Below are 57671 nucleotides of genomic sequence, written 5' to 3' on the forward strand. Positions count from 1 at the left end.
CTCGTAAAGGAAATTGCTTAGATAATGCTGTAATAGAAAGCTTCTTTGGAATATTAAAATCGGAATGCTTTCATGGTGAAAAATTTCAATCAACTGATGAGTTAGAGAAAAACTATACGAGAGTACATTCATTATTATAATCATGAGAGAATCAAGGTGAAGCTACAAGGTTTATCCCCTGTACAATATAGAAACCAGTTTTTAAAAACTGCTTAACTAACTGTCCAACTTTATGGGGTCAGATCATTCCACCGTAGAGGGGGCACGAGGGGCTAGACACTAAAGGTATAAAACCTTTAATGCTTCTATGAGACGGTCTGCGACAACCGACTGGCAATGTGGCCAGCATGCGAAGAATAGTATTCAACTCTCTTACAGTCAAGCACACAAAATGACATTTGTTTTAAATTAGATCATTAAAAAGTAAGGATAAATAATGAATGAGTTATTGTTAAATTGGGGTTTATAACGGGATTGAAATTTATATAGATATATTAGTTTTAACAGGTAAGATGAGAATATAAAAATGGTAAATGATGAAATTAATGATGTAGAAATTTTTTCTTAGAATTACTACTAAATTTACAATCACAATAAGTCACCGATGCCTTTAAACCTATTATTTATACTTCTCGCGATAAGCTTTCTGCTCGAAACAACTCAATAAGAATATAATGGTAAAAATAGTTGTTTGCTTTTCATTCTATTTATTTCAATTTATAAAAAACATATAATATTCTCAATAGTTTTCTAATTATCTATTACATTCAATCAAGATCATATATTTTCAATAAAGAGAATAAAATGCAAGACCAAGCTTTAACCTCTCTTCCTCAAGATGTAAATGAGGATCAAAATATTACAACTCCACCAATTTCACACTCAGGAATTCATCATTTTAAGTTTCATGGGAATGCCTCAGAATATTTTGGAATCTGGATCGTTAATATTCTTTTGACTATTATTACTTTAAGCTTATATGCACCTTGGGCTAAAGTTCGTCGCTTACGCTATTTCTATGGCAATACAGAATTTTTTGAACGCCGCTTTGATTTTACAGGGATTCCAACCAAGATTTTGATTGGACGTTTAATTGCATTAGGAATTTACGTCGTATTTGCAATTTCATCACAGTATTCAATGATTGCGACTGTGGTTGGGCTAGTTGCATTATATGCAGCAGTACCTTGGCTAATTCGTGCTACTTTGCGTTTTACTGCAAGAAATAGTAAATTCGGCAACGCACGTTTTTATTTTGGTGGAACAATAAAAGAATCTTATAAAGTCTTTCTTTTGAGTATATTGGTATATATTTTTACTTTAGGAATCTTTACACCTGTAGCTATTTGGCTATATAAAAAATATTATCTTAACAACTTATATGCTGGACAATTAAATTTTAAATTAAACGCGAAATGGTCTGCATATATGGCTGCAGTTTATATACCAGTTTTTATTGCAATTGGTATAATTGCTATTTTTTCAATCATTTACTTTGCTATGGCAGGAACAATTTCTGGGTTCTCACCAAACGCTATATTCTTCGGAATATTTACGGTATATGCACTTATTGGATTATTTATTTATCCATTAATTGCTGCTCGTATTTTTATTACGACATGGAACAATACTACAATTGGGAACAGTCAATTTAAAACAGACTGTAACCAATGGCGTTTCGCATGGATTGTAGCCTCGAACTGGATTGTAAAAATCTTATCCCTAGGTTTAATGTCTGCTTGGGCTGCAGTTCGTATTCACAAATATCAGATTGAATCGATGAGTTTAATTTTATTAGATGATCCAGATCAAATGATGAATCTAGCTCAACAAGAGCAAAGTGCTTTAGCTGAAGAAATCAGTGATATTTTTGATATCGACATCTCTTTATAACAATCTGAGTTTAATAATTTATGTCCCACGCAGTAGATATCACTTTCTATGATGGCCTAGTGTCTAAACCATACCCTGCTCAGATTTCAGCTCAATCTGAATCTGAAGTTCTAATTCGGTATGGTGAGCAATTAGAACTTCAGCGTCATTATCAATATAGTGATATGAAATTGATTGGTGCGCTGGGACAGTTACACCCAGTAATTGAATTATCTGATGATGCACGGATTGAATTTCATAGTGCATTACCTGAATGGTTTAATTACACAACTAAAAAGGTTCAACATTCGATCTGGAAATTTGAACGCTCTCCGGGTCTTATTCTTTTTAGTGTAATTTTTGTGATTACTTTTGCGATCAGTCTAGTCAAATGGGGTGTTCCAGCAACGTCCCATTATCTTGCTTTTCAATTACCTGAGAATACTTTAAAGAAACTAGGTGATGAAGCAGAGAATTATGTATTAAATAATTGGACTGCACCCAGCCAATTAGCACAAACCCAAAAAGATCAAATTACTAAACAATATTTGAATACTGTTGCTGAAAACAAACCAGCTAAATTAGTCTTCCGTAAAGGCGATCAGTTAGGGGCTAATGCTGTAGCGCTACCCAATAATACGATTATTATCACAGATGAACTGATCAAATTGGCACATACGAATCAAGAAATCTTAGGCGTATTAGCCCATGAACAAGGCCATTTGGTTTATCGCCATAGTTTGCAACAAGGGTTAACGAGTTTAGGCCTAAGTATATTATACATTGCAATGACAGGAGATAATTCAGACTTATTTACGTCCTTACCTGCCGCTATGATTGGTGCAAATTACTCACGTAAATTTGAATCCGAAGCCGATCTATATGCTTTACAGTTGATGGATAAGAAGCATATCGAAGTCTCACACTTTGCAAATTTCTTACAACGTTTAAGCGATACAACAGAAGAAGGTATCGATAAAAAGAATCAGGCCAACCCACCAACTTCTCAGGAAGAATCTTCAGCTAATAAACTATCTACAGCTGTTCTTGATGCTTTATCCTCTCATCCTGCAACCGAAGAGCGTATTCGAATGGTTCATGATTTTGAGAAAAAACAGAAAGGCGCACAAAATAATTTATAGGCTCACAAAGTCTATCTAGAAAATTTATGGTCTTTAGGAAGTGGAGCATCACATGGTTGATCTGTCTTTACGTTGACCATTTTCACAGGTCCATCATTGTAGATTGTTACCTTGCAGCCTTTTACGACATATTCCTGTTGAATACCACCGTACATTTCATCCTCAGAAACAGGAGATGCAACGTCACAAGCCTCGTCAGCACGGCATATATCCTCTTGCCCACCTACAGCTTCTGCTCCAGCAGCTTCCATTACATCTACAGCACTCTCCTGTACTTCAGCATCTACAGCTTGTATCTTTGCTGCATACGTATTTGAAAGATTTATCATAAGAAAAATTGCAAGAAATAACTTACTACAGTGATTTATTAGATTCATGAACTATCCATACCTATTAATTGAAATTCGGTACATATCAGGCGATTTTAATTTGCAAGTTAGTGATGCAAAGGGCTTAGTATTATAAGGAGCTATTCTACCCATAATTATACATATAGCAGCAATAGTCGTCCCGAAAGAATTCATCAAACAATTACAAGATATTGACCATTATGAGGGTGCGATTAACTGCACAATATAAAATTAAACTGAAATCAAAATCTGTCTAACTCAATCCAAATTTTTATGTGGGGTAGAATGAGGGGTAAAATAATAGATATAAAAAAAGCCCCTGTTTTTAACAGGGGCTTTTCGAATTTGGCGGAAGCGGTGAGATTCGAACTCACGGAGGACTCACACCCTCGTCGGTTTTCAAGACCGGTGCATTAAACCGCTCTGCCACGCTTCCATGTGCGTAAGAATACAAAGCTTATTCATTTTATTCAAGAAAAATATCATCGCTTTGTGTTCAAGTGCATATTGTTTCATCAATTTTACAGTTGAGCAGCCAATTCTGCTCCTTCTTTGATCGCACGCTTCGCATCTAGCTCTGCTGCAAGCTTTGCACCACCAATAATATGGTAGTTCGCTATAGTCGACTCGCCTTCTTTTGGCATCAAGTCTTTTACTGACTCTTGACCTGCACACACCACAACCGTATCTACACGTAAAAGTTGATCTTGCCCATTGTGCTCAATCCAAAGCCCTTCATCAGTGACTGCTTTATATTGCACACCACGCAGCATACGTACGCCATGCTTTTTAAGCTGTGCACGGTGTACCCAACCCGAAGTCTTGCCAAGGCCAATACCGAGTGGTGTGGTTTTACGTTGTAATAAATAAATTTCACGGATCGCTGGTTCAACGACTGGCGGCTGCATCCCCCCTTCAGAAATATAGTTTGGATCTGGGTCCACCCCCCATTCACGTTGCCAGTCGGCTAAAGGTTGAGGCTGTGGTTGATGTGGCGGTTTAAGTAAAAATTCTGACACGTCAAAACCAATACCACCCGCACCAATCACTGCAACTTTTTGTCCAACTTCTGCTCCTTTTAGAACTTGAGCATAAGAAAGGACTTGTGGCGCGTCGCTTCCTTCAATTTTTAATGCACGAGGGATTACACCTGTTGCAACAATCACTTCATCAAAACCTTCACGTTCAAGCTGCTCACGATTTACGCGAGTATTTAAACGTACATCCACCCCTGTTTTTTCCAGTTGGACTTTAAAGTAGCGGATCGTCTCGTGAAATTCTTCTTTGCCCGGTACAACTTTGGCAAAGTTAAATTGGCCACCTACATCAGAAGTTGCCTCAAACAGCGTCACTGCATGGCCACGGCTTGCCGCAACAGTTGCCGCCGACATACCCGCTACTCCGCCGCCCACAACTGCAATTCGCTTAGGCTGTTTAGTCTTTAAATAGACCAGTTCAGTTTCATGGCCTGCACGCGGGTTAACCAAACAAGACACACGCTTATTTTTAAAAGCATGGTCTAAACAGGCTTGGTTACATGCAATACAGGTATTAATTTCATCAACACGGTTAGTCGCAGTTTTATTTACCCAAAATGCATCGGCCAATAAAGGACGCGCCATTTGAACCATATCTGCTTTACCAGTTGCCAAAATTTCTTCGGCAGTTTCAGGCATGTTAATTCGGTTTGACGCAATAATCGGGATAGAAATATGCTGTTTTACATGAGCAGTGTAGTCGACAAAAGCTGCACGAGGCACAGATGTTACAATGGTCGGAACACGAGCTTCATGCCAGCCAATACCGGTATTTAATAAAGTCACCCCTGCTTTTTCTAAAGCTTTGGCTACAGTCACCACCTCTTGCATGGTATTACCGTCATGGACTAAATCGAGTAAAGACAAGCGGAAACAAATAATAAATTTCTCACCAACTTTGGCACGGATCGCTTTAACAATCTCGACTGGAAAGCGCATACGGTTTTCAATTTCACCACCCCAACGGTCAGTACGCTGGTTCACGTGGCGACTTAAAAACTGGTTAATTAAATAACCTTCCGAGCCCATAATTTCGACACCGTCATAACCTGCTTTTTTGGCAATATCGGCGCACTGTGCGTAATCTTCTATTGTGCTCAGAATATTTTTTTCAGAAAGCTGGCGTGGTTTAAAAGGTGAAATTGGAGATTTAATTGCAGTTGAAGATACAACAAACGGCTGGTAACCATAGCGACCTGCATGCAAAATTTGCATTAAGATTTTTGAACCATGTTTATGCACAGCATGTGTAACCAGACGATGCTGTGGAATATCAAATAAGCTATTCATGGTTCCGCCAGCAGGTGCTAACCATCCTTGACGGTTCGGTGAAATACCACCTGTCACAATCAGGCCCACCCCACCTTTTGCACGCTCTTCAAAATAAGCTGCCAGTTTTGGGTAATTGTAAAAACGGTCTTCAAGCCCCGTATGCATGGAACCCATCACCACACGGTTTTTAATGGTAGTAAAGCCTAGATGTAATGGTTTTAATAAATTGGCGTAACTTGTCATGCTGCGTCCCAATAATTTTTTGCAACTTGTTGCATAGTACTTTAATACTTTTTTGATAATTTTGGATGACCATGCAAAGAAATTTATCGGAGCTTATGGTCAATCCATTTATTTAAGAACAATACTTCATTCACTTCTTCTTATTCTATAAATAGCCTTATATTTTTTATCAAATTAAAACTTCAAATCAGAACAAGTGAATTAATGCTTTTTTTGCGAAAAAAAGCACCATGAATAGTGCTACAATAGCCGCCATTCAGAATTCTCAAGACCGCCTATATGGGGTCTTTTTCATAAATGTTAGGATTAGCAATGACTGATAATGCAACTATCTTGCAGCATGTACCAGTAGGCAAAAAAGTTGGGATTGCCTTCTCCGGAGGCCTAGACACTTCAGCTGCCTTATTGTGGATGAAACAAAAAGGCGCAGAACCTTATGCATATACTGCAAACTTAGGTCAGCCTGATGAAGATGACTACGATGCAATTCCAAAGAAAGCAGAACAATACGGCGCTGTAAAAGCTCGCTTAATTGACTGCCGCTTACAACTTGCGCTTGAAGGTATTGCTGCGATTCAGTGTGGTGCATTCCATATCAGTACAGGTGGTGTTCCTTATTTCAATACGACTCCATTAGGTCGTGCAGTAACAGGTACAATGTTAGTTACTGCAATGAAAGAAGATGACGTAAACATCTGGGGTGACGGTTCAACTTATAAAGGTAACGATATTGAACGTTTCTATCGTTATGGTTTGTTGACTAATCCGAATCTTAAAATTTATAAGCCTTGGTTAGATCAAAACTTCATCGATGAGCTTGGCGGCCGTGCAGAAATGTCACAGTTCCTGATCGACAACGGTTTTGACTACAAAATGTCAAAAGAAAAAGCGTACTCAACTGACTCAAATATGTTGGGCGCAACTCACGAAGCAAAAGATCTTGAATACTTAAATGCTGGTATCAAAATCGTTGACCCAATTATGGGCGTTGCTTTCTGGAAAGATGAAGTTGAAATTACTCCAGAAGAAGTGACTGTACGTTTTGAAGAAGGTGTACCTGTTGCATTAAACGGTCAAACTTTTGACAATCCGGTTGAGCTTATTCTTGAAGCAAACCGTATTGGTGGCCGTCATGGTTTAGGTATGTCTGACCAAATCGAAAACCGTATTATCGAAGCGAAATCTCGTGGTATTTATGAAGCACCGGGGATGGCCCTTCTTCATATTGCTTATGAGCGTTTGGTTACTGGTATTCATAACGAAGATACGATCGAACAATACCGCATTAACGGTTTACGTTTAGGTCGTTTACTTTACCAAGGCCGCTGGTTCGACTCTCAAGCACTTATGTTGCGTGAAACTGCACAGCGTTGGGTTGCTAAAGCGATTACTGGTGAAGTAACTCTTGAACTTCGTCGTGGTAATGACTACACCATCATGAACACTGAATCTCCAAACTTAACGTACGAAGCTGAACGTTTAACAATGGAAAAAGGCGATTCAATGTTTACGCCAATGGACCGTATTGGTCAATTGACTATGCGTAACCTCGACATTACCGATACACGTGCAAAACTTGGTATCTATACAGATGCTGGTTTGCTTTCAATCGGCCAAGGTTCTGCTGTACCACAACTTGATAGCAAGAAAAAATAATTTTCTTACTTAATAAAAAAGCCACCGACAACGGTGGCTTTTTTATTTCAAATATTTGTGCTCAAACAAGTTCTGCTACTTCCAAAGGTTGATAATAAATCTGGTTACGTCCAAGCTGCTTAGCTCGGTACAAAGCTTGATCCGCAGCGTGAATTAATTTTTCCTGATTTACTTTAAAACCTTCTGTATAAACAGTAAAACCTAAACTAATCGTGACATGCTTAGAGACTAAAGATGCTGCATGAGGAATCGCTTGTCGCTCAATCGCTTTATAAATATTTGCAGCGACGGCATAGGCGCCTTGAGCAGGTGTTTTCGGTAACAGCACGACAAACTCTTCTCCACCATAACGGGCAACAAAATCAACATGCCGAATCGAATTTTTAATTGCAGCGGCAATAGATGAGATGACTTTATCCCCCATTTGGTGCCCATAAAAATCGTTATAATTTTTAAAAAAATCGATATCAATAAATAAAACAGCCAATGGGCGCTTTTCTTGCTTTGCACGATAGTAAAAAAAGTCGAACATCTCATCAAAAGTACGTCGATTTGAGATATTCGTCAGTGCATCCTGCTGGCTTAAATGAAGCAATTCAGATGCTTCAATACGTAAAATCTGTTCGTTAAGCTCAGCAAGCTGATTATTTAAAAAAAGGCTTCTTTCTCTTGAGGTAAGCATCGTACTAATTGAAAAACCTAAAATACAACTTCCAAACAGCGCTCTTCCCAAAGCAATAAAATCACAATTCGCTTGCCATAAAATCAGTAGGGAAAAAACACAAAAGGCTGCTGTTAAACCTACATAAAGCATATGTAGAGGCTTTATTCCGCTTAAAATAAAACCCAGCATATATAAGAAGGAAAGTAATAACATCGACTGGTTTTTAAGAGCGACATTTTCTACGCTAAGGAGCAACATTGCATTGATAATAATAGTCAAAAATACAATGCCACATGCGGCGATATAAAAATATTCAGTGAGTTTTTTAAACTTTGCAAAAACCCAAAATAACAGCAGTGCACAAGCAATATTAATTGCGCTAAGTAAACAGTAAATAAAATCCCAAGTAATATAAGGCACCCCTATGACCAAATAGTCTGTAGGTAGAGCCAGCAATATGAAAATGAGATAGGTTAAAACGCCACTTGCTAAAAATTTTGAGATATTCTGTTTAGTTCGCTCAAGATTTAAACACCAGAATTTTTTTTCTAATTGATGTGGCAGAGGTATATTGGCATAACGATGGGTATGTAGAGTTACTAAATATTCTATTTCTTCTTTTGCTTTGAGTAATTCATGTACATTTCCCCTATTTGCCACTACTTGATTCCTGCCTCTCACACATTAACAAAATATAACATTATTTTTTAAGGCCTCTGGCGCTTTATTTTGCCATTTGTCCGTAATTCTCGTTACCATTTTCACACTTTATCGATTATCATTTGTTTTATTTCGAAGTTTGAACTGCCTTGGACTCTATTACCCTGCTCCAGCCAGATGACTGGCATGCACATTTACGTGATGGTTTAGCATTAAAACGTACTGTACCTGATTTGGCCAAACAATTTGCTCGTGCGATCTGTATGCCAAACCTTGTTCCACCTGTAAAAACTGTGGAAGAAGCACTGGCTTACCGTGAACGTATTCTTGCTCATGTTCCAGAGGGTCTTAACTTTGACCCACGTATGGTGCTTTATTTTACTGATTTCACCTCACCAGATGAAGTTCGTAAAATTAAAGAATCTGGACATGTAAATGCTATTAAACTTTACCCAGCAGGTGCGACCACCAATTCTGATAACGGTGTAAGTGACATCCGTAAAGTTTATGCAGTCATTGAGCAACTAGAAGAGCATCAAGTTCCGTTATTACTTCATGGTGAAGTGACTCATAACCACGTTGATATTTTTGACCGTGAAAAACGCTTCTTAGATGAAGTTTTATCACCGTTATTAAAACAGTTTCCAAAACTTAAAGTGGTACTTGAGCACATCACAACAAGCGATGCTGCACACTTTGTTTTAGAACAAGACCGCAATGTGGCTGCAACGATTACACCTCAGCATTTATTATTTAATCGTAATGATATGTTGGTTGGTGGTATTAAACCGCATTTCTATTGCTTACCAATTTTAAAGCGTCAAACTCACCAGACCACTTTGCTTGAAGTTGCAACGAGCGGTAACCCTAAATTTTTCTTGGGTACAGATAGTGCTCCTCACTCGCAAAATGCAAAAGAAAATGCGTGTGGCTGTGCGGGCTGTTATAGTGCGCCTAATGCAATTGAACTTTATGCTCAAGCATTTGATCAAGTAGGTAAACTAGAACGTTTAGAAGGTTTTGCTAGCCACTTTGGCGCAGACTTCTACGGCCTACTACGTAATACTTCTACCATTACTTTGGTAAAAGAAGATAACCTCGTTCCAGAATCTTTTGATTATTTAGATGATCAAAAAATTATCCCGCTGCATGCCGGGAAAACGCTGCAATGGAGAAAAGTGTGACACAAGAAACCTCTGTCCCGGTCATTGGCCAACGTTTTCGTGGCTTCTTACCTGTTGTTGTTGACGTTGAAACGGCAGGTTTTAATGCCCAGACAGATGCATTGCTAGAAATTGCGTGCATTCCAATTGTGTATGATGCTCAGGGACAATTTGTCCCTGGTCCAGCATTTCATGCGCATATTAACCCGTTTGAAGGGGCTAATCTCGATCGCCGTTCACTAGACTTTATTGGTATTGATCCATTCAATCCAATGCGTATTGCAATGGCTGAAGATGAGCGCACTGCATTACGCCGTATTTTTAAATCGGTGAATGAAGTCCGTAAACAGCAACATTGTACACATGCAGTCTTAGTGGGCCACAATGCGCATTTTGACCTTGGTTTTGTACAAGCAGCAATTGCGCGTACAAGTACAAAAAACCAAAACCCATTTCATAGTTTTTCAGTGATGGATACGGTTACTTTAAGTGCTGTTATGTTTGGACAAACTGTGCTTGCGAAAGCGTGTATTCAAGCTGGAATTGAGTTCGATGGCAAAGAAGCACACTCTGCTTTGTACGATACTCAGAAGACTGCTGAACTGTTTTGCTATATTTTGAACAAACTGTCACCTTACCTCCTTGACAGTTTGGTGGCGGCTTCTTAAGATACCGCCATCCTCAACGTCCCTATCGTCTAGAGGCCTAGGACATCGCCCTTTCACGGCGGTAACCGGGGTTCGAATCCCCGTAGGGACGCCATATTCTCTTCTTATAAAATTCCTTTCTATTTTATTTTTATATTTCTAATTTTCTGTATTTCCAAATAAAATACACTTGTACATATATATCACCGATCCAGTATTTCCTTTACATAGATTTACAATATAATAATTCTTATTTTTATACTGATATTTATTATCAATAAGGTTTTAAATGGATCTTAAGCTTCGACTCCTCTCCCTGAGCATCGCTCAACTCTGCTTTATATCAACTACTTTTGCAGAAACCAATAGTTCATCAACAACACTTGCTACCATTAAGATTAAAGCCCAACAAGCTGCCGACCAAGCTTATAAAGTCGACAGTTCAAGTAGCGCAACACGTAGTGAAGTCGCATTAAAAGATACGCCACAATCTGTCAGTGTAGTGACTCAAAAAGTAATTGAAGATATTGGCGCAACACGTTTGATTGAAGCGCTTGATTTAGCTGGCGGTGTGACTCGTGCTAATAACTTTGGTGGTCAAGGTCTAACAGGCTTTAATCTTCGTGGTTTCACTAGCGGTGAATTTTATCGTAATGGATTCCCAATTAACCGTGGTTATCCAAATACTCCAGATAGTAACACTATTGAACGTGTAGACGTTTTACGTGGTCCCTCTTCTAGCTTATATGGCCGTGGTGACCCAGGTGGTACATTTAACTTAATTTCTAAAACACCGAAGTCTGAGCAACAAACCACTTTAGGTGCTCAGCTCAGTAGTGAAGGTTTATATCGCACTACGGTAGATACCACAGGTACTATCCCTAATACAGAAAATATTGGTTATCGCTTAAATGTGATTGCAGAAGGCGGTGATAGTTATCGCGATCATGTCGAGTCCAAACGATATGGAATTGCACCAGTCATTCAATGGCAAGCTTCTGACGCAACAAAAGTTACTTTTGAAGCGGATATTTTACGAAATCAACATCCACTTGATCGTGGCCAAACACGTTATGCAGGCCAGAAGTCTTTTAATAGTTCACCCGAAACCTATTTGTGGGAAACAGGTAAATACAACAACCGACTCTACAATGATAATAATATGACTCAATTACGAGTCGAGCACGACCTTGGTAATGACTGGAAGCTAAATGCTGGTGTGCAATATTTAAATGGTAAATTGCATGGCTATGCGGTAGAGGCAAATGGCATTCAAGATGACGGCGAAACTTTAAACCGAAATTACAACTATCGCGAATTAAAATGGCAAGATACCGATGCCCAAATTAATCTAACAGGTAATTTCCAACTTTTAGGTCTAGCTCATACTTTAGTGACTGGGCTTGAATACGAAAACTATGATTATAAGTCATATATTATTCGTTCAGATGCTAAGTCAAATAACTACCCGATCAATATCTATGATCCAGTTTTAGGCCAACCTCTACCCGAGCTTAAAAACATTACGACCCATGACCGTGAAAATTTAAAAACAACTGCCCTTTTTGTACAAGACCAAATCGATTTAAATGAGCGTTTAAGTGCACTAGTGGGTTTACGTTTTGAGCACTACGAACATGATTACAAAAATCTTTTACCGAATACTGCAAACTGGAATACCAGTCATGACGCATTTATTCCGCGTTTAGGTTTAGTTTTTAAAGCACGTGATGACCTTTCAATCTATAGCAATGCTGCAAAATCTTTTAAACCTAACACTGGTGCTAGCCGTAATGGAGAGGGATTTGACCCAGAGGAAGGCATGGCTTACGAGTTAGGCTTTAAATGGCAAGCACTCGACAATATGCTATCGGTTGACTCTGCGATTTTTTATGCAAAAAAAGAAAATGTCTTAACTCTCGATCCTGTAGATTCAGCCTATAAAGTTGCTGCTGGTGAAGTTCGTAGCCAAGGTATTGAGCTAAATGTTGCAGGGCAAATCACTCCAGCTTGGAAAATTATTGGTGGATATGCCTATACAGATGCAGAAGTCAGCAAAGATAATACTTTGAAAAAAGGAACCGCTTTAGCCAATATTCCAAAGAATAGTTTTAATCTGTTAAATATCTATGAATTTCAAGATGGTCTTTTACAAGGCTTAGGTCTAGGCATTAATCAAAAATATATTGATAAGCGTGCAGGTCAAACAGCTAATAGTACTTATACAATGAAAGGTTATGCAGTTACAGATTTGGTTTCTTATTATCAGGCAACACCAAAACTTCGTATTAACCTAGACCTGAAAAATCTTTTTGACAAAGTTTATGATGAAAGCGCTTTCAATCTATATGCATATCCGGGTGAATCACGTACTGTTCAATTAGGTATGAGCTATACGTTCTAAACTCTAAAGACACTTAATAGACAGCCGTTTCACAGCGATAACCTAGCTTAAAATCTCACTAGGGATATCAAATACTAAAAAGCCACTGCTTTTTTAAGGTAGTGGCTTTTTATTCAGCTGCTCTTGTATAAAAACATAATTTATTGATTTATTAATATTTTTAAAAATTAAATGATGTCTTATACTAAAAATAGGTCAAAACTATAATTTGAATATAACATGCGAATTCGATTATTTCACTTACAAAATTCACGCTCTCAACGCATTATTTGGTTTTTAGAAGAATTAGGACTCAACTATGAGCTCACTATTAAAGATCATTCAGGCATAGACAAAGATAAAAACTCACCTCATCAATTATCAAAATTTCCAACTATCGAAATTATTGAACAAGGAAAGACTTCTATCTTAGCTGAAACCTCAGCAATCCTAGATTACCTATCTCATTTACACCCACAATTAGGTCCGAACAGCCTATTAAGCCAACAACTGCAAAATTTTTATTATTGGAAAAATTATTCTGAGGCGACATTCATTCCCGATTTGGTACTCAAACAAATCTTTCACCAAATTGTAAAGCGTACGCCTTTTCCGGTCCGTTTCATTCCAAAGTTTTTAAAATATGGATTTGATCAAGGCTATCTCAATCAATCATTACAAAGACAGATGAGTATGATTGATAAACATTTAGAGCACCACTTATGGTTTGCCGGAGATCAGTTTACTACTGCTGATATTTTGATGTGGTTTCCATTACTGGCTTGCTCACCAAATTACAGACAATTTAAACATATACAGCGTTATCTGGCTCAAATAGAAAACAGACCTGCCTTTAAAAATGCTTTAATTAAAGGCCGATGGTCTGCTTCTACATTTAAAGCTTACTGGACTACGGCTTGGTAATTTATCTACGCAGATTTACGTGAATTCACTTGTCCTTGAATCACCGCTTTAATATTGCCTTTGGCGTAATTTAAAAATACTACCAGTGGTGAAAGTTTTGGATTTGGCTTTTTACCCTTACCAATCGTTTTAAATTGAGCTGCATACCAAATAATTTCCATAATTGCCATCTTATCGACAAATGGTAAGCCTGTTTTAATTGGTTTTACTGCATAGCGAACATCTTGCCCTGCAATTAAACGTTCTGTTAAATCGGTTTCAAGTGCAAATGGACGAGCAATACCAATAAAGTCACATGCACCACTTTCAAGTGCGGCATTCATGCCTTCTACAGTACGGAAACCGCCTGTCACCATGAGTTTACACTTAACATGCTGGCGGATTTTCTCTGCAAAATCTAAAAAGTATGCTTCACGTGCAATCGTGCTTGCCTTACGTTTATCAGCCTTAGCTCCAGCCATTGCTGGTGCCTCGTAAGTACCGCCTGAAATTTCAATTAAATCTATACCAGCTTCATCCACTGCTTTAAACACTGAAATTACATCTTCTTCACTAATTCCGCCACGCTGGAAATCAGCCGAGTTAAGCTTCACTGAAATGATAAAATTATCTGAAGTCGCTTCACGTACCGCTTTATAAACCTCTAGTAAAAAACAACTACGATTTTCAACTGAACCGCCCCACTGATCTGTACGCTTATTGGTTAATGGCGATAAAAACTGACTAATTAAATAGCCATGAGCACCATGTAATTGCACCCCTTCAAAGCCTGCTTTTTCACAAATGTGAGCTGCTGTCGCAAAACGTTTAATAATATCTAGAATTTCGTCATGAGTAAGTTCACGTGGCGTTCCAAACATGGTTGCTAAAGCTGGGCTAAAAGGTACGGCTGAAGGCGCTACAGTTTCTTTATTTAAGCCTTTTGGACACTGACGACCTGGGTGTGACAATTGAATTAACTGCACCATGCCATATTTTTTACCTAATTCCGCCCATTCTTTTAAGCGCTCTAGATCACGTTCAGTTTCAATAACAACAACACCCGGTTCATTTTTTGCGCCGGCATTTACCATGACATTACCAGTAATCGCACAGCCAAGCTCACCTTTTGCCCATGCACCATATAAACCCAAATGTAAGTCATTTGGTTGGCCTTCATAATTTGCTAGTGCTTCACTCATTGCACCTTTAATAATTCGGTTTTTAAAGGTGGTATTGCGAATTGTGATGGGTTGAGCAATCTGGTTCATGGTTAACCTCTGTTCTTTGAATTTTAGAGCAATTACTCTAATTTAAATGAGTTATTGGGCATGTCAAGTCATAATCGATAACTGACAATAGCACATGTCAATTTTAAAAAATATAAAAATATGCAACTTTTTGCATTAGAAGTTTAACCAAAATTTATTTATATAAAACAATAAATTAAAAAATATCTTTAAAAGGATGCTTTAATTAACTGTTTCGTATATTCACTGTTAGGCTTAGAAAATAAGAGTTCAGTTTCCTGATATTCAACAACTTTTGCATGACGTAATACCATCACTTTGTGGCAAAGTGCTTTTACTATATTGAGATCATGACTAATGAAAATATAACTTAACTGCTCAGTTTGCTGTAATTGTCTCAACAACTTGATCATGGCTTTTTGCGTGGTCCGATCTAAGGCAGAGGTAGGTTCATCCAAAATTAAAAGTTTAGGCTGAACCGCCAAAGCTCTTGCTAAGGCGACACGTTGACGTTGTCCCCCAGAAAGTTCATGAGGGTAACGATGTTGAAAATCTTCAGCCAATTCAACTTTTACCAATACAGATTCAACTTGCTGTTTGATCTCGTTATCAGCTACTGCTTTCACTTTCAATCCTTCAGCAATAATCTGCCCTACTGTCATACGCGGGTTTAAACTTTCAAAAGGGTCTTGGAATACAAGTTGAAAATCCGATCTCATCAAACGCAAGGCTTTTGGCTGTAACTGATTTAAATCTTGACCTAAAAAAACAATCTGCCCTTCACTTTTAATAAGTCGGACCAAAGCTATCGCCAGAGATGATTTACCAGCACCACTTTCACCAACCACCCCAAGTGATTCACCTTGAGCAAGATCAAAACTCAAATCTTCTATTGCGCTGAAATACCCTTGAATGCGATTTAAAATTCCTTTTCTTATAGGAAACTGCACGCTGAGCTGTCGAACTGATAAAACATTCTGTTGAGCGGGTCTAGACTCTACTTTTCCAAAATCATGATCTAACAACTGTGCTGTATAACTTGTTTTAGGATTTACAAAGATTTGGCTCAGTTCACCTTGCTCCACTACACGCCCACTTTGCAATACAATAAGTTTCTCAGCATAGCGATGTACTAAATTTAGGTCATGGCTAATTAAAATAAGTGCCATCCCATATTTGCTTTGCAAAGATTTTAATAGCTCTAAAATTTGTATCTGCAAAACCACATCCAACGCAGTAGTAGGTTCATCAGCAATCAAAATTTTAGGCCGAAGCGCCAATGTCATCGCAATCATGACACGTTGTTTTTGTCCACCAGAAAGCTCATGCGGATAACGTTTTAAAATTTGTTCTGGTTCAACAATTCCCACATCTTTTAGCAGTTCTAATATTTGCTGCCGGACTTCAAGTTTTGAAAAACCAGATAAAAGAAGATTTTCCCCTATAATTTTTTCAACCCGATGGAGCGGATTTAATGCAGCAGCAGGCTCTTGAAAAATCATAGCGATTTGTCGACCACGTAAATTTGATTGAGCTCTTTCATCTAGCTCAAGCATATTTTGCGGTCCAATCCAGACCTGCCCCGCTATTTCTAATTTATCTTGTAGCAAGCCCATTATTGCTAAGCAGCTCATCGATTTACCTGAACCACTTTCGCCCACAATAGCGAGTGTTTCACCTTCACTTAAGTAAAAACTTAGATCTTCTAATAAAACCTTTCGGTCTTTGGTCTGAACCGAAAGTTGCTCTACTTTTAATAATGCTAAAGCGGGATTTAAGTTATTTTCTTGGGTCAAACGCTTCACGGGCCGCCTCTCCAATATAAATTAAAAGTGAAAGAACAATAGCCAGACTAAAAAAGCCTGAAATTGCCAACCATGGCGCATCTAAATTATTTTTACCTTGTAGTAATAATTCACCTAAAGAGGCCGCATCGGGTGGTAGTCCATATCCTAAAAAATCAAGAGCGGTTAAAGCGCTAATATTGGTCGTTAAAATAAAAGGTAACTGAGACAAACTCGAACTGATCGCATTTGGCAAAATATGCCTAAAAATAATCGCGTGATCGGTCACTCCCAAAACTTGGGCTGCACGAACGTAATCAAGCTGACGAGCTTTTAAAAACTCTGCCCTAACAACACCTACCAAAACGGTCCAGCCGAAAAACAACATAATGGAAAATAGCCAATATACATTTGGAACAAACATACTGACTAAAATCATGACCATAAAAAGCATGGGTAAGCCATTCCAGACTTCAACTAAACGTTGCCCCAATAAATCGACCCAGCCAGCATAGTAACCTTGAATAGCGCCTACCGTAATTCCAAATAAAGCAGAACAAAATGTTAAGGCCAAGCCAAAAAGCAACGATACTCTTAAGCCATAAAGAATACGCGCAAGAACATCCCTTCCCTGATCATCTGTTCCCAACCAGTTTTGCTTGGAAGGTGGTGATGGCACAGGAACGGCCAAATCTAAATTGGGCGTTTGATATGAAAATTGAATGAGGGGCCAAACTGCCCATCCCTTAGTATTAATAATCGCTTGTACAGCAGGGTCTTTATAATCAGCTTCTGTTTCAAACACTCCACCAAACGTCGTTTCCGGATAAGTTTTCAACACAGGCAAATAGTAAGAATTTTCATACTTCACTAACAGCGGTTTATCGTTAGCAATTAACTCTGCAGCTAAGGACAAAAGCAAAATTAGACTAAATAAAATAAAGCTGGCCCAGCCCAATTTATGCTGCCTAAAACGCTGTAATCGTGTACGCACAATTAAAGACATTATTTGCCTCCTTGTGCGTCAAAGTGAATTCTTGGATCAATCCATTGGTACAACACATCACAAATGAGACGTAAAATTAGGCTAAATAAAGTAAAGAAAAATAAAACACCAAAAATAACAGGATAATCACGTTGGACAATAGCTTCAAAGCCCAACAAACCCACCCCATCTAGGTGAAAGATAATTTCTACAAATAGGTTACCTACAAAGAAAATACCTGCTAACGCTTCTGGCAATCCTGCGAGCACAACTAAAATGGCATTACGAAAGACATGCTTATATAAGACCTGTTGGCTGTTCAACCCTTTTGCATAGGCTGCCAAAACGTAGGGTTTATTGAGTTCTTCTAAAAATGAGTATTTAGTTAAATAGGTTAAACTGGCAAAACCGCCTAATACCATGGTAATGAGTGGCAGAGTCATATGCCATAAATAATCAGTAACTTTGCCCCAAAGACTAAATTGATGAAAATTATCTGAGACTAAATTTTGTAATGGAAACCATTGAAAATAAGACCCGCCTGCAAAAAAAACAACTAACAAAATCGCAAATACAAAACTTGGTACAGCATACCCCACCACAAGCACTAAAGAAGTGGACCGATCAAACCAAGAGCCCTGCTGCTTTGCCTTTTTAATTCCCAGCGGAATAGAAATGAGATAAATGAGAAAAGTACTCACCAGCCCAAGTGAAATGGAAACAGGCATTTTTTCCCATAACAATTCCACGACTGGTTTATCTTTAAAGAAACTTTGTCCAAAATCTAAAGTTAAATAGCCTTTTAACATTAAGAAAAACCGTTCAGGGGCAGAACGATCAAAACCATACTGCGCCTTAATTTGCTCAACCATTTCAGGGCTTAAACCTTGAGCACCTTGATAATAAGTTTCTGCACTCAATGCACGGCCAATTCCCAAATCGCTTTGTGCCTGATGTATTGCTTGCTCAACTGGCCCACCTGGTGCAATTTGCACAACCACAAAGTTAATCAATAAAATGACAAACAATGTGGGAATCATTAAAAGAAGTCGCTTGAGAATATATGAACCCATATAACAGGATTTCCTTTATGGCAGATGCTTTTTATTGTTGATGTAAATATTTGGCAACTTTTTTGGCTTTATTTGCATCACTCCACCAATATTCTATCCCAGAAGAAAGTGCTGGTTTAACTTTAGGTTGTTGATACATATTCCAATAAGCATACCAGTTTTCACCTTTACCATAAGTCGGGATTTGATAATAACCAGCTCTAAGCAATCGATCGAGAATGCGAGTATAAATAATCTGTTGTTCACGACTTTTACTCGCAACGAGTTTTGAAATCACTTGATCAATTACTGGGTTACGAATTCCCGCATAATTGTAATTTCCATCCTGAGCTGCAGCTACACTCCCCCAGAACTGAGTTTGTTCATTTCCCGGATTGAGAGATTGCGGCAAATTCATTGTGGTCATATCAAAATCGTAACGGCGAGTTCGTTCTAAATATTGCGGAGCATCAACCTGACGTAAATTAACAGCAATGCCTAATTTTTTTAAGTTACGAATAAAAGGTAGAAGTGTTCGTTGTTTACCATCTTGCTGAATTAAAAACTCAAGCTGAACTTTCTTTTCCTCAGGTGTAAATAGCTGCCCTTCTTTAATTTTATAGCCAGCTTGTATAAGCAATTGGCGCGCAGTTAATAAATTCTGACGGTTAAATCCACTCGCATCTGACACTGGGTATTTCCAGTTTGCTAAAACACCTTGTTGCATAAGTGGAGATAACTTAAGCAATAACGGTTTTAACAACTCTAATTCAGTTTTTGAAGGTCGACCTGTTGCTGCTAATTCACTATTTTCAAAATAACTTTGTAGGCGCTGATATTGTCCATAAAACAAAGCTTTATTCTGCCATTCAAAGTCATAAGCATAGGTTAAAGCTTGTCTAAAACGAATATCATTCAAAGGTTTTCGTCGTGTATTAAAAACATAGCTTTCAGTGGCAATAGGATTATGGTGACGAAACTTATATTGAGTAACGAACCCTGCTTTTACGGCTGGAAACCGGTAATCAGTTACCCATTTTTTAGGATTAGTTTCTTCATGCAAAGTGTATTGCCCAGATTTAAATCCTTCAAAAGCAATATCCCAATTTCGATAATAAACATATCTCAAGCGGTCAAAGTTATAACGCCCTTTGTTAATAGGCAAATCTTTTGCCCAATAATTTGGATTTCTTTTATAGCTAATGCTTCTACCCGGATCAACTCGTTCAACTACATATGGCCCCGAACCAATAATCGGTTGTAGGGTAATTCGGCTAAAATCTCTTTTTTGCCAATCTACTTTTGAATAAATGGGTAAGGTTGCCAAAATGAATGGCATTTTAGGATTATGTGTAGACTTAAAAATAAACTTTACTTGATGAGCATTTATTATTTCTGTTTTTGCTAAATCAGCAAGGTACATTTGCAAACCTAAATTAGATTTAGTCTGATAGGCATCAAAACTAAATTTAACATCTGCCGCAGTGACTGGCTGCCCATTACTAAAACGCGCTTTAGGGTTTAAATAGAAAGTCACTGATTGCGTTTTTTCTGGGTCATAACTCACTTTCTGAGCCAAAAGCGGATATAAAACTCCAACCTCATCAAGTGATTGAGTCATTAATGTATCAAAAAGATAATTCACGCCTTCTGTAGCATTCCCCTTACCATTCATACTATTGAGGTTATCAAAAGTTCCTTGAGCTGCCTGACTTAATAGGCCACCTTTAGGGGCATTTGGGTTTGCATATGGCATAGCCATCATTTCTAAATATTTAGGCTTAGAATGAATCGCTATATATGAGGTGGTTTGTTGTGCAGAAAAAACACTATGGGAAATGACACTGAGCCCGACTAGCAGGCTCAGTTGAAAATTGAATTTATGCATAAATGACTAATTATTTTACAAATTAGGCACTTTAATCACATCACCAATGCGAAGCTGAGTAGAAGGCGTTAAATTATTCAGCTCAGCCAAGAAATTGGTTTCTAAACCATATTTACTCGCAAGGCCGATCAAGGTATCGCCACGCTTCACTTTGTATTCCACGACAGTTTTTGGAATCACAATATTCTGACCGCGCTGTAAGTTAGCATTTGCTTTTAATGCATTCATTTCAGCCAGTTCACGCACTGAAATACCCGCACGGCTCGCAATACTATTTAAAGACTCACCAGATTTAACCGTATATCTTTCAGTGTTTTTACCAGCAGCAACTGTTTTAGTTGAAGACTTAGTATCTGCTTTAGCTGTTTCAACTGTAGGCACATCACCCGTTAGCTTTAAACGCTGCCCCACACGAACGCTACTGTTGCGTGAAAGACCATTTAATGAAGCAAGGTAGTCCAGCTGTAAATGGTAGCGATTAGCGATATTACCTAAGCTATCGCCAGATTTAACTGTATAAGTTTCTGGTGTTTCTTCTTTGGCGTTTTTAGAAGATTTAGTTGGCGCTTCTTCAACAGTTCCTGTTAGTTTTAAGCGTTGACCAGCACGCAAACCAGCAGTACGAGACAAACCGTTTAGGTCAGCCAAATAGCTTGTTTGCAAATTATATTTACTCGCAATCGCATTTAAGCTATCGCCAGACTGTACAACGTATTGTTCTGGAACACTTAAGCCTGCCGGTACTTTTAAAGTTTGACCAAGCTGCACATGGCTATTTGCTTTTAAGTTATTTAACTCGGCTAACTCAGCTAGGCTAATTTTTGATTTAGTTGCAATACTCGATAAAGTATCACCACGTTGTACTTTATAGCCTTCTGTTTTATAAGAAACACTTGTTGATGCTTTCTCAGATTTACTAGAAGCCTTAGTTTCAGCAACTTCATCTACAGAAATATCTTGTGTAGGCACATTAATTTTTTGGCCTACCATTAAGTTACTGCCCGCAGTTAATCCCGGAGTTAATTCAGCAAGTTCCTGATTAGAGAGCGCATAACGATCTGCAATCAATTTAAGATATTCACCGCGCTTCACAGTATAGCTTTTAGTTGCTATACGTTTTGCACTTGCCTGAACAGCTTTCGGTTCTGCTTTAGCACTTGAGCGACTATTTTTTGGTTCTTTTAACTGTAGTTTTTGCCCAACAAATAAGCCATCAGTCACTGATAAATCGTTATATTCAGCCAATTGTCTTACAGACAAATTAAACTGGTTAGCCACGCCGCTTAAGCTATCGTTAGCCTGAACGACATATACATCTGGTTTAGCTGTGCTTTTTGAAGTCGTTTGAGTTTCTTGTGGCTTAGCATCATAAAGGTAAAGCGTTGAACCAACATATAACGTCTTTTCAGGATCAATCTGGTTCCACTTAGCAACATCGCGCCAGTTTACGCCGTTTTTCATCGCAATAACGGCTAAAGTATCACCCGGTAAAACTGTATAGGTACTACGTTTGCCTTTAGGCTGCACAACCACTACATCTGTGTCAGTTTTAATGTAAGGCTTGTCTTTATTGCGCTGCCCATCTTCAGAGTTAGCTACAGTCACGTCTTCAGCTAAAGTTTTTGGATATGCAAAACCTTTACTTACTTCTTTACCTTGTTGCTCTGCAACTGACTGACTTGTTTGAATCGCAGTTAACTTAATTTTGCCATCATAAGGATCAACAATTTCTGTTCCTTGTGGTGCAATAGCTTTCAACTCGGCAACTACTTGATCTTTTTCAGCCTGCGTTGGTTGTGGCTCTAAAGCTTGTTGAACTGTTTCTTTCTCACCTTCAGCTCGAACTGCCGCTAAAATCTTTTCACGTTCTGCAGCCGAGATTGGTGGCTCTGTCTTCACTTGCTTAATATTTGCCGCAGGTGTCACAGCAACAGGAATACGTGGAGCACTTGGTACATCAGCCGAAGCTGCAAACGCGGCTAAAGCATCAGACCCACGAGGAGTTGAAGTTTTTACCGTGGTAGAGCTACTGGTTGTTCTAGTAGGTGTTGACGGTTTAACTGGTTGCACCTGATTTGCAGGTGTGGTTTTAATTGTCACAGATGTTGAAGCACTTACATCTGGCTTAGATGGTGAAGTCACATTTGCCCACCAACCTGAACCACCGCCAGACTTCATACCTTTTAATTTATTATCAATTGAAGGACTTAAATCGGCCGGAATCAAGATACGCATGGGACTTGCAGGATCCACCATTTCACCACGATATCCCGGGTTTAATGCATAGAGTTCCGAACGACTTAATCCAGCTACAGAAGCAATTTCATTTAAAGATAAAGGTGCAGATAAAGTCACTTCACGGAAATGGGGTCTATTTGCAATTGGTGGTAAAGAAATACCGTAAGCTTTTGGATTTTTAATAATTTGGGCAACAGCCAAGAAACGAGGAACATAGTTCATGGTTTCTTGAGGTAATTTTAAAGACCAATAATCAGTTGGTAAACCTGCTGCCTGATTTCGGTTAATTGCTTGTTGAATACGGCCCGGTCCAGCGTTATAGGCTGCTAAAGCAAGCTCCCAAGAACCGAATTGGTTATATAAGCTTCCTAAAAACTCATAGGCAGCACGAGTCGACTCAACAACATCTCGACGGCCATCATACATGCCTGTTTGCTTTAAGCCATAAATACGGCCAGTACTCGGAATAAACTGCCATAAACCTGCTGCTGCAGCACTACTTGTTGCAGCTGGGTCATATGAACTTTCAATTACAGGTAATAATGCAAGTTCTGTAGGCAAACCACGGCGTTCAGCTTCTTTAACTGTATGGTACAAATAACGACTTGCGCGGGCACTTAAACGATCAAGATAAGGCTGACGAGAAATAAACCAACTACGCTGAGCTTCAATACGTGAATCCCAATGGTTCAAATCCATTTTGAAACCAACAGACATACGTTTCCAGACATCACCGTGCTTTAAAATAAGCAGACGGTCACCCTCTACAGCACGCATATCAGTTGCTGAAAGTAAGTCTTCCAATGAATCAAGACTACTCGCATCTAAATAACCTGCACCACTGACCTGTTTCGATTTTGAGGTTTTTGCAGATTGCGGAGTCGATGAACAGCCTGTTGTAATACCCAACGCAGCTAACGCAGAGCTAAGTACGGTAATTTTAAACAATGATGCTGCAGATGGCTGCCACACAAATGTGGTTGGTTTATACATAAAAACTTCCAAACAACTCGCGTAATATTTTTTTGGGGTCTGCCCACAAACCCTAGGTCTTCGATGCCATTGTAGTAAAGCATGCAAGATAGACAAGGCAATAATTTAATGTCATTTGCATGGAAATGTTACAAGAAATTAAAAAAACCTTGCTTTGATACGATGGAACCGAACTTTTTGCGTATACAATACACCATATTCAGTTCTTTTTCTTTTAGTTTAGGTTTCGATTTATGTCTCAAACAATCACACTGTATGTTGATGGTGCATGTCGTGGCAATCCGGGTTTAGGTGGTTGGGGCGCATATGTCATTACTGAGCAGGGTGAACATAAATTATTTGGCGGTGAGCCTGATACGACCAATAACCGTATGGAACTCACTGCTGCCATTGAAGGTGTTTCATTTTGCCCAGCCGATGCACATTTGATTATCTGGACAGATTCAAATTATGTGAAGCAAGGTATTACTGAGTGGATTCATGGTTGGAAAAAGAAAAACTGGAAAGATGTAAAAAATCCTGACCTTTGGCAGAAATTAGATGCTGTCTGTACAGGTAGAAATATTGAGTGGAACTGGATTAAAGGCCACGCAGGACACCCTGGCAATGAAATGGCAGACCAGCTTGCTAATTTAGGTGCAGACAAAACTGCGAAAGAACTCAAGCAACCACAGTCTGCCACTGTATCGCAAGATATAAAAAAGCCTGAACAGGACTGGCTGCTAGATGACCCTTTCGGGTTTGATCTGGATGACGCAACTGAAGAAGAAAATATTCATCTTGAAGCATCTGAAGAAGTTGAGATGATTGAAGTAACCGAAGAAATTATTGACGTTGAAACTGCCAAACAAAAAAGTAAGCAGCCAACCAATAATATTCATCCCCAAATCGTTGTGACCGAAGCCAAACTAAAATTACAAGGTCCTCGACAACTGATTCTCGATACGGAAACTACTGGTTTTTATTTCCAAGATGGCGACCGCATTATTGAGGTGGGCGCAATTGAGATGATTAACCGTAAGCTTACGGGTAGCTCGATTCATATTTATATTAACCCACAAAAACCAGTGGGAGACTCAGAAAACATCCACGGTATCAGTGATGATTTCTTAAAAGATAAACCGCTCTATGCGGACATTGCTGACACCTTATTTGACTATCTCAAAGGTGCAGAGATTATTGCCCATAACGCGACCTTCGATATGAACTTCCTTGATATGGAGTTTAAACGCGTAGGGCTTCCTGCACTTTCTGAAGTGTGTGAGGTAACGGATACTTTAGCTTTAGCGAAAAACAAACATCCAGGACAAAAAAACTCCCTTGATGCGCTTGTAAGACGTTATGAAATTCCAGCACGTGACCGTACTTTCCACGGCGCGTTACTCGATGCTGAAATTCTTGCTGATGTCTACTTGGCAATGACTGGTGGTCAGGTTTCTTTTGATATAGATGCCTTATCTCAGAGTGAAAATAGCCAGCAAACAACCAATAGAAGCAGAGTTCAAATTGACCTCCCTGTAATTTACCCTTCAGATGAAGAGTTAAATATACATGAGACTTGGGTCAAAGAATATGAGGAAAAACACGGAGAACCTTGCCTTTTTGCAAAATAAATTTTTGATTCTTTAGTGTTTTTAGCTTTTCCCCTTTGTAAGTTAAGTTATATTAGTCGCATAGATTTTTAGCTCAAAGTATTGAGCACTACGAATATAACAATTGATTTTTTTGCAAAGGGGAACGTTTATGTCTGAGCATACGTCGATTCATTTCGATCCAACAGCTTTACTCATCATTAAACATGAAATTGATCGTTCAATAAAACTGGTAGAAGGTGCGGTAAGTACCTTAATTGAAGAACAAACTCTCCCTTTTGGTATTGATGATGCATTAGAACAGTTTAAACAATGCACTCAAGTTCTACGTTTAATTGACGTTCCTTATCTTGCAAAAATCACTCAGTATTCAACTGAGTTGATGCAAAAAATTATTGCAAATCCAGCACAAATTAATACTGATGATGTCGTTGCCCTAAGCGAAGGCACGACCATGGTAAAGCGTTATATTGAATTTATCTGTTTGCGTGAAATACAAGTTCCACAATTTCTTCTTACGACTTTAAATAATTTAGAATTAGCTTTAAATAAGCCTCTAACTACATCGGGACAAGCTATTGTCCCTTTACTTGCAAATACTTCGCTTGAACTACCCTTGCCTGAAATATTAATTAAGGAAAAAACTCAATTCATCCATCAACTCTACAAACTCTCTCTACACCAATTTTTAAAAAAGACAGCCTCAGCTCAGAATTTTCAAGCCTTTAAACTTATTGCAACCTATTTGGTCAGCATGGCGAATACTCAGCCAAGCCAAAAATATTGGCAGCTCGTCAATTACGCTTTTAACCATATTGATGACCTCCTTTTAAATGATTCACGCCTACGTGTACTGATTAATATTGAAAGTCATATTGCTCTATTTTTGGCAGCACCCGAAAGTTTTCAACCTAATTTAGCGGCATTCGCAGATATTTTAAGTATTGTCATCGCTCAAGAAGATGAGATTGCTCACCTTATTCGTAACCAAATTCATATTGGTGATGAAACACCGACTGATACTCAATTACTCGTTTTAAGTCGCCATCTCTTTGGTCCTGACTTTGACACGATGCACACAGTCAGCCAATTAATCTTGGATGAAATGAATAAGGTACGAAACGATATTGAATACAACTACCAAAACATGTCGCCTGAAAAAGCACAGCAGCTACAAACAAGCCTTTTGCAGTTAGCTTATACCTTTAAACTCCTAAACCTTGATGAAGCCGCATCTGCTCTTTCTCAACAAGCCAGCAGTTTAAGTCAACTTAACATTTTAAGTGATGAAAACTATGCTCAGCAGCTGATGAACAGCATTTTATCTGCCATGAACTCAATTGGTATTTTGGTACGCAATTACACGTCAAATCGTCTACAACTTAGCGTGAATAATACGGCTATTTCTTTAGATCGCCTTGATGAAGCTCATCAGACTTTGCTTACCGAGACAAAAAATTTAATTGATTTTATCTGTCAGAGTCTTACGTTGTATGCCAATGATCAGACACAAAATATTGAAGCGATTGCAGGTTCATTAAAAGAGTTAGCAGGTGCAGCCGAATTTTTAGGAAGCACGACGCAACAACATGCTTTACTCCAAACTGCCCAATTTATTCAAGAGCAACTTGAACAAAGCCAGCCTTTTAATACAGACCAAATTCACTGTATTTTTAACGTATTGGCAGGCATTGACATGTTAGTTGACAATTTAAAAAATAAACAACCTGTTCTACAATCCATGTTTAATGTAGCATTGTCGAGTAGTCAACAACTTCAAAAAAAGGCAGCTTAATGTCTGAATTATCACTTGCTTATATTTTCCATCATCAACAATTACTGGTTGACCAGAATCTCCAACTACCCAAAGTCGAAAAGTTAGCAAGTGATTTACTTTTCACTCATGATGAGCAAGTCATTGCACGTGACTTGCTTGCTGAGGAACCTATCCCCGAAGGCTTACAACTTGTCCCAATTCGCCAGCTTATTACCAGCTGGTCGAAAGAACAGTTTTTGCAGGCAAGCCGTGCTGTTCAATTACTTGAATGGCGACGTAACCATAAGTTTTGTAGCCACTGTGGACATCCGACAGAAGTTCATCCAACCGAATATGCAATGGTATGCCCTTCTTGTCGCTACCACCAATATCCTCGTGTAAACCCTTGCATTATTACCGTCATTACTCGTGGTGATGATGAAATCTTGCTGGCTAAATCAGTTCATAACAAAACCAATATGTATGGTTTGATTGCAGGTTTTGTTGAGGTGGGCGAAACACTTGAAGAGGCAGTACAACGTGAAGCCTTTGAAGAAGTCGGTTTAAAACTTAAAAATATTCAGTATATGTCCAGCCAGCCTTGGCCATTCCCAAGTAACCTTATGGTGGCATTTCGGGCAGAATATGAGTCGGGTGAAATTAAGCTTCAAGAAGAAGAAATTGCAGATGCCCAATTTTTCAAAATTGATCAATTACCTGAGATTCCGTTTAAAGGAAGTATTGCTCATTCAATGATTATGCAGATTACCCAAGCTGGGTAATCTGCCGTGTTTTAAACGAGACTCTCGTTTAAAACACTTCTTCGAGAAAATGTAAGATCGTTCTTTTCGTTCTGAAATAGTGGCTAATAAAGCTAGAAAGACTGGCCAAAATTGTAATATGTCCAGTTTTAGGAATCACAGCGATATGGCTGTGATTTCCACTCTGTCTTAAAGCCCGATCCAAATCCAACGTATTTTCTTTACCGACAAGCTGATCATTTTCAGCCATGAGCAAGTAATGTTTAATACTATTTTGATTGACGAAATAGTATGGCATCACCTCTTGATAAGAAATACTTTGATCAAAAGCATCTTCTGCAAGTGGATCACCCTTATAATCAAAATGATAAGGTCCAGCTAAACCAAAAATCGCCTTAATATTACCTAAACATTGAATAGGATTTGGTTTTGGGTGATAAACAGCAGACATTACATTAAATGCTCCTGCCGAATGTCCCATAAGCACAACATTTTCTGTAGAAATTTCTAGTTTGTCTTGGTTTTGATGTAAATAATTCAATGCCTGAGTCAGGTCATCAACAAAACTCGGAAAAATATTTTTAGGAGCTAATTGATAGTTGATAACTGCAACGTCATAGCCTTCTTTAGCAAACGTCTCACCAATAAAAAGATAATCTCGCTTATTACCATGTTGCCAAGCACCACCATGTACAAAAACAATAAGAGGCTGATGTGCTAGTTTTTTAACAGATCGATAAATATCCAAACGGTGACGCGGCTTTAGACCATAACGTACATTTGCGACCTGTTCAAAACCATCTTTTGGCGTAAAACGGTTTAAAGCAAAACTCCCCAAATCATAAAGGCGGAACTCTTTATAAAGAGTTCGCGCCTGTTCAATTTTACTTTGTAGTTGTTCAATCAGATTCATATATTACTGTGCATTCGAAGCTGGATCTGTTTGGTCAGGATCAATTGCAACAGGAGTTTGAACTGTTGGTTGAGCAATGACGTTATTAATAATTGGTGTAGTCGTTGCACTAGCAGTACTCGCCGCTGGCGCAGGTGCTAAATCAACGTTATCAATGAGTGTCACAATTTTGGTCACGTTACCAACATTTTGAAGCACATTATTTAAATCATTAATTTCAGCTGTATTTAAACGGCCCATCACATATAAAACACCATCTTCGGTATGGACAAGTACTTTACTGTCCGATACAACTGGCGCTTTCATTAAAAGAGCACGTGTATTTGCAGTTACACCAGCATCTTGCATGATCGTGTTATAGCTGACCTTATTACCCACGGTAATGTAGTTATGTACAGCTTTTACATCACTCATGGCTTTAAGATTGTCTTCTGCCAATTGTTTCAAGTATGGGTCTGGCACTTGTCCTGTTAATAAAACAGTACTATGGAAACTTTCGATATTAATACGTGATTGTTTAAAACGCTGATCAAGCTTATAGAGGTTAATATTCGCTGTACGTTTAATTGAAGAATCAATGAATACCTGACCTAAGCTACGTACACCACTATCTGTTCCGACTGGAGCTGTACCTGTTCCACCAGAAATAAAACTTGCGCAACCTGACAAACTTGCGACACAAAGCGCTGTTACAGCAATACGTTTCAACACTCCACCAGACTCCTATCAATCTCTTCTTGGCTTGATCATAAAACATCGGTTTTAATTTGCTCAAAAGAGTAATGAACTCTTAATCCAAAGTAAATGCATTTTCGATCCATTGCAGATCATAATGGAAATTTGAAAAGTCTTGCTGTACTGTTTTTGCAATTTTCTGTGGAAAATCAAAACAAATCACATCAAAACGACAATAAAAATCCTGATAAGATGGGTAGCGCTGTAAAAAATGCATCGCGGTTTTAATAATTTTCTTCTGCTTTGTTCTTGTCACCATTTCACAAGCCTGTCCATAATTTCCTATAGTACGCGCCTTTACCTCAACAAAAACCAGCTCTTGCCCTCTTTTAACAATCAAATCCACTTCACCACGGCGTGAATGGTAATTACTGGTTACCCATACATAGTTTTGCTTTTGCAACAGGTTTAAAGCCGTTTGCTCTGCCCATTTACCCAACTGCTGCGCTAATAGCATTCTTATCTTCCCCAAATTAAAAGTAGCACCACAGATTTTGATGCTTAAATTATTTCGTTAAATCCACCCGTACTTTCTGATCTAAATTGAACAAATGAAAATCAGATCATTTTGGAAAAGCAAAGGTTGGCAGACTTTGTTCACGCCCAAATCATAATTTCGGGTAAACTACCCCATTAAAATTGTTTATCTGTACGGAGTAAAACCAAATGAGTGCTCAGTTATTCGTTGTAGCCACCCCAATCGGGCACTTAGATGATATGACTTTCCGTGCAATTGATATTTTAAAATCAGTTTCTATTGTAGCTGCCGAAGATACGCGTCAATCAGCACAATTATTTAAGCACTATAATATATCGACTCAACTTACTGCATGTCATGATCACAATGAAAGTAATAAAATTGAGCAGTTAGTTCAAAAATTACTTGCAGGCGATGATATTGCTTTAATTAGTGATGCAGGTACGCCGCTTATTAGTGACCCTGGTTTTAAGTTAGTTCGAGCTGCTCAAGAACATGGTATTAGGGTTGTTCCCGTGCCTGGCGCATGTGCTGCGATTGCCGCTTTAAGTGCAGTAGGTCTACCGAGTGATCGTTTTAGTTTTGAAGGATTTTTGCCATCAAAAGCTTCTCAACGTATTTCTCAATTAGAAAAACTCAAAAATGAAACTCAGACCTTAATTTTTTATGAAGCGCCCCACCGTATTTTAGAGTGTGTAAAAAATATGGCTGAGGTATTTGGTGAAGATCGACCTGTAGGTTTCGCACGTGAAATTACCAAAACTTTTGAAACCATCAAAAAAATGACTTTAAAAGATTTGGTCAGTTTTATTGAAAATGATCACAACCAAGAAAAAGGCGAAATTGTTCTTGTAATTGGCGGCGCACCAGAAAAAACAGATCTGGAACAAGAAAAACTAGATGAGCTTTTAAAGCGCTTACTTCAAGATTTATCTGTTAAAGCGGCATCTCAACTAGCTGCTGATTTAACAGGAGTTAAGAAAAAAGTCGCTTATCAACGTGCGCTTGAGTTAACACAATCTTAATCTTTTGATTAAGCACAGTGATGAACAATAAATAGCCTTCATCATCACTGTGCATGAATTTTGCATAATAATATTAAAGATAAAAATAAGAGTATTTACATGATTGAACAGCTTGGAAAGCTTGGGCCGCATGAAGAGTGTGAACTAGAATTACTACTTTCAGGCGAGAAACCTATCGCTTTGTTTTATGATCTACTACCTACCGAGTTTTTAGAGCATCTCGAGCAAGGTACTTTATCTATGCTGAGTAAAGACATTGAAACCTCTTTACCTTTACCATTTTCAATTATGCTGATCTATAAAAATGCTCCTTTAGCAGATTTAAATGAACTTGTGTTATGTATTGAAAAATCACTAAAGGAGACTCAACTCGAAGATCGCTTAGAACTTGACCGTAGAATCGGACAACTTTTAGGTTACTCAACACAAGATATAGAGTTTTATATTCAGCATGTTTCAAATTTTTATGCCCGCTCACGGACTTAAATTTATCTCAATATCTTTTTTGCTGACTGAACAATTGTTTCAGTTAATACGTCAAGTTGCTGCGACTGTCTTTTCCAGTGGTGCCAATATAAAGGAACATCAAGTTGGGCTTCAGGCATAATATCAACAAGTGTTCCATTTTCGAGTAATGGTTGAACTTGAAGTTCGGGCACCATGCCATAGCCTAAACCTAATTGAATTGCTTTAACGAAAGCATCAGTTGCTGGAATAAAACTATAAGGATAACTTTGCATCGGTAAACCGTATCCTTTTAATAGAACCTCTGAATGCATTAAATCTTTATGGTTAAAAATAACTGCTGGCGTTTTTCTTAATGTGTCTCTATTCACTCCAGCACTAAACCATTTATTTGCAAAATCAGCAGAAGCCAACATTTTATAACGCATTTTTCCTAGTGGTTGAGCTAAACAACCCGACATGACCTGCTCTTCTGCCGAAATACAGGCATTGACTTTTCCTGTCTCCAGAAGAGTGTGCGTGTGAGATTGATCATCAATTTTTAGTTCTAATACTATTTTTTCTTTAAAAAGCGTTTGCTGAATATTTGGTAAAAGCCAAGTAGCTAATGAATCTGCATTTGAAGCCAAAGCAATTTTATAAAATTCGGATTCAGATGATTTTCCCATTAAACCTTGTAATAAATTTTGCTCCATTAACCTCGTATGACGTAAATGTTGTAATAAAGTTTGCCCTGCTTGAGTGAGCACACACGGGCGCCCCCGTATAATTAGAATTTGTCCTAAATACTTTTCTAAAGCCTGTACGCGTAACGAAACTGCAGAAGGCGTAATATATAAATGCTCTCCTGCCGCATCAAAACTTCCCAATTCTGCTACTGCAAGAAAGGCTTCACATTGTTTGCTATCTAACATATAAAACCTAAATTTTTTTTAGCTAAACCTAAATATTCTTAATTTTACTTATTTCTTAATAAAAAGTCAGATAATTCCCACATCTGATTTTTTCACCTTATTGTTATGTTCTCTCTTAGTATATTTTTTAAAGGTTTCGGGATTGGCAGTGGGCTTATCGTAGCAATTGGAGCTCAAAATGCTTTTGTCCTAAAACAAGGACTTAAACAGCAATATGTATTTTGGTTGTGTTTAATCTGCGCTCTGTCCGACTCAATTTTAATTGCCTGTGGTGTATTAGGCTTTGCCGAAATCATGACGGCATCACCTATCTTAATTACCGTAGCTAAATATTTAGGGGCAACGTTTTTATTAGTTTACGGTGCCAAAGCATTTTATGCTGCATTTAAGACTACCCAAAGTATGGACCTTGATAGCAGTCAAAAACAAACATTAACTCAAGCATTAGTGACCTGTCTTGCCTTTACTTGGCTTAATCCTCATGTCTATTTAGACACTATTGTTCTGATTGGTTCAGTTGCAACTCAGCTTGAAGATAAAGTGAGTTTTGCTTTGGGCAGCATTCTTGCCTCTTGGGTTTTCTTTTTTAGTCTGGGCTATGGTGCAAGATTATTAAAGCCACTATTTACCAATCCCAAAGCTTGGAAAATTTTAGATTTCATTATTGGTTGCGTTATGTGGAGTATCGCTATAACCCTCTTGTTTTAACGGCTTAAAATTAAAAAAGGATCATAAAAAGATCCTTTTTTATTACTCTTTAGTATTACGCTTCACTGGCAACTATAACTCTTGCCTGTTTTCTTTCTTGTTGTGACTGTTTTATAACAGCATAGCCAGAAGATACACCCAAGTATGCAATGACAAAGGCAACAAATAAATCGGGAAATACACTGCCTGTTCCAAATACCCCAACCGCCGCTAAAATTACAGCAATATTAGCAATTGAGTCATTTCTACTGCACAACCAAACAGAGCGCATGTTGGCATCACCATCACGGAATGCATAAAGCATAAGCGCCACAGAAACGTTAGCAATTAGAGCCATTACACCAATTGCCCCCATCACCATTGGTTCGGGTGAAACACCATAAAAATACGACCAGACCACTTTCGCAATGACAAAAACACCGAAAGCCGCCATCGTTATTCCTTTAACTAATGCCGCTGTCGCACGCCAATATAAACTCATCGAAAGAACGACTAAAGATAGTGCATAGTTTGCTGCATCTCCGGCGAAGTCCAATGCATCTGCCCAAAGTGAAACAGATTGGGCCTTATAACCTCCCAATATTTCCACCACGAACATTAAGGCATTGATTACAAATGCAATCCATAAAGCTTTTCTAAAACGCGGACTCACTTTCTTTGAAGGAGAACATGTTGAAGCACAACCACATCCAGCCATTTTATTTCCTCAAAAACTCTTTTATAGTGATTAAAAACCCTCGAGTAGCTCCAGAGTCAAGTCTTATGAGTTTTTCTATTGGTCAATTATCAAAAAAAGCGGATATTCCAATTGATACGATCCGTTATTACGAAAAAGTAGGTGTGCTGGACCGTATTCAGCGCTCAGAAAATAATTATCGTGTTTACACCGAACAAACACTTGCAGACCTTTTATTTATTAAGCATTGCCGTGAATTAAATATTTCACTGAGTGATATTAAAACGTTAAAAGAAATGAAAACTCAGCCTAAACAGGCCTGCACAGAAATTGATAATTTAGTCGATAAATACTTAAAAGAAGTATCTGAAAAAATCGAACGATTATTACTTTTAAAAGAATCTTTGATTGATTTAAAACAGCATTGCTCTACCAATCGAACAGTAGATGAATGCGGGATCTTGAGAGAGCTTCAAAACTCTCCTTGAAAATAAAAAAAGCATCACTCATGTGATGCTTTTTAGGATTAATGGTCGCTATGTTCATCTGGAGGAACTTCAGTAATTCTCCCCCCTCGAGCTAAAAATGCGGCAACTTCATCTTCCAGCGCTTGGCGCTGTTTTTGCTTAGCAGTCACAGTCAGTGTTTCTGCCTCAGCAATATCAGTATCATTAATACTGCTTGCTTCTTCATCAGCTGCACCGCTTTCAGCTGCCTTCGCTTCATCTTCATCTACAGCAGAATCTTCTGCATCTTCATAATCATTGATATCTGACATTTTTCACTCCCCAGAATGATTTCTATTGCATCATCGCTATGGTTCTAAGACCTCAGAAATTTAGCAATCTCTTTGCATTTAGCAAAGAGCCAAATTGGTCAAATGTGTATCTTTTTCAACCCAATTGGTAATGATATATAAATGATTGTTTAAAAAATATCTACTGATATTTATTTAGACCAGTAGAGCATAAACTTCGTAATTATTTTAACGACTATACTGGGTGTTTTGTAAAGACCCTAAACCGTTTGCTTGTTGCATAAAACGCTCTTTTAAGAAGGAAATTTGTTCAACTTGCTTGAGTCCCACATTCCGAGCCCAGATAAATGGAAATAGCTCACTACTTTCCAACCAGCCAATTGCCGACATGCTATGCATCATTGCGTCATTTTGGCCTTTACGGCGATGCTCATAACGCAACAATGTCTGTTCATTTGCCCATACACCACGCGCTAAATCATGTAGTAATGCATCACAGAGTACAGCCGCATCTAAACAACCAATATTTACGCCTTGTCCAGCAAGTGGATGGATAACATGTGCTGCATCCCCAATTAAAGCTAAACCAGCTTTCACATACTGTTTTGCAGCGCGCGCTTTGAGCGGGAATTGGGCTCTTGAACGTACATCTAATACTTCACCCAACATATGTTGGCTTTCTCGAGTTAAAAGCCGCATAAATTCATGATCGGTTAAAGCAGAATATTCATCGGCATAATCATCAGGTAGTGTCCAGACAATTGACTGCCAGTAGCCATTTTCACTTTCTTCAAGACTAGCCATCGGCAAATAAGCTAAAGGCCCTGTAGGTAAGAAAATTTGACGAGCAACATGATTGTGGGGTTTAGATGTTTTAATGGCACAACTAATCGCTGCCTGCTTGTAATCTAAGACATCTAGATCAATAAAGGCCTGTTCTCGTACAAATGAATTGGCACCATCTGCCCCAATCAGCAGTTTTGTTTTAAGTGTCGTACCATCTGCCAATTGAATATGCCAACACCCAACTCCCTGCTCAATCCGAGTCACGCGAACTTGAGTGCGATAGTCTGTTAACTGCTCAAGCATTTTTTGTTGAATAGCAACATTCAACACACTTGGCTCAACCATAGAACCCAAGGTCTGTTCTGGCATTGGTCTTTGTAAGGACTCGTGACCAAAATTAATTTCACCATAGCCATTCAGATTCCACACTTGCATGCCTGTATATGGCATTTGACGTGCTAGATCATCCCAAACATTAACAGTTTTAAGTAAATGAATGGTCGCTTGGCTCAGTGCTAAAACACGTGGGTTCATCACACTTAGTGTTTTTTCAACATCCAGTACAGGAGCAGCATCAAGCACAGTAGGCTGTACACCACCTTGCGCAAGTAATAAAGCTGTTAAACCACCAACCAGTCCACCACCAACAATGACAACATCTAGTACTTCACTCATGCTTTTAACCCCATTGCATAGTTCGCTACCAGTGGTTTAACACCCGGAATGACATCAAATGCAATTAATCCCGTATTACGAATTAATTTTAATAATGGATTTTGGTTACTAAAACCACGAACCACGGTGTCACAGAACTTAATTACTCGCTGTTGATCTGACAAACGGGCTTGTTCATAAGCCAGTAAATTATCTGGGTTACCAATATCATCAGAAGCGGTTAGCTGATTCACTAAATAACGCACTAAAACATCCGCATCACGTAGACATAGGTTAAAACCTTGTCCTGCAACAGGATGGATTGTATGCGCCGCATTCCCCATTAAAATAACGCGTCCGACTGCTTGTTTATGTGCAAGCACTTGTGAAAGCGGATAACTAAAGCGTTTACCCGTCTTTTCAAATTTACCCGCTCTGTCACCATAAGTTTTTTGCAAAGCATCTAAAAAGTGTTGGTCGTTTTCTTCACCTAACCACTCACCTTCAGTGCCTTTTTTAACAGGCCATACAACCGAACGGCGATATTCGCCCGGTAAAGGCAATAAAGCTAAAGGACCTAATGCGCTAAAACGCTCAAAACCGACTTGTTCATGTGGTTTTGAAGTCTGAACGGTAGTGACAATTGCAACCTGATCATAATCATGAACATCTACACCAACGCCGATAGCCTGACGACAGAAAGAGTCACATCCATCTGCGGCAATTAATAGCTTTGACTCAAGTTTTAAAACTTCATCACCACGCTTGGCCTCAATATGTACTTGCTCAGCATCTTGAGTTAAAGCAGTCACTTGAACGCCATCAATCAGCTCAATCAAAGGCTGCTGACGTACTTGAGTCAATAAAACACGACCGAGCCAAGCATTTTCAATCACCTGCCCAAAGCTTTCGACTTTTTCTTGTTCTGCAATTAATCGTGCCTTACCAAAACTGCCTTGTTCAGTAATGTGAACTTGTAGAATTGGAGTCGCGTGCTGCTGTAATGCATCCCATAACCCCAGCTTCTGATAAATCTGGACGCTACGACGCGATAAAGCCGTATTACGCACATCGAAACTGGAATGATAAGGGGCAACATTTTGATCATCATAGTTTGGGTATTTCACAGCTTCTAACAGCTTTACTGCAATATTAGCCTTCGCCAGCATGAGTGAAAGGCTAAGTCCAACCATTCCCCCACCTACAATAATCACTTGTTGTTGCATCTAGTTGTGCTCCTTTGGCGAATACGTTTAATTATGATTTAGCTTGCGCCATTAAATGTTCAATATCTGCAATATTTTTAACTACATCAGCAGTTAAAACTCGCGGACCTTTTGATGTTGCGACCACATCATCTTCAATACGGATGCCAATACCACGCCATTTTTTATCTACAGTTTCATCGTCTGGTGCAATGTATAGGCCTGGTTCAACGGTAACGACCATACCTTCTTCATATTGACGCCAGTCTTCACCTTTTTTGTAAGACCCGACATCATGTACATCCATTCCTAACCAATGGCCTGTACCATGCATATAAAACTGACGGTATGCTTCAGTTTCGATAAGTTCGTTAATATCACCTTTGAGCAAACCTAACTCAATTAGGCCTTCGGTTAAAATTTTAACGGCTACTTCATGAGGCTCACGGTACGAATTACCAATGCGTACTGCATCAATCGCCGCATATTGAGAAGCCAATACAACTTCATATAATGCTTTTTGTTCAGCACAAAACTTACCATTGACCGGAAAAGTACGGGTAATATCTGACGCATAGAACTCATATTCACATGCAGCGTCAATTAAGACTAAATCACCGTCTTTAAGAGGTTGGTTATTTTCAACATAGTGCAAAATACAGGCATTAGCCCCACCACCAACAATACTGTTATAAGATGGGACACAGCCGTTTTGCCCAAATATATAATTGAGCTCGGCTTCAAGCGCATATTCCATCATACCTGGCCGTACCATCTGCATCGCACGAGTATGTGCCTGAGCACTAATTTTTGAAGCAGTTTGCATCAGCTCAAGTTCTTGTGGTGACTTGATTAAACGCATTTCATCAACAATACGGTCGAGCTGTACCAGTTGAGCTGGAGCACCTTGATGTCGATGCTCAGCATCTGCTTTTTTAATCCACTGGCTCACTCGTGCATCAAACGCAGCATTTTGCCCAATCCGATAATAAAGGCGTTCTTTATTTAATAACTTTTCAATAATTTCTTCATCAAGCAGATCAATTGCATAGGCTTCATCTGCATCATAGTCTTCGATTGCACCGTCAATTCCGGCACGGTAACCATTCCAGATTTCCATCTCGCGGTTACGTTCACGGCAAAAAAGACTATAGCTATAGTCAGTTACATCCTCAAAAGTTTCAATAACTGCAACTGCTTCAGGCTCAGCAAAGCCCGTCAAATAGAAAAAACTACTATCGGCACGGAATTTATAATCCGCATCACGATTACGGTACATCTCCTCACGCGTTGCAATAATTGCAATACTGTTAGGACCCATTTTTTCTGCTAAACGGTCTCTACGATGTTGAAAATCAGCTTGAGGCAATTTCATAATGATCTACTTGATTTAGAATTTTAAAGTCAAAAAATAAAATACAACCAATAACACATCGCCTCAATTAGCTTGGACGATGTGGTGTGAACATTTCTACAATATTCTGATCTGTACCTAGAGCCGCAGTTTTACTTTTTGCATGAAAGTTTTTCAATAATGAACTTTCAGCTACAGTGATTTTTTTTCTGCCAATAGACAAGCTCACAGGGATTAAGCGTACAAATTCATACAATTCTTCGTAACTGCTTTCGCCTTCCTCATCATTGTCAGAATCTTCAAATTCTACTGCAGCAACATCTTGAAGGTGTTCAATCAATTCGCGCTCATCACCACGAACATGACCCGATGCCAAACCAAAGCCTAACACAACACCAGCACACCAATCAGATAATGCTTGCACACGCTCTTGAAGTAAATGTTCATCATCTGGAAGCATTGGTAAATAATCTAATTCATCTTCAGATAAAGCATGAACCACATCTTCTGCTTCGTCAGTCAAAAGCGCTAAAGCATCTTCACTTAACTCTGGCACATTAAGGGTTGTTAAAATTTGTGACCATTCTTCGCGCGTAGGCGCTTCTGTCACACAAACAATACCTGTTAATAGACCATGTAACTCACTAGGGCTTGAAATTTCTTCAATTCCTTCAAAATGAGCGTTCCAATCTGTCCAGCCTGAAATATCGTCTTGCATTCGTTTATCCAATCTCTATACTTTGTATATATTACCTTTGATTGCAATTCTGTGCGACCTCGTTATGTTAGAACAATTACAGCGGCTACAAGCGCATATTAGCGTTTTAAAAACACGCTTACATCATTTAGAGAGTGAACATGCGGCACTCTCGGAAGCTAAAGAACTGGCTGAAACAGAGCATCACGCACAAGTTGTGCAAAAAAATAGTATTATCACTAAAAAACAAGAGGAAATTGAGTCGGTAACTGAGCAACTTTCTCAGTTAAAAGGCCAATTTCAACAATTGAATCAAGATGCTAACACACTTGCCGAACGTTATAGCCGATTAGAAAAAAGTACGACTGATTTGAAAAATCGTTTTCAAGAAATTCTTGCAGAACGAAATGAATTACGTGTTGCAAAAGAGAAGTTACAAGCTCACCAGCGTCAAACCCAACAAGAGCTGCATGATTTACAACAAGATCGTGACCGTTTGTTACAAAAAAATGAGCTTGCCAAATCAAAAGTTGAAGCCATTATTCAGCGTTTAGGAATTTTAGGCACTGCTCAAGATCAACACGCTCAAGAAATCCAGCAACTTGCCCATCCTAATGCTGAAACTGGTGAGGAGATCCAATCATGAGTGAACAAGTCATGGTAGAGCTTAGGCTGATTGAGCAGACTTTTAGACTCGCGACTACCTCAGATAAAAAAGATGAACTTGAACGCGCAGCGCAACTTCTCAATGAGAAATTTAATGACATGCGCCGTAGTGCCCCACGTGTTGAGCACAACAAACTAGTCATTATGGTCGCTCTACAGTTAACTCAAGAAGTGCTAAGCCTTAATAAATCTTTGCAGGAATACACTCACTGTGAACGCCTACTGCAAGCGATTTTAGAAGATGTGGAACAGGTTATTTAAACAAGCTTTGATTACGACAAAATGCCTTGCTCTATAAATCATAGATGCAAGGCTTTTTTTATTTTGACTATCAACTACAGTTGAATATCGTTTTATCTACTTTCAATGTACAAAGCTTCATCAAACGCAAACTAAGTTTACAGTTCCATAGGCTCAAGTGATTGCCAACATAGTTAGATCGGTTATACTTAAGCTATCTCTGGGATGTTCGCCAGCGGGTCTATTCCCCTGCCGATACTTAAACTTATGGATTGCGTTCTGTATATTTAGAGTGTATGCCTACCTTCGAGTAGGAAACCCAGCAAGTATACGTCGCGTCCACCTTGAACTCATCGGGTTCAGGGTAACGACACATGCAGCGGCATCTTCGGAGCATTTATTTTTAATTAAATAATAAAATTCCAAAAATTTATTTCAATTAGCCTTTCAATACAGACCTGTCGGTACGATATTTTTCTCATGCATTCAATAATGCATAACGTTATTATTTTAGAGATGAATTACTCTCTGCCTTCAAAATTACTTTTCTTTTCCACTCAGGCACTCTTGATACCAAGCTGTTTGAAAATCTTCTATCGCTTTTCGTTTAAAGAAGCTGGTCTTGAATACTTCGGTTGAGTAAGCAGAAGTAATTAAATCTTGATAAAGTTGTTTTGCCTTTCGATCTTCAAGACTATTCGCTATATGCTGCAAGTCTTCAGATGGGACTTTTTGTTGACGCGCTTCCATGACAATATAAGAAACTTTCTTTACCACATTACAAATTTCGGGGTCATTTACACTTTCATCGGCATAACAGCTAAAAGCTAAAAAACTAAGAAAAAATAATTTAAATTTCATATACCTACCTTATTTTTATAGCTTTGAATTAATTACAGAATTTTATTATTAATAAAGAAATAGGAAATTGATCCCTATTTCTTTTAAAGGTGTTTATGCTGGATTAATCACATAAAAATAAATAATTAGACCTACTAAAACGGTTGAAGCGATCGTTAAGTATGTACCAACTGTATTAAAACTCTGTAAGAACTTTAAGATTTCCATATCTAAATCCCCTAAACTTTCACTTATAAAGATAGAAGAAAATTTATCACAACCCAATAATGCCAATCAATTCACATTTATCTGATTTTTTGAGATTAAAATCAAAACAAACTTATTGAGTGCATCTAATCGCAAAAGCATCCTTATAGTAGTCCGTTGCACTTTTCAAATCCGATAATAATTTCTCTTCGGTATAAGGTTTAGGCGAAATTTTTATTAAGGCAGGCATATATTGGGTCTTATAAACTTCTGGATAGTCATGACATAAGATTTTGACTTTAACTTCTTGCGGTGTATTCGGGTTATCTAGTTGATCTAAAAACTCTCCTATTTTACGATCTGATTCTTCAAATTGAGCTTTATAGTCAACTTCAGCAGCTTCAGGTTCTGTTTGTTTTGTACACCCACCAAGTAGCAGACTAGCGCTTATTGTAATGGTTAAAATTTTTAACTTCATAGGCTTAACAATTTCACATTCATCCTTTTAAATATTCTTATCTGATTAAATGTAAATAAATACTGGTAATACGTAAAGAAATAGAATTTTTTATCGCTAAAGAAAATACCTTGTATCAAGTAAATTTAAAGTTATTTCTTAATTAGTTCTCTATTTCCATAAATCTTAAGAAAAATAGGTATAATTTTGCTCGACTGATCTCAAATCTTTGTTAGATTTACGCATGAATGAACTTAGTTTTATTAGAAAAAATTTAAGATCTAAAAGACGCTCTTTGTCCCCATTGGAGCAAAAAAAAGCTCAGCTTAATGTTCTCCATCATTTAAACAGTCTTGCTATTTTTCATTCATCAAAAAAAATTGGTTTATATTTACATGCCTTCGGAGAAGTTCATACAGATCTGATCATAAAGTTATGTTTTCAAAAAAATAAACAAGTTTATTTACCTATGATTTGTTCTATAAACCAACGTTTAGTCTGGGTAAGAATATCTAAAAACCAATATGTAAATCGACGTTTTTCTCATCATCCATTGGGTATGAAAGAACCCATGGCAACAAGAGGAAAACATGTATCAAAACTTGATTTACTGTTAATGCCACTTTTAGCTTGTGATCAATACGGTACGCGTATTGGGATGGGAGGGGGCTATTATGACCGTACATTGGCTAGTGCAAAACATAAGCCTTATCGTTTGGGAATGGCTCATCAATTTCAATTTATTGGACATACTTTAAAACGTCAAAGTTGGGATCAACCCTTAGATGCTTTACTCACCCCTCAACATATTTATTATTTTAAAAGATAATATTTATAGAAAATTAAAATTAGTCTTAAGTTTTTAATGCCCCCTAAAATCATAAAAGTAACCACCCTAAGGATGGTTACTTCTACGTGACAGACCGATTTACCAACTTATACTAACACGGCTATTTAATGTTCAATATTAAATAAGTTTTGCATTATTGTTAATTATACAATGCCGACAAATGACATAAGAAAATGGTTATTTTCCATCCAAACGTCTTTTTTACTATATGAATATTTCATAATTATTAAGCTAAATTACCTATCCTTTCTACAAAATTTTATTCTTCTTAAGAATTAATCCATTGATTCATAATATTTTAATAAAAAAGTTGACTAAATTAGTCATTTTTTCCACATTTTCTATAGAGAGGCCCTTGTAATTTTTGAAATACACATCACTATAAAAAACATGGCAACCTCGTTGTCACTCATTAGGAGTGCCCATGTCTGAACTTATTATGAATGAAAAAACTGACTTAGAGCCTCAGGTTCCAAGTGTATTACCACTTTTAGCGTTACGTGATGTAGTGGTCTACCCACACATGCAAATTGCGTTATTCGTGGGTCGTGAAAAATCGATCAATGCAGTTGATGTGGCTCGTAACAGTGACAATTTAGTATTTGTAGTTGCGCAAAAAGATTCGCTTACAGAAGAAATTGATCACGATAACCTTTATCAGTACGGAACTGTCGCTAAGATTGTTCAAGTCGTAAATCATGAGAATGATGAAAACTGCATTAAAGTACTTATTGAAGGTTTACATCGCTCTAAACTTGAAAAGATTATCGATGAAGATAGTCATTTGACTGCTGAACACAGCTTAAGTCCAATGACAATTAACGTAGATAAAGCTACTCAAGAAACTCGTTTGCAAGAGTTGCGTACTTTATTTGCTCAATATGCTGAAGCAAAATTACGTAATGCACGCGAACTCGTTGCTGCGGCTAATAAAATTGAAGACTTGCTACAACTCATGTTCTTCGTAGCAACACGTGTGCCTCTAAATATTGAAATTAAACAGAAGTTTTTAGAGCACGATGAGTTTGAAGCACATTTGCAAGAGCTTATGAGCTACTTGGTAAATCAATCTGCTGAACAGCAAATTGAACAAACTTTGCATGACAGCGTAAAACGTCAAATGGAAAAAAACCAACGTGAATACTTTCTAAATGAAAAAATGAAAGTCATTCAACGTGAACTTTCTGACATGAATGGCGGTGCTGAAGATGACGTTGCTGAAATAGAGAAACGTCTTGCTGAAGCTGATTTACCTGAACACGTACGTAAAAAAGCTGAAGCTGAGTTCCGTAAGCTTAAAGCAATGCAACCAGCGTCTAGTGAAGCAGCTGTTGTACGTAACTATCTAGAAGTAATTTTAGATACGCCGTGGAATAAAGCGAGTAAAGTGAGTATCAACCTTGCGAAAGCACAGGAAATTCTCGATACAGATCACTACGGTTTAGATGACGTAAAAGACCGTATTGTTGAATACCTAGCTGTTCAGTCGCGTGTTAAAAAGCTTAAAGGTCCGATTCTATGTTTAGTAGGCCCTCCTGGTGTAGGTAAAACTTCACTTGGTGAGTCTGTCGCGAAAGCAACAGGTCGTGAATTTGTTCGTATGGCACTTGGTGGTGTACGTGACGAAGCTGAAATTCGTGGTCACCGTCGTACTTATATTGGTGCGATGCCAGGTAAAATTGTGCAATCTTTAACAAAAGTTGGCGTGAAGAACCCATTGTTCTTACTCGACGAAATTGACAAGATGGCGCAAGACTACCGTGGCGATCCTGCTTCTGCATTGCTTGAAGTATTAGATCCATCACAAAACAGTAAGTTCAACGATCACTATTTAGATCTTGATCTTGACCTATCTGAAGTGATGTTCATCTGTACTGCAAACAGTATGAATATTCCAGAAGCCTTGCTTGACCGTATGGAAGTTATTCGTCTACCGGGTTATACCGAAGATGAGAAAGTTAACATTGCTGAACGTTACCTTGTTCCAAAAGCAATTAAGAACAATGGTCTACGTCCAAAAGAATTAACAATTCATGAAGAAGCGATCCGTGACATTGTTCAACGTTATACACGTGAAGCTGGTGTACGTAGTTTAGAACGTGAAGTGTCTAAAATTGCACGTAAAGTGGTAAAAGAAGCAGTAAGTAAAAAGTCTAAAAACTTACAACTTGATGTGACTTCTGCCAATCTTCCAGAATACTTAGGTCCACATAAGTTTGACTTTGGTATCGCAGAAGATGAAGCACAAGTAGGACGCGTAAATGGTCTAGCTTGGACATCTGTAGGTGGTGAGTTACTTACCATTGAAGTTGCAGCTGTCAAAGGTAAAGGTAAATTCATTACGACTGGTTCACTCGGTGACGTAATGAAAGAATCTATTACTACAGCAATGACTTTAGTGCGTACACGTGCCGATGAATTAGGTATTGAAGCTTCTCGTTTTGAAGAAACTGATGTACACGTTCATTTACCTGAAGGTGCAACACCAAAAGATGGTCCATCTGCTGGTTTAGCATTAACAACTGCGCTTGTATCGGCATTTACAGGTATTGCAATTCGTCCTGATATTGCAATGACTGGTGAAACAAGCTTAGGTGGTCGTGCAATGCGTATTGGTGGCTTAAAAGAAAAACTTCTTGCAGCACACCGCGGTGGAATTAAGCTCGTCTTCATTCCTCAAGACAACGTTCGAGACTTAGCAGAAATTCCTGCGAATGTTAAAGAAGGTTTGGAAATCAAAGCTGTGAAAAGTATTGATGACATCTTACCTTTAGCATTAGTTTCGATGCCAAAGCCTTTACCTAAAACACCGATTGTAAAACCGGTGGAAGGTTCAAAAGCAGCACGTCACTAATTAAAAAATAAAAAAGAGAGAGCTTCGGCTCTCTTTTTTTTGTTACACAATTTGATTGAAAAATATCCAACCATCCTCATAATAGGTAATAAGAGTATTTAAATAAATGAGTACTCTTAACTATCTAATTCTTAGATAGCCTTGTTTTTATTCTCTATGATCATCTGAACTCCAGACAGATGATCATTTGATCGCAGTCCAACACTGTTTTTTGGACTGCGTTTTTTATGCCAGCTTTTTAGATCGTCAGATACTTTCATTCATCAGGTATAATGCGCCAGCTGTATTTGAATGAATAGATAACATGAAAATTCGTATTCTGACCATTGGTCAAAAAATGCCTGCTTGGGTTCTTACTGGTTTTGAAGATTATTTCAAACGCATCCAACCTTTTGTTCAAACCCAAGTTATTGAACTACCTATGGCCAAACGTGGTAAGAATGATTCAGAAGCGGATATTTTAAAGTATTGCCAAATTGAAGGCGAAAGTATTTTAAATGCTTTAAAACCGAATGAAACCTTAATTGCTCTTGAAGTTGGTGGTCGGGAACTAAGTACAGAAAAATTAGCTGATACAATGAAACAATGGATGCTTGAGGGTAATGATGTAGCACTTGCGATTGGCGGTCCAGATGGTTTGTCAGATCAGGTACGTAAAGCTGCCGCTTGGCATTGGTCACTTTCAAAACTTACGATGCCCCATCCGTTGGTACGTGTTTTATTAATCGAGCAACTATATCGGGCCATGAGTATTAATCACAATCATCCTTATCACCGTGCATAAAAGGAACAAACGTTTCATTTTAAGAACAATCCGTTGAAATCTGGATACTTTTAACATGTCCTGATTTTGGCATAATGACTATTATTCTGCTTTTCAACTCAGGTGTAATGAAATGGAACTACAAACCCTTCCTGGACTGTTTATTTCCCATGGCTCGCCCATGCTTGCACTTGATCCAGAACAAGTGGGACCTGCTCTACACCGTTTAGGCACAAATCTTCCTATACCTAAGGCAATCATTGTGATGTCTGCGCACTGGGAAAGTAAAGCACTTGAAGTGAGCATTTCGACTCGTCCTGAAACATGGCATGACTTCCGTGGATTTCCTAAAGAGTTATATGAAATTCGCTACAGTGCGCCTGGCGAACCAGCATTAGCAGAAGAAATCTTAAAATTATTGGCCGATGCTCACTTTGTTGCACATGCCAATAATACCCGTCCTCGTGATCATGGCGTATGGATGCCTTTATTGCATATGTACCCAGATGCAGACATTCCTGTAGTCGAAATTTCTTTGCCATCAAATTTAAGTGCACAAGAAATTTATCGTATAGGACAAACGCTTACCCCTTTACGTGATAAACAAATCTTACTCATTGGTTCAGGAAGTATTACTCATAATCTTGCAGAGTTATCTTGGCAAGGAGACAACTCTAAAGTTCCTGAATGGGCTTCAACTTTTAGAAATACTGTCGTTAATAAGCTTTCCCATCAAGATTATGATGGAGTTTTAGACTGGCAATCACTGCCGTTTGTGAAACGCAACCACCCTACGCTTGAACATTTTGCACCTTTGTTTTTTGCTATGGGTACAGGCAATCGCTTTACGATTGTTCATAGTAGCTTCACAATGGGCTCATTAGGAATGGACATCTATCGTTTTGATTAATTATTAAGAAATACCCCGTTTTGCGGGGTATACCATTATTTTTGTTGAAAATTAGAATAATTTACAAACTTATACATTTTAAAAACCGAAACAATCAAATGTTTACATTTTCTTTTTTTAAGAATGTTTTAAGCTTATTACTGTTGTTTTTTTACTTGAAGTTTTTAAATGAAAATTAAATATTTAATTCTTGCGTTATTACCTTTTTCTTTGATGGCGTGTCAAACAGTTACTAATACTCCTGCTCCAATTGTTTCTGAGCAACAACAAAACCTTGCAACCACTTTAGGTGAATATGCATGGACTTATCAAAATGTAAAAGCTTCTAAACCACTTATTCTTAACTTTAATGCAGATGGTAAATTAGCCATTAATACGGGCTGTAATGGCCAAGGCGGTACTTGGAAAGTTGAAGGCAACCAACTTGTTACTTCTAATCTTGTTTCAACGATGATGGCTTGCCAAGATGATTTAATGAAACAAGAACAACTTTCTACTAGCATCTTTAATGAAGCAAAATTACCAATTGAAATTAGCAACACTAATGGTCAGGTGATTTTAACGGTGACAGATAAAACTGGTCAAAAACACATTTTCCAAGGTCAAAAAGCAGTTAATACTCAAGCTTTAACAGATTACTCTTGGTCATATCAGCCTGAAAATACTAAAAAGCCAATCGTTCTTAACTTTACAAATGATCGTTTATCTATCGCAACAGGTTGTAACCGCCAAGGAACAACTTGGAAAGTTGAAAATAATACGATTGTAACAGCTGACGTAATGTCGACAATGATGGCATGTGAACCTGCTTTAATGAAACAGGAACAGTTCTCTAGCAGCCTCTTCCAAAAACGTGCAGTTCCGTTTGAACTCAATACTACAAATGTTGATCAACCAACATTGACAGTATCTGATGCTCAAGGTCAGAAATATACTTTCACTGGTAAAATGACACCTGAAGCAAAATATCAATCTGAAGGAAAAACAGTTTTCCTAGAAGTTGCTCCAGAAACTAAATCTTGTACTGGTGTTGCGCCACAAACTTGTATGCAAGTTCGTGAAATTAAATATGATGACAAAGGTGTTAAAACTTACGCTGACAAAAACTGGTCATTATATTACGGTCAAATCGAAGGGTTTGAACATAAACCGGACCAACGCGTAATTTTGCGTGTAAAACGTTTTGAAGTGAAAAACCCAGCTGCAGACCAATCTAGTCAAGCAGATGTATTAGATATGGTTGTAGAACAAGAGTTAGTTAAAAAACCTAAAAAATAAGTTTTTAGACTAAAAAATCCGATGCTTATGCATCGGATTTTTTATTTCTATCTTAGAAAATACCTTGAGCAAGCATTGCATCAGCAACTTTTACAAAACCTGCAATATTGGCACCGTCTACATAGTTCACACTACCGTCTTCTTTAGTACCATATCTTACACAGTTGGCATGAATGTCTTTCATAATTGCATGTAAACGTTCATCGACCTCAGCATGGGTCCAGCCTAAACGAATTGCATTTTGAGACATTTCTAAACCAGAAGTTGCCACACCACCCGCATTAGATGCTTTACCTGGCGCATACAAAATTTTAGCTTCAATAAAATGTTCAACTGCTTCAAGTGTAGATGGCATATTAGCGCCTTCAGCTACACAAATGACACCGTTAGAAATAAGTGTTTTAGCGTCCTCACCTGTTAATTCATTTTGCGTAGCACATGGCAAAGCAATATCGACAGGAATATGCCAAGGCGTTTTTCCTTCAAAATATTCAAAACCATGTTTAGAAGCAAACTCGGAAATACGACCACGTTTAACGTTTTTTAGTTCCATTACTTCAGCAAGTAACTCATCTGTAAAACCATTTTTTAAATAAACTGTGCCGTTTGAGTCCGACAAGGTAACAACCTTTGCTCCTAAGAACATTGCTTTTTCCGCCGCATATTGTGCGACGTTACCAGAACCTGAAACAGAAACAGTTTTACCAGCAAAAGATTGTCCACGGGCTTTAAGCATTTCTTCTGCAAAATAAACCGTACCATAACCAGTTGCTTCAGGACGCATTAAGCTACCACCAAATGAAATTCCCTTACCGGTAAAGACACAAGCGGTGTCATTACTCAGCTTTTTCATCATACCTGCCATATAACCAACTTCACGCGCACCCACACCAATGTCACCCGCAGGAATATCCGTATTTGGCCCTAAATGGCGATAAAGCTCAATCATGAGTGCCTGACAGAATCGCATAATTTCAGCATCAGATTTACCTTTAGGATCAAAATCTGAACCACCTTTCCCGCCACCCATTGGTAAAGTAGTAAGTGAGTTTTTAAAAGTCTGCTCAAAACCTAAAAATTTTAAAATTGATAGATTGACCGACGGATGGAAACGCATTCCACCTTTGAATGGACCAATTGCTGAATTGTATTGAACGCGGAAAGCACGGTTAACTTGAGTCTGGCCTTGATCATCCATCCATGAAACACGGAATTGAATCACACGCTCTGGTTCAACCAAACGTTCTAGTAATCCCTGCTCTGCATATTCCGGATTTTTTTCAATAAATGGCCACAAACTCGTCATGACTTCTTCGACAGCTTGCAAGAACTCAGGTTGATGCGGATCACGCGCTTGCACGTAATTCAGGAATTCATTCAGGTTGTTGTATTTCAATGCACGGTCCTCAGCATAGTAATGAATTAAATTGGTGCAATACATTTTTAAATGCATCATTTAGCAGCAAAATATTAAATCCCTTTCCATCAATTTTAACAATACTTATTTTAAATTATTTTATTTATCTTAATTATCAAAAACTTATTTTTAGAAAAACTACTTAAAAATAAGAAATAGTCATTTATCTTTTCATTTTTATTGATCTATTATTGTGCAATATTAGCTACATTTTAGGTCAATCAAAAAGCCAATAAATTCGTTAAAATCCATTGACCTTACTTAGGTTTTTCTTCATTATCGCATCGTTTTAACCAAGCTATTTGCCCACTATGAATTCATCTATTTCTCTCATACGCGAGATTGATGCGTTATTACCACAGACTCAGTGTGGTTTATGTGGACATCGTGATGGATGTCTACCCTACGCAAAGTCGATTGCTGAAGGTGAAGAAGCAAATAAATGCGTTCCAGGTGGACAGCCTGTAGCCGATGCACTCGCAAATCTATTAAATCGTCCTGTGTTAACCGCTGAAACTAGTGTATGGCCTGTGCAGGTCGATGGGCGCCCTCAGCGAATGAAGGCGATTATTCGGGAAGATGAATGTATTGGTTGTACCAAATGTATTAGTGCTTGCCCTGTAGATGCTATTATTGGAAGTGGTAAGCTCATGCATACCATCTTGACTGACTTATGTACAGGTTGTGAGTTATGTATTCCACCTTGTCCGGTAGATTGCATTGATTTGGTCGAAGACACGCAAGCATTACCAAATGAGCAACAGCGTATTGCTGAACAAAATGATTTAAGACAACGTTATTACGCTCACATTCAGCGCGAAGAAAAACGTCGTACTCACCGTAAAGGGCCTGTAGTACGTGCTGAAATTGATACCCAACTGTTTGCCCAGTTCTCTCAGGCACTTGATGAAGTACCTTCAATTGAGCTCATCGAGAAACCCAAAGAAGTTGTGTCAACTGATGCAAAAACTACAATTGAGTTAGCGAAAATTCGTACGCAAATTAAGAAACTGGAAAAACAACTCAGTGTACGTGAAGATGCTAAAAAACGTCTTCAACTTGAAGAACTTCAACAGCAACTCATGCAATTACAGGAGGTCTGAATGGCCGTCAAGAATATGACGAAAAAGCAGATTCAAATTTTCTTTGAACGCCTTCGCGAACAACGACCTTCACCTCAAACCGAGTTAAAATATTCATCTCCATTTGAGCTACTTATTGCAGTTATGTTGTCAGCTCAAGCGACCGACGTAAGTGTTAATAAAGCAACTGATAAACTCTACCCTGTGGCGAATACAGCTGAAAAAATCTATAACTTAGGCGTAGATGGGTTAAAGGAATATATCAAGACAATTGGTCTCTATAACGCAAAAGCCGAAAATGTCATCAAGACCTGTAAGATTTTAATGGAACAATTTAACGGCGAAGTTCCAAGCAACAGAAAAGATTTAGAAGCTTTACCAGGTGTCGGGCGTAAAACAGCCAATGTTGTTTTAAATACAGCTTTTGGACAACCAACTATGGCTGTCGATACCCATATTTTCCGAGTGGGTAATCGAACTGGCTTAGCCGTAGGTAAAAATGTACTTGAAGTTGAGCACCGCTTAATTAAAGTCATTCCCAAAGAATTTATTTTAGATTCACATCACTGGCTCATATTACACGGTCGTTATTGTTGTATCGCCCGTAAACCTAAATGTGCAGAATGTGTTGTTGCAGATGTCTGTAACTGGCCTGATCGCTTTGAATTTGGCGCACAAAAGCAAATTGCCATTAAAAATATTGAAGCTTAAAAATATGGTTGGGTATAGGGATCATACCCAATCAAACTTACTTTAGACGTTTTTTTTCATTACGCTCTTCTTTTACTTGTTTTTGAACCTGTCTTAGCATTTTGTAGCTTTGAAAAGCCAAAAATATTACTAGTGCCAGACTCAGCAATACCACCAAAATCAATATGATTTTCATATTGTTCTCCTGCACCTAATGAAAGAAATGAGCCCTCACAAAGAGGGCTCATTATCACAAACAATATTAAATTATTTGTCTAAGATGTTGAACAAATCTTTTTGTACATCTTCAATTGTACGCAAGCCATCAAGCTTGTCATAAGTTGGAGCATTTTCACCAGAAGCAGCACGGCCTTGATAGAAACCAACCAATTGCTCAGTTTCAGTGTGATAAGACGCTAAACGCTTACGGATTGTTTCTTCTTGGTCATCTGGACGTTGAACAAGATCTTCACCAGTTTCATCATCTTTGCCTTCCACTTTAGGTGGATTGTATACAGTGTGATAAACACGGCCAGAAGCTGGATGCTGACGACGACCAGAAAGACGTTTTACGATTTCTTCATCAGGAACATCAATTTCAATCACGTGATCAATGCTAATCCCTTCTTTTTCCAGAGCTTCAGCTTGTGGAATAGTACGTGGGAAACCATCGAAAATGCAGCCATTTGCACAGTCAGGTTGAGCAATACGTTCTTTTACTAAACCGATAATAAGTTCATCTGAAACCAAACCACCAGATTCCATTACACTTTTAGCTTTTAGACCTAATTCAGTACCTTCACGAATCGCAGCACGGAGCATATCACCGGTTGAAATTTGTGGGACATTGTAGCGCTTACAGATCAACTGAGCCTGAGTCCCTTTGCCTGCTCCAGGTGGTCCGAGTAAAATAATGCGCATAAAAAACATCCTCATTTAAAACAATGAATATGAAGTCCGGCAGAAAAAGTCTCGTTAATCTTCAATAGATCCTGCCTGACATCGAATTATAAGAAAGCCACAAACAAATGTATTGTACCAGCAATAAATCCGGTTACCCCACCTAGTACAATAAGAATCCACTCATCCTCCTGAAATGCAGGACGTAATAAATTCTGAAATTCTTTTGGTGTAAGTTCACGAATACGCTCTTTAAACATTTGAAAAATCTTCTGTGCCCGGCTTGCGTTCAGTGCTGGGTCACATACGGGTCCCATCGTAATTTCAATTGAACGATCAATCAAGTCCGTCTTTAATCTTGCGTACTCTCTTGGCCCTAAAGAAAGCTGTAAAGAGGTGCGAACTAACGGAGTTTCCATGATTTCGTTAATATGACGCTTAACAATGCGGCGCGTTTTATCTTTACGCGGCCCATACATCATTTCGGTCATAATCGATTTTAACGTGATCAAATCTTCTGTGACTACGCTCGAAAATACATCAGAGACTTCCTCTTGACGCTTCATAAAAGCGCCTTGGACATTATAAGTCCCAATTCGAAGAACTGGTACAATCCATGGAAACTTACGATCTTTTGTTAATCTAAAAATCTGTGGATAACGAATATAATGCGGCTCAATTGGGTTAAATACCATCCAGATTGCGATCCAGTTAGTTAAAAAGCCCCAAATTGCAGCCCAAAATGGTACTGTCCAGTGCCATGGTACTACAAACCAAACCACCATTTGGAAAATACCAAAGAACATGCCAATCAGTGCACTAATATGCCAAATAAAGTTAATTTCTTTTTGACCTACCTTTAAGAACATACGTACCATTAAACGGCGATCACCTTCCATCTGGCTCACGACCATTTCACGCATGTTAACCAGTGACTCTACATTCATGGTCAGCTCAGTCACTAATTCTTTTAGCACACCCGGCAATTGCTTATGTGCTTGAGCATAAATACGGCGTTTAATTGAATAAGGTAGATTTTCCCAAAGCACAGCATTACGATCGATCATGACTTCATCAATAAGATGTTCAAGTTCAAAACCGACTTGTTCACCAATAATACGGGCCATATCTTCAGGATCCATTGCTTCTAAAAATTCACGCAATGAACCCAATTTAGATAAAGTGTTATCGGTAATAATCCCAGAGATACGTCCTGCTTTACGTGGCACAATACCTTGCCAACCTACTGGCAAGGGTCCTAAATGGAATCCCCAAAATTTAATTGGGTAAAATACCATTTTTAAAGCCATCCACACATGTGCCCATGTGACAAAAGCCGTTACAGGAATAATACTCAAAACGGCCCAAAAATCAGGTCTGTGTAAAAAGGTCTGCCACAATCCACTGACGTACTCTAACATGTAAGACTCTCGTATTTATTTGTGCTCTGCTTATGGCGAGTTAACGATAAACTGCTTTGTTTTATAAACCAAAACTTAGAGAATAAGAAAATTGAATTTGTGGTTTCGTATCTGCAGCAACATTTCCGTTCTGGTCGGTTAATTTTTCAGCCGCACCGATACCCACACTAAAAGTGCTAATTCTTTCTGAATTTAACCACACATAGGCTAAATCAACACCCGCACCTAAACGGGATTTAAAATCACCATCGACCTCTTTACTATCAAGATGACCAGCATAGAAACCGATATAGTAACCATTTTTGTCTGTGCCAGTAAGATAATAAGGGTATCGGAAGCCAACTTGACCACCAGCGGTTTTGTCACCATTCAAAAATGCACCGGCTTTGGCATAGGCAATACCATACGGATTTACCCACTCACCGTTAAGATGTAATAATTTTTGAGTAACGCCTGCACCCACATTCCAGGTAGATGCATTATGTCCTGCTAATTTTGCTTCCGGAAGAAACGAGTAGTCTTGAGCATGGGCCCAACTACTTACTGTCAAAACTGCAAGTAAGGGATAAATTTTTCTCATTATTTTCTCCATTTTCCCTAATCGTATGGTGAGAACAACCCTATTCTATTGAATGAGAGACTTTAACAGAATTATTTTGCTTCTTATATACAAGTATCTACAATTTTGTTGTCTGCAAAGTCAAAAAGTATCTTATTAAAATGCAATGAAACTTTGAAAATTGTGCAATATTTTAAGCGCTCTTGCGTTAGAATAAGCAGCTATTTTTCTACCCTATGTCATTAAGTCGATCCTTATGAAACAGCACTTTCCTTTAAAAGATATCCAGCAAGAAAAGCGCATTTATCGAGGTCGTATCTTTTTTGCCGTAGGGATCGTGACCATCTGCTTATTAGTCTTAATTAGCAGATACGCTTACCTGCAAATTTTTCACTACGACGAATTCTCGACTGCATCTGACAAAAACCGAATTCGCTTACAACCACTTCCGCCTGCTCGTGGTTATATCTATGACCGAAACGGTGTATTACTAGCAGATAACTATCCTGTTTTTACAGCAACTTTAAGTAAAACAGATGTAGAAGATGTTGATAGTGTCATTGAGCAATTACAGCCTATTTTAGATTTAACACAAGAAGATATTGACCGTTTTAAAAGCCGTATAAAAACTGCCCGTAAAACTGAACGCGTCGCGATTAAACTTAATCTAACTGAAGCCAATATTGCTAAATTTAGTGAAGCCAAATATAAGTTTCCGGGTGTTAGAATCGAGACACAAATGACTCGCTATTATCCACACGGTGAGTTATTTGCTCATGTGATTGGCTATGTCGGCCGTATTAACGACAAAGAATTAAAAAGTATTGATAAAGACTTATATGCTGGGACGAACCTAATTGGAAAGATTGGTGTTGAAAAAAGCTATGAAGACCTATTGCACGGAACACCCGGTTATGAATCTGTTGAAGCAGATGCGCATAGTAATGTATTACGTCATTTAGGTCGTAAAGACCCTACTCGCGGTAATGACCTCTATTTATCTTTAGATTACGGTTTACAAGTTGTCGCTTCTCAGCAGCTCGCAGGTCGTCGTGGAGCTATTGTCGCTATTGATCCTCGTACAGGTGAAATTCTAGCTTTAGTGTCTAGCCCAAGTTTTAACCCTAATTTGTTTGTGACTGGAATTAGTCATACTGACTACAGTTCACTACGTGACAATTTAGACCAACCTCTTTATAACCGTGCTGTGCAGGGTGTATATCCCCCTGGTTCTACCATTAAACCAATGGAAGCAATGGGTGGCCTACACTACGGTATTGTAGACTGGTCAACGGCAATTTCTGACCCTGGTTATTTCCATCTACCAGGTGATTCACATAAGTTCCGTGACTGGAAAAAATCTGGTCATGGCATCGTGAACATGCATAAAGCCATCATTATGTCATGTGATACCTATTTTTATATTCTTGCCCATCAAATGGGTATTGATCAAATGAACCAATGGATGCGCCAATTTGGATTTGGTCAAAAAACAGGTGTCGATTTACCAAGTGAAAGTGAAGGCCTTTATCCAAGTCCTGAATGGAAAATGCGTACGCGTAAAGCGAAATGGATGAAGGGTGAAACTATTTCTGTCAGTATTGGTCAAGGCGCGTTTACAGCCACTCCATTACAGCTTGCGATGGCAACAGCAATTACGGCAAATCATGGTTCTCATGTAACGCCTCATGTTTTACGCGCAACGCATGGTGCAAAACCATTTACGGTACGTAATGCGCCTGATGGCAAAATCAAATTCAACGGCACGGATGAAGACTGGATTCAAATGCGTGATGCCATGATTGATGTAATTCAATCAGGTACTGGCCGCGGTATTCGTACTCCCCTCTACCAAATTGCAGGGAAAACAGGTACAGCACAGGTTAAGAGTATTGCACAGGGTAAACGCTATAACGAAGCAGCCTTGAGTGAACGTCAACTTGACCATGGTTTATTCGTTGGATTTGCCCCTGCTGAAAAACCTGAAATTGCGATTGCAGTCATTTGGGAAAATGGTCGTCATGGTGGTTCAGCTGCTCAACTTGCAAGACCTGTCTTTGATTACTGGCTATTAACTCGTAAGAAAAACCCGATTCGTCCAGCAAATCACCAAGTCAATGGCGGGTTAATGACAGCAGGTATTAAACCAGGTGAACTTCCAAGCGGCGGTGAAAGTTCTGGTCCAGCATCGGCTACAGCTACCACCAACAAACCAGCAGCATCAACACCGCAAGCTGCTCCTGCTCGTCCTGCTACCAATGAGGCCGATGAATAATGAAAAATCAATTACGTATAATTGGCGGCGAATGGAAAAGACGAGTACTGCCTTTCGCTAGCATTGATGGCTTACGCCCAACCCCAGATAGAGTACGCGAAACTCTATTTAACTGGCTCATGTGGGATATTCAAAATGCTCAAGTTCTCGACATCTGTACAGGCTCTGGTGCATTAGGTTTTGAGGCTCTGTCACGTGGTGCTGCATCTGTTTATATGATTGAGCCTGACAAAACTCAGGCACGATTTTTAAAAGATAATATTGAACTATTAAAAGCCCAAAACTGTCATCTAATTAATGCAACGGCTCAACAAGCTCTACCCCGCTTAAAAGAACAGTTCGATGTGGTTTTTTTAGATCCACCCTATAGTCTTAATTTATGGCATGAGCTCTCGAACTTGGCCGAGACTCATATTAAAAAAAATGGGTATATTTACGTTGAAGCTGACCGAGATTTATCTCAGCTTCATCTTCCAGCCACATGGCAACAAGTTAAAACCACTAAAGCTGGTACAGTTCACGCGGGGCTTTACCAGAAAGTAAACGAATAAAAAAGGTAGCTCAAAGCTACCTTTTTTTTGCAAGGTTTTAGTTAGCTTAAGCC

Annotated in this window: 53 protein-coding genes, 2 tRNA genes, 1 other RNA gene and 1 pseudogene (1 of these 57 only partly in view); 28 read left to right on the forward strand and 29 right to left on the reverse strand. The window is 38.5% G+C overall.

Annotated features, from left to right (window positions below; genetic code table 11):
- The 3 genes and pseudogenes from HMPREF0013_RS24445 to HMPREF0013_RS0105275 form a co-directional block, all read left to right on the forward strand.
- Positions 1-216, forward strand: a pseudogene (locus HMPREF0013_RS24445) (transposase); the annotation flags it as partial.
- A gap of 588 nt (positions 217-804) precedes the next feature.
- On the forward strand, positions 805-1893 hold the full coding sequence (locus HMPREF0013_RS10630) for a YjgN family protein (RefSeq protein ID WP_002120508.1): 1089 nt from the start codon (positions 805-807) through the stop codon (positions 1891-1893).
- 20 nt (positions 1894-1913) lie between these two features.
- Positions 1914-3014, forward strand: a complete 1101-nt coding sequence (locus HMPREF0013_RS0105275; RefSeq protein ID WP_002120502.1) for a M48 family metallopeptidase — start codon at positions 1914-1916, stop codon at positions 3012-3014.
- An 11-nt stretch (positions 3015-3025) separates the two neighbouring features.
- Here the strand turns inward: HMPREF0013_RS0105275 and HMPREF0013_RS10635 are convergent, their stop codons facing one another.
- The 3 genes from HMPREF0013_RS10635 to HMPREF0013_RS10645 form a co-directional block, all read right to left on the reverse strand.
- The gene (locus tag HMPREF0013_RS10635; RefSeq protein WP_014206119.1) at positions 3026-3343 is read right to left on the reverse strand and encodes a hypothetical protein; all 318 of its coding nucleotides are present in this window, start codon (positions 3341-3343) and stop codon (positions 3026-3028) included.
- A gap of 367 nt (positions 3344-3710) precedes the next feature.
- Positions 3711-3800 (reverse strand) — tRNA-Ser (locus tag HMPREF0013_RS10640).
- A gap of 85 nt (positions 3801-3885) precedes the next feature.
- The gene (locus HMPREF0013_RS10645) at positions 3886-5916 is read right to left on the reverse strand and encodes an NADPH-dependent 2,4-dienoyl-CoA reductase (protein WP_002120519.1); all 2031 of its coding nucleotides are present in this window, start codon (positions 5914-5916) and stop codon (positions 3886-3888) included.
- 297 nt (positions 5917-6213) lie between these two features.
- Here HMPREF0013_RS10645 and argG point away from each other — a divergent pair, with 297 nt between their 5' ends.
- The gene (gene argG, locus HMPREF0013_RS10650; protein WP_014206117.1) at positions 6214-7572 is read left to right on the forward strand and encodes an argininosuccinate synthase; all 1359 of its coding nucleotides are present in this window, start codon (positions 6214-6216) and stop codon (positions 7570-7572) included.
- A 61-nt stretch (positions 7573-7633) separates the two neighbouring features.
- Here argG and HMPREF0013_RS10655 read toward each other — a convergent pair whose 3' ends face one another.
- Positions 7634-8896, reverse strand: coding sequence for a GGDEF domain-containing protein (locus tag HMPREF0013_RS10655; protein WP_005070488.1), 1263 nt, complete (start codon positions 8894-8896; stop codon positions 7634-7636).
- Between the two features lie 149 nt (positions 8897-9045).
- Here HMPREF0013_RS10655 and pyrC point away from each other — a divergent pair, with 149 nt between their 5' ends.
- From pyrC to HMPREF0013_RS10680, 5 genes are all read left to right on the forward strand, one after another.
- Positions 9046-10080 (forward strand): dihydroorotase, encoded by a 1035-nt coding sequence (gene pyrC / locus HMPREF0013_RS10660; RefSeq protein ID WP_002117728.1) that lies wholly within the window; start codon positions 9046-9048, stop codon positions 10078-10080.
- On the forward strand, positions 10065-10727 hold the full coding sequence (gene rnt, locus HMPREF0013_RS10665) for a ribonuclease T (protein ID WP_002117536.1): 663 nt from the start codon (positions 10065-10067) through the stop codon (positions 10725-10727). The genes pyrC and rnt overlap by 16 nt, the downstream gene beginning before the upstream one ends.
- Positions 10728-10745: 18 nt before the next feature.
- Positions 10746-10821, forward strand: a tRNA-Glu gene (locus HMPREF0013_RS10670).
- 174 nt (positions 10822-10995) lie between these two features.
- Positions 10996-13110, forward strand: coding sequence for a TonB-dependent siderophore receptor (locus HMPREF0013_RS10675; protein WP_002117740.1), 2115 nt, complete (start codon positions 10996-10998; stop codon positions 13108-13110).
- Positions 13111-13329: 219 nt separating this feature from the next.
- A complete protein-coding gene (locus tag HMPREF0013_RS10680; RefSeq protein WP_002117506.1) occupies positions 13330-14013 on the forward strand; it encodes a glutathione binding-like protein in 684 nt (227 codons plus the stop codon).
- Positions 14014-14018: 5 nt separating this feature from the next.
- Here the strand turns inward: HMPREF0013_RS10680 and HMPREF0013_RS10685 are convergent, their stop codons facing one another.
- From HMPREF0013_RS10685 to HMPREF0013_RS10710, 6 genes are all read right to left on the reverse strand, one after another.
- On the reverse strand, positions 14019-15263 hold the full coding sequence (locus HMPREF0013_RS10685) for an NADH:flavin oxidoreductase/NADH oxidase family protein (protein ID WP_002117654.1): 1245 nt from the start codon (positions 15261-15263) through the stop codon (positions 14019-14021).
- A 188-nt stretch (positions 15264-15451) separates the two neighbouring features.
- Positions 15452-17047 (reverse strand): ABC transporter ATP-binding protein, encoded by a 1596-nt coding sequence (locus HMPREF0013_RS10690; RefSeq protein ID WP_002117612.1) that lies wholly within the window; start codon positions 17045-17047, stop codon positions 15452-15454.
- On the reverse strand, positions 17022-18032 hold the full coding sequence (locus tag HMPREF0013_RS10695) for an ABC transporter permease (protein ID WP_002117570.1): 1011 nt from the start codon (positions 18030-18032) through the stop codon (positions 17022-17024). Before HMPREF0013_RS10695 ends, HMPREF0013_RS10690 begins: the two co-directional genes overlap by 26 nt.
- On the reverse strand, positions 18032-19084 hold the full coding sequence (locus tag HMPREF0013_RS10700) for a microcin C ABC transporter permease YejB (protein WP_005802871.1): 1053 nt from the start codon (positions 19082-19084) through the stop codon (positions 18032-18034). The genes HMPREF0013_RS10695 and HMPREF0013_RS10700 overlap by 1 nt, the downstream gene beginning before the upstream one ends.
- Before the next feature lie 31 nt (positions 19085-19115).
- Positions 19116-20951 (reverse strand): extracellular solute-binding protein, encoded by a 1836-nt coding sequence (locus tag HMPREF0013_RS10705; protein ID WP_005802873.1) that lies wholly within the window; start codon positions 20949-20951, stop codon positions 19116-19118.
- Positions 20952-20966: 15 nt separating this feature from the next.
- Complete coding sequence (locus tag HMPREF0013_RS10710) at positions 20967-24182, reverse strand: LysM peptidoglycan-binding domain-containing protein (RefSeq protein WP_005802874.1); 3216 nt, start codon at positions 24180-24182, stop codon at positions 20967-20969.
- Between the two features lie 233 nt (positions 24183-24415).
- Here HMPREF0013_RS10710 and dnaQ point away from each other — a divergent pair, with 233 nt between their 5' ends.
- The 3 genes from dnaQ to nudC all read left to right on the forward strand — a co-directional run bounded on the left by dnaQ (position 24416) and on the right by nudC (position 28312).
- Positions 24416-25795 carry a DNA polymerase III subunit epsilon gene (dnaQ, locus tag HMPREF0013_RS10715; RefSeq protein WP_002117626.1) on the forward strand — a complete coding sequence of 460 codons (1380 nt, stop codon included), beginning with the start codon at positions 24416-24418 and terminating at the stop codon, positions 25793-25795.
- A 130-nt stretch (positions 25796-25925) separates the two neighbouring features.
- Positions 25926-27569, forward strand: coding sequence for a hypothetical protein (locus HMPREF0013_RS10720; protein WP_002117761.1), 1644 nt, complete (start codon positions 25926-25928; stop codon positions 27567-27569).
- Positions 27569-28312 carry an NAD(+) diphosphatase gene (nudC, locus tag HMPREF0013_RS10725; protein ID WP_005070517.1) on the forward strand — a complete coding sequence of 248 codons (744 nt, stop codon included), beginning with the start codon at positions 27569-27571 and terminating at the stop codon, positions 28310-28312. Before HMPREF0013_RS10720 ends, nudC begins: the two co-directional genes overlap by 1 nt.
- Positions 28313-28340: 28 nt before the next feature.
- Here the strand turns inward: nudC and HMPREF0013_RS10730 are convergent, their stop codons facing one another.
- From HMPREF0013_RS10730 to HMPREF0013_RS10740, 3 genes are all read right to left on the reverse strand, one after another.
- Positions 28341-29204, reverse strand: coding sequence for an alpha/beta hydrolase (locus HMPREF0013_RS10730; protein ID WP_002117650.1), 864 nt, complete (start codon positions 29202-29204; stop codon positions 28341-28343).
- Between the two features lie 3 nt (positions 29205-29207).
- A complete protein-coding gene (locus HMPREF0013_RS10735; RefSeq protein ID WP_002117601.1) occupies positions 29208-29915 on the reverse strand; it encodes a BON domain-containing protein in 708 nt (235 codons plus the stop codon).
- A gap of 79 nt (positions 29916-29994) precedes the next feature.
- Positions 29995-30396 carry a YraN family protein gene (locus tag HMPREF0013_RS10740; protein WP_002117648.1) on the reverse strand — a complete coding sequence of 134 codons (402 nt, stop codon included), beginning with the start codon at positions 30394-30396 and terminating at the stop codon, positions 29995-29997.
- Between the two features lie 209 nt (positions 30397-30605).
- Between HMPREF0013_RS10740 and rsmI the strand changes: the two genes are divergently transcribed.
- Positions 30606-31442, forward strand: a complete 837-nt coding sequence (rsmI, locus tag HMPREF0013_RS10745) for a 16S rRNA (cytidine(1402)-2'-O)-methyltransferase (protein WP_002117498.1) — start codon at positions 30606-30608, stop codon at positions 31440-31442.
- Between the two features lie 99 nt (positions 31443-31541).
- A complete protein-coding gene (locus HMPREF0013_RS10750; RefSeq protein WP_002117574.1) occupies positions 31542-31928 on the forward strand; it encodes a hemin receptor in 387 nt (128 codons plus the stop codon).
- A gap of 2 nt (positions 31929-31930) precedes the next feature.
- Here HMPREF0013_RS10750 and HMPREF0013_RS10755 read toward each other — a convergent pair whose 3' ends face one another.
- On the reverse strand, positions 31931-32821 hold the full coding sequence (locus HMPREF0013_RS10755) for a LysR family transcriptional regulator ArgP (RefSeq protein ID WP_002117793.1): 891 nt from the start codon (positions 32819-32821) through the stop codon (positions 31931-31933).
- 105 nt (positions 32822-32926) lie between these two features.
- Here HMPREF0013_RS10755 and HMPREF0013_RS10760 point away from each other — a divergent pair, with 105 nt between their 5' ends.
- Complete coding sequence (locus HMPREF0013_RS10760) at positions 32927-33529, forward strand: LysE/ArgO family amino acid transporter (RefSeq protein WP_002117603.1); 603 nt, start codon at positions 32927-32929, stop codon at positions 33527-33529.
- A gap of 55 nt (positions 33530-33584) precedes the next feature.
- Here the strand turns inward: HMPREF0013_RS10760 and HMPREF0013_RS10765 are convergent, their stop codons facing one another.
- Positions 33585-34226 (reverse strand): cation transporter, encoded by a 642-nt coding sequence (locus tag HMPREF0013_RS10765; protein ID WP_005802881.1) that lies wholly within the window; start codon positions 34224-34226, stop codon positions 33585-33587.
- Between the two features lie 65 nt (positions 34227-34291).
- Here HMPREF0013_RS10765 and HMPREF0013_RS10770 point away from each other — a divergent pair, with 65 nt between their 5' ends.
- Positions 34292-34693, forward strand: coding sequence for a MerR family transcriptional regulator (locus tag HMPREF0013_RS10770; protein WP_002117526.1), 402 nt, complete (start codon positions 34292-34294; stop codon positions 34691-34693).
- A gap of 38 nt (positions 34694-34731) precedes the next feature.
- On the opposite strand, the gene HMPREF0013_RS10775 is transcribed toward HMPREF0013_RS10770, so the two are convergent.
- The 5 genes from HMPREF0013_RS10775 to HMPREF0013_RS10795 all read right to left on the reverse strand — a co-directional run bounded on the left by HMPREF0013_RS10775 (position 34732) and on the right by HMPREF0013_RS10795 (position 39679).
- Positions 34732-34983: a hypothetical protein gene (locus tag HMPREF0013_RS10775; RefSeq protein ID WP_002117665.1), complete on the reverse strand. Its 252-nt coding sequence runs from the start codon at positions 34981-34983 to the stop codon at positions 34732-34734.
- A 207-nt stretch (positions 34984-35190) separates the two neighbouring features.
- Positions 35191-36423, reverse strand: coding sequence for an FAD-dependent monooxygenase (locus HMPREF0013_RS10780; protein WP_005802884.1), 1233 nt, complete (start codon positions 36421-36423; stop codon positions 35191-35193).
- A complete protein-coding gene (gene ubiH / locus HMPREF0013_RS10785; RefSeq protein WP_005802886.1) occupies positions 36420-37628 on the reverse strand; it encodes a 2-octaprenyl-6-methoxyphenyl hydroxylase in 1209 nt (402 codons plus the stop codon). Before ubiH ends, HMPREF0013_RS10780 begins: the two co-directional genes overlap by 4 nt.
- A 31-nt stretch (positions 37629-37659) precedes the next feature.
- Positions 37660-38982 carry a Xaa-Pro aminopeptidase gene (pepP, locus tag HMPREF0013_RS10790; protein ID WP_005802888.1) on the reverse strand — a complete coding sequence of 441 codons (1323 nt, stop codon included), beginning with the start codon at positions 38980-38982 and terminating at the stop codon, positions 37660-37662.
- 67 nt (positions 38983-39049) lie between these two features.
- Positions 39050-39679 carry a UPF0149 family protein gene (locus HMPREF0013_RS10795; RefSeq protein ID WP_005802891.1) on the reverse strand — a complete coding sequence of 210 codons (630 nt, stop codon included), beginning with the start codon at positions 39677-39679 and terminating at the stop codon, positions 39050-39052.
- A gap of 64 nt (positions 39680-39743) precedes the next feature.
- Between HMPREF0013_RS10795 and HMPREF0013_RS10800 the strand changes: the two genes are divergently transcribed.
- The 3 genes from HMPREF0013_RS10800 (at position 39744) to ssrS (ending at position 40963) form a co-directional block, all read left to right on the forward strand.
- Complete coding sequence (locus tag HMPREF0013_RS10800) at positions 39744-40304, forward strand: hypothetical protein (protein ID WP_002117619.1); 561 nt, start codon at positions 39744-39746, stop codon at positions 40302-40304.
- Entirely contained in the window at positions 40301-40585 is a 285-nt protein-coding gene (locus HMPREF0013_RS10805; RefSeq protein ID WP_002117766.1) for a cell division protein ZapA, read from the forward strand. Before HMPREF0013_RS10800 ends, HMPREF0013_RS10805 begins: the two co-directional genes overlap by 4 nt.
- A gap of 193 nt (positions 40586-40778) precedes the next feature.
- Positions 40779-40963, forward strand: a non-coding RNA gene (ssrS, locus tag HMPREF0013_RS24450) — 6S RNA.
- A gap of 141 nt (positions 40964-41104) precedes the next feature.
- On the opposite strand, the gene HMPREF0013_RS10810 is transcribed toward ssrS, so the two are convergent.
- The 3 genes from HMPREF0013_RS10810 to HMPREF0013_RS10815 all read right to left on the reverse strand — a co-directional run bounded on the left by HMPREF0013_RS10810 (position 41105) and on the right by HMPREF0013_RS10815 (position 42089).
- Positions 41105-41425 (reverse strand): hypothetical protein, encoded by a 321-nt coding sequence (locus HMPREF0013_RS10810; RefSeq protein ID WP_005802895.1) that lies wholly within the window; start codon positions 41423-41425, stop codon positions 41105-41107.
- A gap of 93 nt (positions 41426-41518) precedes the next feature.
- Positions 41519-41632 (reverse strand): hypothetical protein, encoded by a 114-nt coding sequence (locus HMPREF0013_RS24455; RefSeq protein ID WP_002117788.1) that lies wholly within the window; start codon positions 41630-41632, stop codon positions 41519-41521.
- A 112-nt stretch (positions 41633-41744) separates the two neighbouring features.
- Positions 41745-42089, reverse strand: a complete 345-nt coding sequence (locus HMPREF0013_RS10815; protein ID WP_005802897.1) for a hypothetical protein — start codon at positions 42087-42089, stop codon at positions 41745-41747.
- Between the two features lie 223 nt (positions 42090-42312).
- Here HMPREF0013_RS10815 and HMPREF0013_RS10820 point away from each other — a divergent pair, with 223 nt between their 5' ends.
- The 5 genes from HMPREF0013_RS10820 (at position 42313) to HMPREF0013_RS10840 (ending at position 48723) form a co-directional block, all read left to right on the forward strand.
- Positions 42313-42897: a 5-formyltetrahydrofolate cyclo-ligase gene (locus HMPREF0013_RS10820; protein WP_005802899.1), complete on the forward strand. Its 585-nt coding sequence runs from the start codon at positions 42313-42315 to the stop codon at positions 42895-42897.
- Positions 42898-43342: 445 nt separating this feature from the next.
- The gene (gene lon / locus HMPREF0013_RS10825) at positions 43343-45772 is read left to right on the forward strand and encodes an endopeptidase La (RefSeq protein ID WP_002117591.1); all 2430 of its coding nucleotides are present in this window, start codon (positions 43343-43345) and stop codon (positions 45770-45772) included.
- A 304-nt stretch (positions 45773-46076) separates the two neighbouring features.
- Positions 46077-46556, forward strand: a complete 480-nt coding sequence (rlmH, locus tag HMPREF0013_RS10830) for a 23S rRNA (pseudouridine(1915)-N(3))-methyltransferase RlmH (protein ID WP_002054393.1) — start codon at positions 46077-46079, stop codon at positions 46554-46556.
- Positions 46557-46668: 112 nt separating this feature from the next.
- Positions 46669-47445, forward strand: coding sequence for a DODA-type extradiol aromatic ring-opening family dioxygenase (locus HMPREF0013_RS10835; protein ID WP_005802908.1), 777 nt, complete (start codon positions 46669-46671; stop codon positions 47443-47445).
- Positions 47446-47613: 168 nt separating this feature from the next.
- Positions 47614-48723: an META and DUF4377 domain-containing protein gene (locus HMPREF0013_RS10840; protein WP_005802909.1), complete on the forward strand. Its 1110-nt coding sequence runs from the start codon at positions 47614-47616 to the stop codon at positions 48721-48723.
- Between the two features lie 52 nt (positions 48724-48775).
- Here HMPREF0013_RS10840 and gdhA read toward each other — a convergent pair whose 3' ends face one another.
- Positions 48776-50179 (reverse strand): NADP-specific glutamate dehydrogenase, encoded by a 1404-nt coding sequence (gene gdhA / locus HMPREF0013_RS10845; RefSeq protein WP_017398662.1) that lies wholly within the window; start codon positions 50177-50179, stop codon positions 48776-48778.
- A gap of 272 nt (positions 50180-50451) precedes the next feature.
- On the opposite strand from gdhA, the gene HMPREF0013_RS10850 reads away from it, so the two are divergent.
- On the forward strand, positions 50452-51243 hold the full coding sequence (locus tag HMPREF0013_RS10850) for an RnfABCDGE type electron transport complex subunit B (RefSeq protein ID WP_005802914.1): 792 nt from the start codon (positions 50452-50454) through the stop codon (positions 51241-51243).
- Positions 51244-51933 carry an endonuclease III gene (gene nth, locus HMPREF0013_RS10855; RefSeq protein WP_002117539.1) on the forward strand — a complete coding sequence of 230 codons (690 nt, stop codon included), beginning with the start codon at positions 51244-51246 and terminating at the stop codon, positions 51931-51933.
- A 37-nt stretch (positions 51934-51970) separates the two neighbouring features.
- Here the strand turns inward: nth and HMPREF0013_RS24460 are convergent, their stop codons facing one another.
- From HMPREF0013_RS24460 to HMPREF0013_RS10870, 4 genes are all read right to left on the reverse strand, one after another.
- Positions 51971-52108 (reverse strand): hypothetical protein, encoded by a 138-nt coding sequence (locus tag HMPREF0013_RS24460; RefSeq protein ID WP_329618766.1) that lies wholly within the window; start codon positions 52106-52108, stop codon positions 51971-51973.
- A 71-nt stretch (positions 52109-52179) separates the two neighbouring features.
- Positions 52180-52833, reverse strand: coding sequence for an adenylate kinase (adk, locus tag HMPREF0013_RS10860; RefSeq protein WP_002117671.1), 654 nt, complete (start codon positions 52831-52833; stop codon positions 52180-52182).
- An 86-nt stretch (positions 52834-52919) separates the two neighbouring features.
- Positions 52920-54233 carry a membrane protein gene (locus HMPREF0013_RS10865; RefSeq protein ID WP_005070566.1) on the reverse strand — a complete coding sequence of 438 codons (1314 nt, stop codon included), beginning with the start codon at positions 54231-54233 and terminating at the stop codon, positions 52920-52922.
- A gap of 61 nt (positions 54234-54294) precedes the next feature.
- Positions 54295-54813, reverse strand: a complete 519-nt coding sequence (locus HMPREF0013_RS10870; RefSeq protein ID WP_002117557.1) for a hypothetical protein — start codon at positions 54811-54813, stop codon at positions 54295-54297.
- A gap of 235 nt (positions 54814-55048) precedes the next feature.
- On the opposite strand from HMPREF0013_RS10870, the gene mrdA reads away from it, so the two are divergent.
- Together mrdA and rsmD are read left to right on the forward strand one after the other, a co-directional pair.
- A complete protein-coding gene (gene mrdA / locus HMPREF0013_RS10875) occupies positions 55049-57067 on the forward strand; it encodes a penicillin-binding protein 2 (RefSeq protein ID WP_005802923.1) in 2019 nt (672 codons plus the stop codon).
- Positions 57067-57618: a 16S rRNA (guanine(966)-N(2))-methyltransferase RsmD gene (gene rsmD / locus HMPREF0013_RS10880; RefSeq protein WP_005802925.1), complete on the forward strand. Its 552-nt coding sequence runs from the start codon at positions 57067-57069 to the stop codon at positions 57616-57618. The genes mrdA and rsmD overlap by 1 nt, the downstream gene beginning before the upstream one ends.
- Before the next feature lie 41 nt (positions 57619-57659).
- Here rsmD and HMPREF0013_RS10885 read toward each other — a convergent pair whose 3' ends face one another.
- Positions 57660-57671, reverse strand: the end of a protein-coding gene (locus tag HMPREF0013_RS10885; RefSeq protein ID WP_005802927.1) for a HupE/UreJ family protein. The gene runs 558 nt beyond the window's last position; only the last 12 of its 570 coding nucleotides appear in the window; the start codon falls outside the window, past its right edge; its stop codon occupies positions 57660-57662.

The organism is Acinetobacter sp. SH024 (assembly GCF_000163635.1).
GTDB lineage: Bacteria > Pseudomonadota > Gammaproteobacteria > Pseudomonadales > Moraxellaceae > Acinetobacter > Acinetobacter pittii.

Coding starts and splice junctions, on each gene's coding strand:
- HMPREF0013_RS10630 (WP_002120508.1), top strand. CDS start 805: ATGCAAGACCAAGCTTTAACCTCTCTTCCTCAAGATGTAAATGAGGAT.
- HMPREF0013_RS0105275 (WP_002120502.1), top strand. CDS start 1,914: ATGTCCCACGCAGTAGATATCACTTTCTATGATGGCCTAGTGTCTAAA.
- HMPREF0013_RS10635 (WP_014206119.1), bottom strand. CDS start 3,343: ATGATAAATCTTTCAAATACGTATGCAGCAAAGATACAAGCTGTAGAT.
- HMPREF0013_RS10645 (WP_002120519.1), bottom strand. CDS start 5,916: ATGACAAGTTACGCCAATTTATTAAAACCATTACATCTAGGCTTTACT.
- argG (WP_014206117.1), top strand. CDS start 6,214: ATGTTAGGATTAGCAATGACTGATAATGCAACTATCTTGCAGCATGTA.
- rnt (WP_002117536.1), top strand. CDS start 10,065: ATGGAGAAAAGTGTGACACAAGAAACCTCTGTCCCGGTCATTGGCCAA.
- HMPREF0013_RS10675 (WP_002117740.1), top strand. CDS start 10,996: ATGGATCTTAAGCTTCGACTCCTCTCCCTGAGCATCGCTCAACTCTGC.
- HMPREF0013_RS10680 (WP_002117506.1), top strand. CDS start 13,330: ATGCGAATTCGATTATTTCACTTACAAAATTCACGCTCTCAACGCATT.
- HMPREF0013_RS10685 (WP_002117654.1), bottom strand. CDS start 15,263: ATGAACCAGATTGCTCAACCCATCACAATTCGCAATACCACCTTTAAA.
- HMPREF0013_RS10695 (WP_002117570.1), bottom strand. CDS start 18,032: ATGTCTTTAATTGTGCGTACACGATTACAGCGTTTTAGGCAGCATAAA.
- HMPREF0013_RS10700 (WP_005802871.1), bottom strand. CDS start 19,084: ATGGGTTCATATATTCTCAAGCGACTTCTTTTAATGATTCCCACATTG.
- HMPREF0013_RS10705 (WP_005802873.1), bottom strand. CDS start 20,951: ATGCATAAATTCAATTTTCAACTGAGCCTGCTAGTCGGGCTCAGTGTC.
- HMPREF0013_RS10710 (WP_005802874.1), bottom strand. CDS start 24,182: ATGTATAAACCAACCACATTTGTGTGGCAGCCATCTGCAGCATCATTG.
- dnaQ (WP_002117626.1), top strand. CDS start 24,416: ATGTCTCAAACAATCACACTGTATGTTGATGGTGCATGTCGTGGCAAT.
- HMPREF0013_RS10720 (WP_002117761.1), top strand. CDS start 25,926: ATGTCTGAGCATACGTCGATTCATTTCGATCCAACAGCTTTACTCATC.
- nudC (WP_005070517.1), top strand. CDS start 27,569: ATGTCTGAATTATCACTTGCTTATATTTTCCATCATCAACAATTACTG.
- HMPREF0013_RS10730 (WP_002117650.1), bottom strand. CDS start 29,204: ATGAATCTGATTGAACAACTACAAAGTAAAATTGAACAGGCGCGAACT.
- HMPREF0013_RS10740 (WP_002117648.1), bottom strand. CDS start 30,396: ATGCTATTAGCGCAGCAGTTGGGTAAATGGGCAGAGCAAACGGCTTTA.
- rsmI (WP_002117498.1), top strand. CDS start 30,606: ATGAGTGCTCAGTTATTCGTTGTAGCCACCCCAATCGGGCACTTAGAT.
- HMPREF0013_RS10750 (WP_002117574.1), top strand. CDS start 31,542: ATGATTGAACAGCTTGGAAAGCTTGGGCCGCATGAAGAGTGTGAACTA.
- HMPREF0013_RS10755 (WP_002117793.1), bottom strand. CDS start 32,821: ATGTTAGATAGCAAACAATGTGAAGCCTTTCTTGCAGTAGCAGAATTG.
- HMPREF0013_RS10760 (WP_002117603.1), top strand. CDS start 32,927: ATGTTCTCTCTTAGTATATTTTTTAAAGGTTTCGGGATTGGCAGTGGG.
- HMPREF0013_RS10765 (WP_005802881.1), bottom strand. CDS start 34,226: ATGGCTGGATGTGGTTGTGCTTCAACATGTTCTCCTTCAAAGAAAGTG.
- HMPREF0013_RS10770 (WP_002117526.1), top strand. CDS start 34,292: ATGAGTTTTTCTATTGGTCAATTATCAAAAAAAGCGGATATTCCAATT.
- HMPREF0013_RS10775 (WP_002117665.1), bottom strand. CDS start 34,983: ATGTCAGATATCAATGATTATGAAGATGCAGAAGATTCTGCTGTAGAT.
- HMPREF0013_RS10780 (WP_005802884.1), bottom strand. CDS start 36,423: ATGAGTGAAGTACTAGATGTTGTCATTGTTGGTGGTGGACTGGTTGGT.
- ubiH (WP_005802886.1), bottom strand. CDS start 37,628: ATGCAACAACAAGTGATTATTGTAGGTGGGGGAATGGTTGGACTTAGC.
- pepP (WP_005802888.1), bottom strand. CDS start 38,982: ATGAAATTGCCTCAAGCTGATTTTCAACATCGTAGAGACCGTTTAGCA.
- HMPREF0013_RS10795 (WP_005802891.1), bottom strand. CDS start 39,679: ATGCAAGACGATATTTCAGGCTGGACAGATTGGAACGCTCATTTTGAA.
- HMPREF0013_RS10800 (WP_002117619.1), top strand. CDS start 39,744: ATGTTAGAACAATTACAGCGGCTACAAGCGCATATTAGCGTTTTAAAA.
- HMPREF0013_RS10805 (WP_002117766.1), top strand. CDS start 40,301: ATGAGTGAACAAGTCATGGTAGAGCTTAGGCTGATTGAGCAGACTTTT.
- HMPREF0013_RS10810 (WP_005802895.1), bottom strand. CDS start 41,425: ATGAAATTTAAATTATTTTTTCTTAGTTTTTTAGCTTTTAGCTGTTAT.
- HMPREF0013_RS24455 (WP_002117788.1), bottom strand. CDS start 41,632: ATGGAAATCTTAAAGTTCTTACAGAGTTTTAATACAGTTGGTACATAC.
- HMPREF0013_RS10815 (WP_005802897.1), bottom strand. CDS start 42,089: ATGAAGTTAAAAATTTTAACCATTACAATAAGCGCTAGTCTGCTACTT.
- HMPREF0013_RS10820 (WP_005802899.1), top strand. CDS start 42,313: ATGAATGAACTTAGTTTTATTAGAAAAAATTTAAGATCTAAAAGACGC.
- lon (WP_002117591.1), top strand. CDS start 43,343: ATGTCTGAACTTATTATGAATGAAAAAACTGACTTAGAGCCTCAGGTT.
- rlmH (WP_002054393.1), top strand. CDS start 46,077: ATGAAAATTCGTATTCTGACCATTGGTCAAAAAATGCCTGCTTGGGTT.
- HMPREF0013_RS10835 (WP_005802908.1), top strand. CDS start 46,669: ATGGAACTACAAACCCTTCCTGGACTGTTTATTTCCCATGGCTCGCCC.
- HMPREF0013_RS10840 (WP_005802909.1), top strand. CDS start 47,614: ATGAAAATTAAATATTTAATTCTTGCGTTATTACCTTTTTCTTTGATG.
- gdhA (WP_017398662.1), bottom strand. CDS start 50,179: ATGATGCATTTAAAAATGTATTGCACCAATTTAATTCATTACTATGCT.
- HMPREF0013_RS10850 (WP_005802914.1), top strand. CDS start 50,452: ATGAATTCATCTATTTCTCTCATACGCGAGATTGATGCGTTATTACCA.
- nth (WP_002117539.1), top strand. CDS start 51,244: ATGGCCGTCAAGAATATGACGAAAAAGCAGATTCAAATTTTCTTTGAA.
- HMPREF0013_RS24460 (WP_329618766.1), bottom strand. CDS start 52,108: ATGAAAATCATATTGATTTTGGTGGTATTGCTGAGTCTGGCACTAGTA.
- adk (WP_002117671.1), bottom strand. CDS start 52,833: ATGCGCATTATTTTACTCGGACCACCTGGAGCAGGCAAAGGGACTCAG.
- HMPREF0013_RS10865 (WP_005070566.1), bottom strand. CDS start 54,233: ATGTTAGAGTACGTCAGTGGATTGTGGCAGACCTTTTTACACAGACCT.
- HMPREF0013_RS10870 (WP_002117557.1), bottom strand. CDS start 54,813: ATGAGAAAAATTTATCCCTTACTTGCAGTTTTGACAGTAAGTAGTTGG.
- mrdA (WP_005802923.1), top strand. CDS start 55,049: ATGAAACAGCACTTTCCTTTAAAAGATATCCAGCAAGAAAAGCGCATT.
- rsmD (WP_005802925.1), top strand. CDS start 57,067: ATGAAAAATCAATTACGTATAATTGGCGGCGAATGGAAAAGACGAGTA.